General features: G+C 50.4%; 53 protein-coding genes (2 of these 53 only partly in view). 13 read left to right on the top strand and 40 right to left on the bottom strand.

Translation table 11 applies throughout. The features are described 5' to 3' along the window. Positions 1-875, bottom strand: partial view of a carbohydrate-binding protein gene (locus CBR65_RS21800; RefSeq protein ID WP_087468817.1) — the 5' portion only. Its footprint begins 526 nt before the window's first position; 875 of the gene's 1,401 nt are visible here — the first part of the coding sequence; the start codon lies at positions 873-875; the stop codon falls past the left edge of the window. Positions 876-1,529: 654 nt separating this feature from the next. Here CBR65_RS21800 and CBR65_RS21795 point away from each other — a divergent pair. Together CBR65_RS21795 and CBR65_RS21790 are read left to right on the top strand one after the other, a co-directional pair. After that, a complete protein-coding gene (locus CBR65_RS21795; protein WP_087468816.1) occupies positions 1,530-2,711 on the top strand; it encodes a helix-turn-helix domain-containing protein in 1,182 nt (393 codons plus the stop codon). A gap of 102 nt (positions 2,712-2,813) precedes the next feature. Next, a complete protein-coding gene (locus CBR65_RS21790) occupies positions 2,814-5,030 on the top strand; it encodes an FdhF/YdeP family oxidoreductase (protein WP_087468815.1) in 2,217 nt (738 codons plus the stop codon). 20 nt (positions 5,031-5,050) lie between these two features. Here the strand turns inward: CBR65_RS21790 and CBR65_RS21785 are convergent, their stop codons facing one another. The 9 genes from CBR65_RS21785 to CBR65_RS21745 all read right to left on the bottom strand — a co-directional run bounded on the left by CBR65_RS21785 (position 5,051) and on the right by CBR65_RS21745 (position 17,242). Next, positions 5,051-7,354 (bottom strand): bifunctional diguanylate cyclase/phosphodiesterase, encoded by a 2,304-nt coding sequence (locus CBR65_RS21785; protein ID WP_087468814.1) that lies wholly within the window; start codon positions 7,352-7,354, stop codon positions 5,051-5,053. Between the two features lie 375 nt (positions 7,355-7,729). Continuing rightward, a complete protein-coding gene (gene gorA, locus CBR65_RS21780; RefSeq protein WP_087468813.1) occupies positions 7,730-9,091 on the bottom strand; it encodes a glutathione-disulfide reductase in 1,362 nt (453 codons plus the stop codon). A gap of 162 nt (positions 9,092-9,253) precedes the next feature. Continuing rightward, entirely contained in the window at positions 9,254-9,541 is a 288-nt protein-coding gene (locus CBR65_RS21775) for a hypothetical protein (RefSeq protein ID WP_087468812.1), read from the bottom strand. A 155-nt stretch (positions 9,542-9,696) separates the two neighbouring features. Next, positions 9,697-11,082 (bottom strand): siroheme synthase CysG, encoded by a 1,386-nt coding sequence (gene cysG, locus CBR65_RS21770; protein WP_087468811.1) that lies wholly within the window; start codon positions 11,080-11,082, stop codon positions 9,697-9,699. A gap of 104 nt (positions 11,083-11,186) precedes the next feature. Beyond that, positions 11,187-12,467, bottom strand: coding sequence for a serine--tRNA ligase (gene serS / locus CBR65_RS21765; protein ID WP_087468810.1), 1,281 nt, complete (start codon positions 12,465-12,467; stop codon positions 11,187-11,189). A gap of 39 nt (positions 12,468-12,506) precedes the next feature. Further along, positions 12,507-12,881 (bottom strand): fluoride efflux transporter CrcB, encoded by a 375-nt coding sequence (gene crcB, locus CBR65_RS21760; protein ID WP_087468809.1) that lies wholly within the window; start codon positions 12,879-12,881, stop codon positions 12,507-12,509. Positions 12,882-12,902: 21 nt separating this feature from the next. Further along, the gene (locus CBR65_RS21755; RefSeq protein ID WP_087468808.1) at positions 12,903-14,246 is read right to left on the bottom strand and encodes a replication-associated recombination protein A; all 1,344 of its coding nucleotides are present in this window, start codon (positions 14,244-14,246) and stop codon (positions 12,903-12,905) included. Further along, the gene (gene lolA, locus CBR65_RS21750) at positions 14,246-14,866 is read right to left on the bottom strand and encodes an outer membrane lipoprotein chaperone LolA (protein ID WP_087468807.1); all 621 of its coding nucleotides are present in this window, start codon (positions 14,864-14,866) and stop codon (positions 14,246-14,248) included. The genes CBR65_RS21755 and lolA overlap by 1 nt, the downstream gene beginning before the upstream one ends. An 18-nt stretch (positions 14,867-14,884) precedes the next feature. Beyond that, positions 14,885-17,242 (bottom strand): DNA translocase FtsK, encoded by a 2,358-nt coding sequence (locus CBR65_RS21745; RefSeq protein WP_087468806.1) that lies wholly within the window; start codon positions 17,240-17,242, stop codon positions 14,885-14,887. Between the two features lie 257 nt (positions 17,243-17,499). Here CBR65_RS21745 and trxB point away from each other — a divergent pair, with 257 nt between their 5' ends. Further along, a complete protein-coding gene (gene trxB, locus CBR65_RS21740) occupies positions 17,500-18,447 on the top strand; it encodes a thioredoxin-disulfide reductase (protein ID WP_087468805.1) in 948 nt (315 codons plus the stop codon). Between the two features lie 579 nt (positions 18,448-19,026). Here the strand turns inward: trxB and CBR65_RS21735 are convergent. From CBR65_RS21735 to CBR65_RS21660, 16 genes are all read right to left on the bottom strand, one after another. Beyond that, positions 19,027-19,779 carry a YbgF trimerization domain-containing protein gene (locus CBR65_RS21735; RefSeq protein ID WP_087468804.1) on the bottom strand — a complete coding sequence of 251 codons (753 nt, stop codon included), beginning with the start codon at positions 19,777-19,779 and terminating at the stop codon, positions 19,027-19,029. A 19-nt stretch (positions 19,780-19,798) separates the two neighbouring features. Continuing rightward, positions 19,799-20,275 carry a peptidoglycan-associated lipoprotein Pal gene (gene pal / locus CBR65_RS21730; protein ID WP_087468803.1) on the bottom strand — a complete coding sequence of 159 codons (477 nt, stop codon included), beginning with the start codon at positions 20,273-20,275 and terminating at the stop codon, positions 19,799-19,801. Between the two features lie 48 nt (positions 20,276-20,323). Beyond that, positions 20,324-21,562: a Tol-Pal system beta propeller repeat protein TolB gene (tolB, locus tag CBR65_RS21725; RefSeq protein ID WP_232461460.1), complete on the bottom strand. Its 1,239-nt coding sequence runs from the start codon at positions 21,560-21,562 to the stop codon at positions 20,324-20,326. Between the two features lie 38 nt (positions 21,563-21,600). Then, entirely contained in the window at positions 21,601-22,425 is an 825-nt protein-coding gene (locus CBR65_RS21720; protein WP_087468801.1) for a cell envelope integrity protein TolA, read from the bottom strand. A 6-nt stretch (positions 22,426-22,431) separates the two neighbouring features. Then, entirely contained in the window at positions 22,432-22,824 is a 393-nt protein-coding gene (gene tolR, locus CBR65_RS21715) for a protein TolR (RefSeq protein ID WP_232461283.1), read from the bottom strand. Between the two features lie 64 nt (positions 22,825-22,888). Then, positions 22,889-23,584, bottom strand: a complete 696-nt coding sequence (gene tolQ, locus CBR65_RS21710) for a protein TolQ (protein ID WP_087468799.1) — start codon at positions 23,582-23,584, stop codon at positions 22,889-22,891. A gap of 15 nt (positions 23,585-23,599) precedes the next feature. Then, positions 23,600-24,010, bottom strand: a complete 411-nt coding sequence (ybgC, locus tag CBR65_RS21705) for a tol-pal system-associated acyl-CoA thioesterase (protein WP_087468798.1) — start codon at positions 24,008-24,010, stop codon at positions 23,600-23,602. Between the two features lie 34 nt (positions 24,011-24,044). Further along, on the bottom strand, positions 24,045-25,070 hold the full coding sequence (gene ruvB, locus CBR65_RS21700; RefSeq protein WP_087468797.1) for a Holliday junction branch migration DNA helicase RuvB: 1,026 nt from the start codon (positions 25,068-25,070) through the stop codon (positions 24,045-24,047). 17 nt (positions 25,071-25,087) lie between these two features. Continuing rightward, positions 25,088-25,705, bottom strand: a complete 618-nt coding sequence (gene ruvA / locus CBR65_RS21695; RefSeq protein ID WP_087468796.1) for a Holliday junction branch migration protein RuvA — start codon at positions 25,703-25,705, stop codon at positions 25,088-25,090. A gap of 47 nt (positions 25,706-25,752) precedes the next feature. Beyond that, positions 25,753-26,271 carry a crossover junction endodeoxyribonuclease RuvC gene (gene ruvC / locus CBR65_RS21690; RefSeq protein ID WP_087468795.1) on the bottom strand — a complete coding sequence of 173 codons (519 nt, stop codon included), beginning with the start codon at positions 26,269-26,271 and terminating at the stop codon, positions 25,753-25,755. Positions 26,272-26,386: 115 nt separating this feature from the next. Next, positions 26,387-27,133, bottom strand: coding sequence for a YebC/PmpR family DNA-binding transcriptional regulator (locus CBR65_RS21685; RefSeq protein WP_087468794.1), 747 nt, complete (start codon positions 27,131-27,133; stop codon positions 26,387-26,389). Positions 27,134-27,323: 190 nt separating this feature from the next. Continuing rightward, positions 27,324-29,111, bottom strand: a complete 1,788-nt coding sequence (aspS, locus tag CBR65_RS21680; RefSeq protein WP_087468793.1) for an aspartate--tRNA ligase — start codon at positions 29,109-29,111, stop codon at positions 27,324-27,326. 55 nt (positions 29,112-29,166) lie between these two features. After that, complete coding sequence (locus CBR65_RS21675; RefSeq protein ID WP_087468792.1) at positions 29,167-29,451, bottom strand: FmdB family zinc ribbon protein; 285 nt, start codon at positions 29,449-29,451, stop codon at positions 29,167-29,169. 163 nt (positions 29,452-29,614) lie between these two features. Beyond that, positions 29,615-30,331: a monofunctional biosynthetic peptidoglycan transglycosylase gene (gene mtgA / locus CBR65_RS21670; protein WP_232461282.1), complete on the bottom strand. Its 717-nt coding sequence runs from the start codon at positions 30,329-30,331 to the stop codon at positions 29,615-29,617. Between the two features lie 9 nt (positions 30,332-30,340). Further along, complete coding sequence (locus CBR65_RS21665; protein ID WP_087468791.1) at positions 30,341-33,172, bottom strand: DUF349 domain-containing protein; 2,832 nt, start codon at positions 33,170-33,172, stop codon at positions 30,341-30,343. Between the two features lie 117 nt (positions 33,173-33,289). Then, complete coding sequence (locus CBR65_RS21660) at positions 33,290-33,601, bottom strand: Rieske (2Fe-2S) protein (protein ID WP_087469215.1); 312 nt, start codon at positions 33,599-33,601, stop codon at positions 33,290-33,292. Between the two features lie 248 nt (positions 33,602-33,849). Here CBR65_RS21660 and CBR65_RS21655 point away from each other — a divergent pair, with 248 nt between their 5' ends. Together CBR65_RS21655 and CBR65_RS21650 are read left to right on the top strand one after the other, a co-directional pair. Continuing rightward, on the top strand, positions 33,850-35,193 hold the full coding sequence (locus CBR65_RS21655; RefSeq protein WP_087468790.1) for a flavohemoglobin expression-modulating QEGLA motif protein: 1,344 nt from the start codon (positions 33,850-33,852) through the stop codon (positions 35,191-35,193). After that, positions 35,156-35,596, top strand: a complete 441-nt coding sequence (locus CBR65_RS21650) for a hypothetical protein (RefSeq protein WP_232461281.1) — start codon at positions 35,156-35,158, stop codon at positions 35,594-35,596. The genes CBR65_RS21655 and CBR65_RS21650 overlap by 38 nt, the downstream gene beginning before the upstream one ends. A gap of 38 nt (positions 35,597-35,634) precedes the next feature. Here CBR65_RS21650 and CBR65_RS21645 read toward each other — a convergent pair whose 3' ends face one another. The 3 genes from CBR65_RS21645 to CBR65_RS21635 form a co-directional block, all read right to left on the bottom strand. Beyond that, positions 35,635-36,909, bottom strand: coding sequence for a valine--pyruvate transaminase (locus tag CBR65_RS21645; protein ID WP_087468789.1), 1,275 nt, complete (start codon positions 36,907-36,909; stop codon positions 35,635-35,637). A 47-nt stretch (positions 36,910-36,956) separates the two neighbouring features. After that, positions 36,957-37,322, bottom strand: coding sequence for a response regulator (locus CBR65_RS21640; protein WP_087468788.1), 366 nt, complete (start codon positions 37,320-37,322; stop codon positions 36,957-36,959). Positions 37,323-37,457: 135 nt separating this feature from the next. Then, on the bottom strand, positions 37,458-38,711 hold the full coding sequence (locus CBR65_RS21635) for a YihY family inner membrane protein (protein WP_232461280.1): 1,254 nt from the start codon (positions 38,709-38,711) through the stop codon (positions 37,458-37,460). 68 nt (positions 38,712-38,779) lie between these two features. Here CBR65_RS21635 and arsC point away from each other — a divergent pair, with 68 nt between their 5' ends. From arsC to sppA, 4 genes are read left to right on the top strand one after another with little or no spacing between them, the layout of a single operon-like run. Further along, complete coding sequence (gene arsC, locus CBR65_RS21630) at positions 38,780-39,124, top strand: arsenate reductase (glutaredoxin) (RefSeq protein ID WP_087468786.1); 345 nt, start codon at positions 38,780-38,782, stop codon at positions 39,122-39,124. A 48-nt stretch (positions 39,125-39,172) separates the two neighbouring features. Then, a complete protein-coding gene (gene wrbA, locus CBR65_RS21625) occupies positions 39,173-39,772 on the top strand; it encodes an NAD(P)H:quinone oxidoreductase (RefSeq protein ID WP_087469213.1) in 600 nt (199 codons plus the stop codon). Positions 39,773-39,795: 23 nt separating this feature from the next. Beyond that, a complete protein-coding gene (locus tag CBR65_RS21620) occupies positions 39,796-40,212 on the top strand; it encodes a DUF2069 domain-containing protein (protein ID WP_087468785.1) in 417 nt (138 codons plus the stop codon). A 54-nt stretch (positions 40,213-40,266) separates the two neighbouring features. Beyond that, positions 40,267-42,141, top strand: coding sequence for a signal peptide peptidase SppA (sppA, locus tag CBR65_RS21615; RefSeq protein ID WP_087468784.1), 1,875 nt, complete (start codon positions 40,267-40,269; stop codon positions 42,139-42,141). Positions 42,142-42,173: 32 nt separating this feature from the next. Here sppA and CBR65_RS21610 read toward each other — a convergent pair whose 3' ends face one another. The 4 genes from CBR65_RS21610 to CBR65_RS21595 all read right to left on the bottom strand — a co-directional run bounded on the left by CBR65_RS21610 (position 42,174) and on the right by CBR65_RS21595 (position 47,335). Beyond that, entirely contained in the window at positions 42,174-43,247 is a 1,074-nt protein-coding gene (locus tag CBR65_RS21610) for a diguanylate cyclase (protein WP_087468783.1), read from the bottom strand. 132 nt (positions 43,248-43,379) lie between these two features. Then, complete coding sequence (locus CBR65_RS21605; RefSeq protein WP_232461278.1) at positions 43,380-45,161, bottom strand: glycoside hydrolase family 9 protein; 1,782 nt, start codon at positions 45,159-45,161, stop codon at positions 43,380-43,382. A gap of 253 nt (positions 45,162-45,414) precedes the next feature. Then, positions 45,415-46,146: a DnaA regulatory inactivator Hda gene (hda, locus tag CBR65_RS21600; RefSeq protein ID WP_232461277.1), complete on the bottom strand. Its 732-nt coding sequence runs from the start codon at positions 46,144-46,146 to the stop codon at positions 45,415-45,417. Positions 46,147-46,168: 22 nt separating this feature from the next. Then, positions 46,169-47,335 (bottom strand): DUF2066 domain-containing protein, encoded by a 1,167-nt coding sequence (locus CBR65_RS21595; protein WP_157672184.1) that lies wholly within the window; start codon positions 47,333-47,335, stop codon positions 46,169-46,171. A 217-nt stretch (positions 47,336-47,552) separates the two neighbouring features. On the opposite strand from CBR65_RS21595, the gene purM reads away from it, so the two are divergent. From purM to CBR65_RS21575, 4 genes are all read left to right on the top strand, one after another. Continuing rightward, positions 47,553-48,614 carry a phosphoribosylformylglycinamidine cyclo-ligase gene (gene purM / locus CBR65_RS21590; protein ID WP_087468781.1) on the top strand — a complete coding sequence of 354 codons (1,062 nt, stop codon included), beginning with the start codon at positions 47,553-47,555 and terminating at the stop codon, positions 48,612-48,614. After that, positions 48,614-49,267: a phosphoribosylglycinamide formyltransferase gene (purN, locus tag CBR65_RS21585; protein WP_087468780.1), complete on the top strand. Its 654-nt coding sequence runs from the start codon at positions 48,614-48,616 to the stop codon at positions 49,265-49,267. The genes purM and purN overlap by 1 nt, the downstream gene beginning before the upstream one ends. 160 nt (positions 49,268-49,427) lie before the next feature. Continuing rightward, positions 49,428-50,144, top strand: coding sequence for a DUF3108 domain-containing protein (locus CBR65_RS21580; RefSeq protein WP_087468779.1), 717 nt, complete (start codon positions 49,428-49,430; stop codon positions 50,142-50,144). A gap of 35 nt (positions 50,145-50,179) precedes the next feature. Next, positions 50,180-50,662, top strand: coding sequence for a peptidylprolyl isomerase (locus CBR65_RS21575; protein ID WP_087468778.1), 483 nt, complete (start codon positions 50,180-50,182; stop codon positions 50,660-50,662). 42 nt (positions 50,663-50,704) lie between these two features. Here CBR65_RS21575 and CBR65_RS21570 read toward each other — a convergent pair whose 3' ends face one another. From CBR65_RS21570 to apbC, 7 genes are all read right to left on the bottom strand, one after another. Further along, complete coding sequence (locus tag CBR65_RS21570) at positions 50,705-50,890, bottom strand: hypothetical protein (protein ID WP_087468777.1); 186 nt, start codon at positions 50,888-50,890, stop codon at positions 50,705-50,707. A gap of 42 nt (positions 50,891-50,932) precedes the next feature. Next, positions 50,933-51,475, bottom strand: coding sequence for a hypothetical protein (locus CBR65_RS21565; RefSeq protein ID WP_087468776.1), 543 nt, complete (start codon positions 51,473-51,475; stop codon positions 50,933-50,935). A gap of 100 nt (positions 51,476-51,575) precedes the next feature. Beyond that, on the bottom strand, positions 51,576-53,999 hold the full coding sequence (locus tag CBR65_RS21560; RefSeq protein WP_087468775.1) for an ATP-binding protein: 2,424 nt from the start codon (positions 53,997-53,999) through the stop codon (positions 51,576-51,578). A 20-nt stretch (positions 54,000-54,019) separates the two neighbouring features. Next, positions 54,020-54,598, bottom strand: coding sequence for a biliverdin-producing heme oxygenase (locus tag CBR65_RS21555; RefSeq protein ID WP_087468774.1), 579 nt, complete (start codon positions 54,596-54,598; stop codon positions 54,020-54,022). A 436-nt stretch (positions 54,599-55,034) separates the two neighbouring features. Beyond that, complete coding sequence (locus CBR65_RS21550) at positions 55,035-56,264, bottom strand: NAD(P)/FAD-dependent oxidoreductase (RefSeq protein WP_087468773.1); 1,230 nt, start codon at positions 56,262-56,264, stop codon at positions 55,035-55,037. Positions 56,265-56,310: 46 nt separating this feature from the next. Further along, positions 56,311-56,880 (bottom strand): dCTP deaminase, encoded by a 570-nt coding sequence (dcd, locus tag CBR65_RS21545; RefSeq protein ID WP_087468772.1) that lies wholly within the window; start codon positions 56,878-56,880, stop codon positions 56,311-56,313. A 91-nt stretch (positions 56,881-56,971) separates the two neighbouring features. Next, on the bottom strand, positions 56,972-57,671 hold the 3' portion of the coding sequence (gene apbC, locus CBR65_RS21540; protein ID WP_087468771.1) for an iron-sulfur cluster carrier protein ApbC. 401 nt of this gene lie beyond the right edge of the window; 700 of the gene's 1,101 nt are visible here — the last part of the coding sequence; its start codon lies beyond the right edge, outside the window; its stop codon occupies positions 56,972-56,974.

Genomic DNA, 57,671 nt, shown 5'->3' with positions numbered 1-57,671 from the left:
ACACGTAGCGAAGAAATATCGTCGTTGCGAACACCACGCGCCAGCAGCTGACCCAAGGTGTAGTTGCCGACAGGAAGCCCCACGTTGTAACCGCCATAGTTGCAATGCTCTGCGAGCGTTACAGGGCCGCTGGTGCCGGCTGTAGGACGGAATGCAGCAATGTCGTTACGCACATTGTGAATCGCCAGTGCGCCGTAGGCCTCTTCCGGGTGCCCTACGGGAAGACCGCAAGGTAAGCCGCGACAGGTCAGATTGGGGTTGGAGAAACGGTTAACACGGGAGGCGTTGAACACACCTTCGTAAGCCATGATATCCACGAATACGTTTTGAACGCCGTAACCAACGCCATAACGATAGCGTGCGCCGGACGTATCACCCTGACGGCGGGAGTGGTTCAGCCCCATGTTATGACCCAACTCATGCGCCATCACGATCGGGCCGCACTGTGGGGCCGAGACATTAAATGCCCAGTTTCTGTCTACCGCCACATAACCCACACCGCAGGCACCGGTCTGGTGTAATTGGGCTACAAAGTCAGCACCCAACTGGTCACGCATCGCACCGACGGCGGCATTCTGGCGTACCGCGTGCAGAACGTCAGTCATATTAGAACCGGCCTGCTGGTTGCGGCGTACACCGACCAAACGCAATTGCACATCAATCTGGCTATCCGCGTAGGCGGCGTTCATCTGGTTAACCCAGCTGTTCATTGCGGTTTGGGGATCGCCACCGAAGTAGTTGGCTGTGTAATCATCGTATAAGACAAGAAGATCAACGGTGACAGCCTGAGCCAGACTGGCAAAGGCACAACTCATTGCTACGCCCGCCACCATTACCGATTTTTTTACCGCTGTTGTTATCGTTTTCGCTTTCATTGCTCACCCTCTATTGGTTCTATTTCTTACGAGTTGAATGAATTATGTTTAGGGGAAGCAGCCCCCAAGGCTGTGATTGGCATAAGATCGCACTTCCTGCACAAGGCGGGTCTAACCCACTACCCCAACTTCGAGCCTGACCCGACCAAATTAAGTACCAAAACTGACACCTCTCACATGAAAAAAAGTACCACCATCCCTAAAATCATGTACAGAACTTCAATCACAACCTGCAAATATTCCCAGTTACGGGTTTAAGTGGGAATTACCGGGGTGAAAAAGCGGTGAAAGTCCGAAAGTCCCACTATTAATCTGGGACATCAGTCATTTGTTTATATAAATCCACTGAATAATAAGATTTTCTTTTTATTGCGAATGCTGCGATCGACACGGAAACCCGTGGTGCGCATAGCCGCGAAAACCGGGCGTCTCACTTTTTATTTTGTCGATGTGGGACGATTCCGGCAGAAGATGACCGGCCACCTCAACCATTGAGTGCTTTTAAAAGGCAGCGTTTTAGGCGATAGTAATGCACACTCACCCGCTCAGATTGAGCCACCGCCATCTCACCGGTACATTGACGTACCCCATCGCACGACGGATATGCCGAGAGACCGGGAAAAATAACAAGTAGCCTTTGTGGAGTCGGTCGTCTTGAACAAAGTACTTTTCAATTTCCATGATCTGGTCCTGATCGTTGTCATTATTGAAGGGCTGATCCTCTCGTTAATGACTATCTTTACCAAACGTAACCTCAGCAACCTGTTGCTGGGACTATTTTTGTTCCTCAGTGCGGCGATTGCCTTCGATGTCCTTATTTATTGGTGCGTGCCACTCAGGGATATCCTGGCGGAGATGTCCCCCGCCCTGTTTTTTGTGATGGGTTTTGCTTATTTCCTGCAGGGACCGATGCTCTACTGGTATACCAAGTCGCTGCTTTATCGTGACTTCCACTGGAAACGGTCGGACCTGCTGCATCTGATACCCTTCTTTGTTTATCCCTTCTTTATTTACTTCAGCGTCTACCGCCACGACGAGGAGTATCAACTGGTATTGATTTACGACTATCTGACGATGAGTCGACTGGATCATTTCGCCGTTTACATTTGGGCTCAAAAACTGTCGCCGCTGATCTACGGCATTTTCGCCATCAAGCAGATGGTCAGCTACCGGCGGCGTATTGAAAACACTTATTCAGATACCACACACATCGATTTTTCCTGGCTCAATCTCCTATTGTGGTTATTCCTACTGGCTTGGCTATGGGCGCTTGCTACCCATGTTCTCGCCCAATTCACTCCGGTCAGCGTCAGCAGCGCCATGGGCGTCACCAATAATTACCTGACACTGATGTTGGTCAATGCATTGGTGGTCTATAGCCTGAGTCATTCAGGTGTTTTTTCGGGCATTCACATGGAAACCCCGGCACCCGCGAGCGAACCGGAAGTGGTGGAGAGCCTGCCACCAACCTATGGGGAATTGCTGAAAAATGCCATGCAGGAAAATCGTTTTTATATGGTGGTAGATATCACTCTGGAACAACTGGCGGATAAGTTAGCCATTTCACCCAAAGCCTTATCAGCGACCATCAATAGCGACTTCGGGCAGAATTTCTTTGAGTTCATTAACTATTACCGTGTTGAACATGCCAAACAGCTTTTAATGAACAACCTCGACAAGAATCTGGATATGCAAAGTGTCATGCAGGAATCAGGCTTTAATTCCAAGTCGGCGTTCCATCGCTTCTTTAAGAAGTTTACGCAAATGACACCTGGCCAATTTCGTAAGAAATACCTGACGGAGGCCGAGCCGGACGGAAAACATGCCAATGCCTGAGCCTTCGGGGCATTTAACGTATTGCATCGTCAGGTAATTCGCCTTAGCCTCCCGACACCGGGCCGATAGTGCTCTCGTTTATTGTCTTGAAGCGGTAGGTGTATGTCAGAAAAAACCTCAACCCAACCCACGCAACCGGCACACCCCGTTCGGATTGTCGGTGGCGGCCCTAAAAAAATCCTGTACACCCTGAAGACGGTCGGGCGTATTGGATTATTAAATTCCGCCAAGGCATTGAATAGCCGCAATGCTTGCAAGGCCTGCGGCCTGGGGATGGGTGGCCAACGGGGCGGCATGACCAACGAACTGGATGAGTTTCCTTCGGTCTGCAATAAAAGCATCCAGGCGCAATCCACCGATATTCAATCACCGATTCCACGTGAAATTTTTGATCATCCGCTGGCGGATTTTCAGCAACTTTCCGCTTATGAATTGGAGCACCTCGGGCGGCTGAACGAGCCGATTTACAAACCGGCCGGAAGTGATCGTTATCAACCAATATCCTGGGACGAGGCGCTGACATTGATGGCTCAGCATTTTGCCGACACACCACCGGAGCGCAGCTTTTTTTATAGCTCGGGGCGCTCATCCAACGAAGCCGGTTTTGTCTTGCAACTGCTCGCTCGACTTTACGGCACCAACAACGTTAACAATTGTTCCTACTACTGTCATCAAGCTACCGGCGTTGGCTTACACAATGTCATAGGCACGGGCACGGCTACTATTTCACTGGAAGATTTGGGGCAAACCGATTTGATCTTTGTCATTGGTGCGAATCCGGCATCCAATCACCCGCGCTTTGTGCATCAACTGAAAAATTGTCGCGATCGGGGCGGTCAGGTCATTGTGATCAACCCTGCGAAAGAACCGGGGCTGGTGCGTTTTGCTGTACCCAAAAGTGCCAAATCCCTGCTCAGTGGCGGCACCTGGATTGCCTCTGACTATGTGCAACCGCGTATTGGCTCCGACCTCGCACTGCTTACCGGTATCGCCAAAGCGTTGCTGGAAAATGCACAGATTCAGCAGGATTTTATTGCCGCGCATACACAAAACTTTTCGGCTTACGAAGAAAGTTTACGCAACACCGACTGGGCAAGCTTGACCGCGAGCTGCGGTATTAATAAGGAACGTATTGAACATCTGTCCCACTGCTACGCGCGCGCCGAACGCGCTGTCTTTGCCTGGGGCATGGGCATTACCCATCATTTACAGGGCGTAGACAATGTAGAGGCCATTGCCAATCTTGCGTTGTTGCGCGGCATGATCGGCAAACCGGCAGCAGGCTTACTGCCACTGCGCGGCCACAGCAATGTTCAGGGCATTGGTACTATCGGTGTTAAACCGGTGTTACCGGAAGATGTTTTTCATCAACTCGAACAGACTTTGGGCGTTCAATTACCGACCGCGGCTGGCATGGATACCCTCGCCTGTCTGCAAGCAGCTCATGATGGCGCCATTGATACAGCGCTATTGATGGGCGGAAATTTATTTTCTGCTACACCCCATGCAAGCTGGGCGCGTACCGCGCTGGATCGCATCGGCTTCAAAGTGTTTATGACCACCACACTCAACCGTGGTCATGTCACCGGTATTGAAACAAGTGAAGCGTTGGTTTTACCGGTCACTGCTCGCGATGAAGAGTGGCAAGCAACTACACAAGAGTCTATGTTCAATTATGTGCGCTTGAGCGATGGCGGTATCAATCGTTTAAGTAATATCCGGCCGGAGGTCAGCATCCTGTGTGAATTCGGCAAACGATTATTACCGGATTGCCCGCTGGATTTTGACGAGTTCAAACAGCATCAAAAAATTCGCGCCGCCATTGCGGCCACCGTACCCGGCATGGAAGCCCTTGCCGACATCGGTACTACGCGGCAGGAATTTACTATCGATAAACGTGTGTTACACACACCGGAGTTCCCAACCTCATCGGGTAAGGCGGAATTCAAGATTAATTCGCTTAGGTCGCCGGAGGCCAATCACGACTTTCCTTTTATGCTTGCGAGCATTCGCAGTGAAGGACAATTTAATTCGATTATTTACGAAGAGAACGACAGCTATCGCGGTACCGATACGCGCTGGTCGGTGCTTATGAATGCAGACGATATTGCCGAGCTCGGCCTTGCCGCTGGCGATTATGTCAACCTGCGCTCACCCTTTGGCGAAATGCAGGCGGTAAAGGTGTTTGTGTTTGATGTGCCGCGCAAAAACCTGCTGGCGTATTATCCGGAAGCCAATATATTAATCGGCACAGCGCAAGACCCGCGCAGCAAAACACCGGCATTTAAATCAGTGGCTATTGCAGTTGAGTGTGCGTAAACAAAAAACTTACGCGGGTATTAATCCACTAGCAGCGCAGATTCAGGTTCACGCATCATATTGATTGCCTGGCCTTCGGCGGCAATAATACGATCCAGCCATTCACCGGCAGGCCGCGGCCGGGAGAAATAATAACCCTGCATCATCTGGCAACCCATATCCACCAGGTATTGATACTGTAGTTCATTTTCGACCCCCTCAGCCACCAGTTCAACATTCAACGACTGCGCCAAACTGAGCGTGGTGTAAACAATTTTGATATGTTGTGCGTCTGAAGTCAGTTTATCGATAAAACGCTTATCGAGTTTTATCGCGTCGGCAGGAATATCAATAAGTTGTGCGAGAGATGCGTGGCCGGTACCAAAGTCATCAATGGCGAGGCGATAACCAAGTTGCTTTAATTCATGCAAGCGTTTATTCACGTAGGGGTTCAGCATGGTCAAATGGGTTTCAGTAATTTCCAGCTCCAGCTTTTCCACCAGCCAGGGGCTTTCTTTACTCAACATGACCAACTCATGAAAAAACTCTTCGTCTTGCAATTCTGCGCCAGCCAGGTTTATGGCAAGTGAGTAACTCGCGTTGACGCGCCGCCAATCTTTGAGTAATTCCACAGCGCGCTCCAGTACCTGACGTGAAATCGCCGGAATCAACCCCAAGCGTTCCGCCAGCGGGATAAATGCATCCGGCATAATAATTTCATCCAACTGCGGCCACCGAATAAGTGCTTCAAAGCCGCTGATCTCACCAAGATGATTCACCTTGGGTTGCAACCATAGTTCAAACTGCCGCTGCTGAATGGACTCTCGCAAGGATTGCGCCATATGGAAATCGTTATTCATCTGCGACGCCTGGGCCTTATCAAACAGCATGCAAGCTTCCTGTGCAGTACATTGATCCAGTGCAATCTCACATTCTTCAATGCCGGTTTCAATATGGCTTCTCGGCGTTAAACTGAATGTAATACCGATGCGGTAATCCATCACCACCATTTCATCATCCACATTACAAGTGTCGGGCAAAAGCTGCCGCAATGATTGTGATAAACGCTGCGGGTCCGCGGTATTTAAATCGCCGGGAATGGCGATGGCAAATTTTACGCCGCGCAACCGGCAGAACAATGCATTATCCGGCAACTGTTGTTTGACGTTTTTGGTAAAGGCTTTCAACAGCCGATTACCGAACTCATAGCCGTATTCGTGATTGATCATTTTAAGTTGGCAAATCTTCACGATGGCCAACAACATAAAATTATTTTTATTAAACGCTTTAACCTGATCAGTGACCATATCCATAAACAGGATACTGCTGGGCAATTGCGTCAAGTAATCATAATTGGTGAACAACTGTTCCTGCCGAGCTTCACTCAGCTGCGAGGCGAGACGTTTAACATCACTGATATCTTCCAAATGAATCACGCCATTTTGATGACGGGTCAACTCCTGTTCCTTCACCAGAATGGTGCATTGCGGATTGCGTTTCAGTTGATACTCGATACCTACCGGTGGAATACTATCAAGGGATGCATCAGCCGCAGGAAGACGAATCAGCCATTCATCCAATCGCGTATTCAATAATTCTGCATCCGGCACATTCAAGAGTGAGTGCGCCAGTGTATTGGCTTTTAAGATCTTGCCCTGACGGTCACACAGTAACGTGGGGAAAGCAATATGATCGAACATTTCCTCATACAATTGATGGCTGTAATCCAGTTCGTTATTGAGACTTTTTAAACGGCGGGAATTGATCGTCAAGGTTTGCAGGATACGAATTGTCGCCAAGGGAATACAGAAATTAAAAAACAGAAACATTAACCCGTGGATATAAACATGCGCACCAGGCAAGGTAATCGAAAAGTCAAAATAACCTACCGGTAACTGTTTATTAACCAACAACAAAAATGGCACAAGGTTAAAGGCAATAGCCAGGTAGGCTGCTTTAGGGCCAAAGAACAATAATGCTACCAGAGGCAAACTGTAGAGAAAGAGTGCACCGTACTGCGCAAGATCAATATCATCAATAAAGAGCAAGATGCACAGGGCTGCCATCAGCACAATCAGCGTCAACCCGACGGCGCTGGCAAACAATTTTCTGCGTGAAATGTACAGGACCAGCAATAAGGAAAAATAGAACCCACTGGTCAGCGCAATAATGTAATAGAACCCTAACTGATACGCCTGCCATGAGCTGTGAACCGCAATCACAAACACCAGGCATATTCCTGAAAATACAATTATGCGCAACGCACTGAGCTGCCAGTTATAAGGATGTGGGGATGAGAGATCGGATGGGTTAAGTAACAGAAATTTACGCAACAATGACAACATCAAAGGCTTCCGTACACATAAAAATTGGAGTCCAGGCAGAATTGCGACTGACAATACTGAACGCGGCGCGAATACACCATGCCAAGGATGACTTACTGATCGGATCTCAAAAGAGCGGGGATAACAGCGAATTTTTTGGCTGCGTAAGATTGCCTGATTCGGCAAAAAATGTGAAGTGTTTCAACAAAATCACACAATAATATTCATCCGGGACGAATATTCCGAAAGAAAAACAACAATAAAAAGTAATTTGCTTCTAAGAAAGCGCACAGTCTGTTTGGAAGAAGCAAGTACCTGCGCAGTTACCACACATGGTCAGTTGTAAATCTCGACAAAATAACTCTTCCAAGGTGTCACAATTTTCAACATTTTTGATTACATAGCATTATGCGGTTTACGCAGGGTGACAAATTCTTCCGCCAGCGTTGGGTGAATACCAATTGTTCTGTCGAAATCATTTTTGGTTGCACCAGCGGTCAAGGCAACCGCCAGTCCTTGCATTATCTCCGCAGCATCAGGCCCTAACATGTGGCAACCGATCACTTTATCGGTATGGCGATCTACCAACAACTTAATAAACGTCCGTTCATCAGTGTCCGATAATGAAAACGCCATGGGTTTAAAGCGAGTTTGATAAACATCAACCGCTGCATATTTTTCGCGGGCATCAGCCTCGGCCAACCCGACACTGGCAACCGGTGGCTGGGAAAAGACGGCTGTTGGAATGTCCTGATAACTCAATGCATGTTGCGGTTTATCAAACAAGTGACGCGCAAGAATCATTCCCTCTGCCAGAGCAATTGGTGTCAGCGCCAAATGCCCAACCACATCGCCCACGGCATAGATAGAAGGCTCAATCGTTTGATAATGCTGGTCAACTTTAATGGTGCCATTTTTATTCGGTTGAATAGCCGTATTTTCCAGTCCAAGGTTAGTAAGATTTGGGCTGCGACCCGTAGCAAACATCACTTTATTGACGTGCCACTCATGCCCATCATTGGCATACGCGGTAAAGTGGTTATCGTCGACCTTTTCAATGCGTGCAATGTCGGTATTAAAATGGAGCTGCACGCCTTTTTTAGTTAATTCTTCGGCAATCATCTGACGAATGTCCTGATCAAAACCTTTTAGCAACGCATCACCACGATGGCATAAATGGGTTTCCACACCCAAGCCGTTAAAAATACCCGAAAACTCCACACCGATATAACCACCACCGACGATAAGAATTTTTTCCGGCAGCTCATCCAGATAAAAAGCTTCGTTCGAGGTGATAGCATGTTCACTGCCGGAAAATTCCGGCACGACAGGATGCCCACCTGTCGCAATCAAGATGCGCTCTGTTGTATAAATTTTTTCGCCGACTTTTACACAATGAGGATTAACAATATGAGCATGCCCTTCCAATAAGGTTACGCCCGCGTTAATCAATAAGTTGTGATAAACCTGATTGAGACGTGTGATTTCCTGGTCTTTATTTTTACGCAAAGTCTTCCAGTCAAAACGAGCGTGCTTAATATCCCAACCGAAACCCGCAGCCAATTGCAAAAGATCCCGGTAGTGTGCGCTGTACATCAATAATTTTTTCGGCACACACCCCACATTGACACAGGTACCACCGAGATATCGTTCTTCAGCGACGGCCACCCTGGCGCCCAGTTGTGCAGCAGTGCGGCTGGCCCGCACGCCGCCGGAACCTGCACCTATAACAAATAAATCAAAAGCATATTCAGACATTTTCTCCTCCAATCCCTTTTCGCCTCTCGGCAAATAAAAGCAGCGCTGGCACAGTCAGGCTGGCAGACATCGACATTAAACAATGGAAGTTTAGACAGGTATAGCAGGCAAAGTGCCTGCCGGAATAGAAAACAGAAAGGAAAGATAGAATGCGGAAGGTCGTTAAACGTTTACATCAATCCTGGGCCGCTTGCGGCGATCACCACTGACACGGGTTTCCACCATGGTATCGCGCTGCTCGCGACGTCGATCGTGCGCTTTGCGACGATCCACCATAGGTGCTATATGCACCGTACTATCCACTGGCTTATTGACCGGCATGTCCTGTTCTGCGGAATAGCCTTTCACTGCCTTGGTCTTGGCAGTCAAACTCAGAGTGTTGATAGGTCCCAGATAAACCATGATTTCACCTTCAATATTGCTGTTACACCGTTTGTCTATAACCAACATATCGGCATCAACACAGTCAACTTAATGGCGCTATTTAGATCTTGTGATGCTTATCTCATTCTGAATGACGGTATTTCGTAAATCCTGGTTATAACAGTGGCATCGCATCAGTATCTGAGAATGTTGCGGCACCAGGATAGTTCAATCACAACGAGTTAGTGCGGGGAAAACCATCGCAATGAAGCATGCAGTTTGACCACCTCACCGATGATCAACAAGGTCGGACCATGGACATCATTTTGAGCCACAGTCTCGGCGATACTGGATAAATCAGCGATCAACACTCGCTGATCGCGTGTGGTTCCTTTCTCTATCAGTGCCACCGGCGTCTCGGGCGCGCGCCCGTGAGCTATTAATGCCGCACAGATGTCGGCCAAGCCCACCAGGCCCATATAAAACACCAACGTCTGGCCCGGCACAGCCAGCTCCGGCCAGTGCAGATTGGTGCTGTCGTCTTTCAAATGACCGGTAACAAACCGCACCGATTGCGCGTAATCGCGATGGGTTAACGGAATACCGGCATAGGCCGCACAACCGGAGGCTGCTGTAATGCCCGGCACAACCTGAAAAGGAATATGATGTTGTGCAAGCAATTCAATTTCTTCGCCACCGCGGCCAAAAATAAAAGGATCGCCGCCTTTCAGCCGCAATACACGTTTGCCTTGCTGAGCCAGATCAACCAGAAGTTGATTGATATTTTCCTGCTCCATAATGTGTTCACTGCGTCGCTTGCCCACGTAAATCCTTTCTGCGTCGCGTCGCACCAGCTCCATCACACCATCGGAGACCAAACGATCATAAAGCACCACATCGGCTTGTTGCATCAAACGCAGTGCGCGCAGTGTTAATAATTCAGGATCGCCCGGGCCGCCGCCCACCAGATACACTTCACCTTGCGTCAGGCTTGCATCGTCCTGCTGGATTGCGTCGGACAATAGTTTGTCAGCTTGCGCATCCTGTCCGTTAAATACCAGTTCTGCCGCTGGACCCTGCAAAATTTTTTCCCAGAAACGCCGACGTTGATCAGTATCGGCGAATCGGTTTTTTATTCGCTCGCGCCATCGGCTCGCAAATTGCGCAAGCACACCGTAACTGTTAGGTATCAGGATTTCCAATTTGGCACGGATCAGACGTGCCAACACCGGTGACTCGCCGCCGCTGGAAATTGCAATCACCAAGGGTGAGCGGTCGATAATAGCGGGCGTAATATAGGTGCATAGCGCCGGACTATCGACCACATTTACCGGTATGTTGTTGGCTTTGGCATCCTCGGAAATGACTTGGTTAAGTGAATCGATATCCGTCGCGGCAATCGCGAGAACGCAATCATCAACATCCGAAGCCTGATATTCGCGCAGATGAATTTCGCCCTGGCATTGTTGAACCAAGTCGCGCAATTCAGGTGATATTTGTGGTGCAACAACCCGCAAAATTGCCCCGGCTTTTGCCAGCAAACGTCCTTTGCGTGTAGCCACATCGCCGCCACCAACCAGCAGGCAGCGACGTTGTTTGAGATCAAGGAAGACGGGAAAGTAATCCATAGTGCTACGCAAGAAAGATAGTATCGATACAGTGAATCGAACCGCTGCGACCCGATTGACAAATTGACGAGCAGGTTATGAATCCACAACCTGCTCTTTGGAATTTAACAATGCAACGAGGTTATGCCGCCCATATAAGGCTGCAATACATCCGGCACAATGACACTGCCGTCTGCTTGCTGATAATTTTCCAACACAGCCAGCAGTGTGCGACCAATAGCAAGGCCGGAACCATTCAGCGTGTGCAGGAATTCCGGCTTGCCCGTCTCAGGATGACGATAGCGAGCTTTCATGCGGCGGGCCTGGAAATCCCGGAAGTTACTGCACGACGAAATTTCGCGGTATTTATTCTGCGATGGCACCCACACTTCAATATCGTAGGTCTTGGCAGCAGAAAAGCCGATGTCACCACCACAAAGAATGACAGTGCGATGCGGCAAGCCCAACTTCTGCAAAATCGTTTCTGCATGACCAACCAAAGATTCCAGAGCGGCGTCGGATTGTTCGGGACGAACAAACTGCACCAACTCAACTTTTTCAAACTGATGCTGACGGATCATGCCCCGGGTATCGCGCCCATAGCTACCGGCTTCGCTGCGGAAACAGGGTGAGTGACAAACCAGCTTCAGTGGCAGTTGCTCTGCACTTTCCAAAAGTTCATCGCGAAGAATATTAGTCACCGGCACTTCTGCCGTCGGGATCAAATAGAAACCGCGCTCATCTGTCAGCTTGAACAGATCTTCTTCAAACTTCGGCAACTGACCGGTACCAAAGAGTGAATCAGCATTAACAATAAAAGGGACATTAACTTCTTCATAACCGTGTTCGTTGATGTGCGTGTCCAGCATGAACTGCGCTAATGCGCGATGCAAACGCGCAATGCCACCACGCAAGACAGCAAAGCGTGAACCGGTGATTTTGCTGGCGGTATCAAAGTCCAGACCGCCGAGCTTTTCCCCGAGATCAACGTGATCGAGAACCGTAAAATCAAAATCACGCGGCGTACCCCAGCGACGAATCTCAACATTGTCCTCATCACTTTTACCTTCCGGCACTTCGTCAGCCGGCATATTGGGTACACCGCGCAAGAATTCTTCGAGGGAATCCTGGACTCTAACCAGTTCTGCCTCCGCGGTTGTTAAATCCTGTTTCAACTGCTCCACAGCCTGCATCAAGGGAGCAATATCTTCACCGGCCGCTTTGGCTTTGCCAATATTTTTGGAGCGGGTATTGCGCTCCTGTTGCAGCATTTCTGTTTTGGTCTGGATGGCTTTGCGTTCTTCTTCCAGCGCCTTGATGCGTTCTACGTCAAGCACATAACCACGTTTGGCAAGGGCAATGGCAACAGCTTCAGGATTGGTGCGAATTAATTTTGAATCTAACATGGTCGCTAATTACGTAAAGGTTAATAGGAATATACAAGGTTAAAACAATCGCTGCGTCAACAAAACCGAGGCAGTTACCGCTATCAGGCAACCGATGACAGTGGCCAGTACATAGGCGATTGCTGTCATCGCCAGGTCGTTTTCCCATAATGCCAAGGCATCAAGAGAGAAGGTTGAAAATGTGGTGAAGGCGCCGAGAAAACCCGTCATGCTCAACAAGCGCCATTCAGGTGACGCCGCGAGTTTTTCATCGAGCAATACATAACATATTCCGATTAAAAAAGAACCCGAGATATTGACACAGAGTGTCCCCAAGGGAAAACGATTGCCGGTAATCGGCGCCAAATAACTCACGACACCATAACGGGCCATGGCTCCCAAAGCGCCACCAATTGCGACGGCTAACCATTGCATGAGGATGTTTCCGTAAAAAGATTATTTTCTATAGCGCTGGGTAGAACTGCTGGCATCCAGTGCGCGAAAATGCGCTAATTTTTCCTGAATTTTCAATTCCAGACCGCGATCCACCGGCTGGTAGTAACGACGATCAGCAATGTCTTCCGGTAAATAATTTTCACCCGCCGCATACGCCCCCGGTTCGTCGTGAGCGTAGCGATATTCAGCGCCGTAATCCATGGACTTCATCAACTTAGTCGGTGCGTTACGCAAATGTACCGGCACATCATAAGCAGGCAACTGTTGAACATCGGCCATCACTTGTTTGAACGCATTATACACAGCATTACTTTTAGGCGCTGCCGCCAGATAAACCACCGCCTGGGCTATCGCCAATTCACCTTCCGGACTACCCAGGCGCTCCTGGGTATCCCAGGCGCTCAATGCCAAGGGCAAGGCACGAGGATCGGCATTACCGATATCCTCGGTCGCCATCCGCACAACCCGCCGGGCAATGTACAACGGATCACATCCACCGTCTAACATACGCGCCAGCCAGTAGAGCGCACCGTCTGGTGAGGAGCCGCGCACGGCTTTATGTAACGCCGAGATCTGTTCATAAAACAGATCGCCACCTTTATCAAAACGACGGACATCGCTGGCGAGCACCTCGGCCAACACAGCATGATTGATCGTTTTTTCACCTTGCTGATCATCAGCAAGATCCGCCGCTATCTCAAGCAGGTTGAGCGCTTTACGCGCATCACCATCAGCAGCCAACGCGAGCGTATTCAAGGTTTCATCGTCAATATGAATTTGCTGATTGCCCAATCCGCGCTCGTCATCATGCAGCGCTTGCTGCAATACATGACACAATTGTTCCTGTCCCAAGCCGCGCAATACATAAACACGACAGCGTGACAGGAGTGCGTTGTTTAATTCAAAAGAAGGATTTTCCGTCGTTGCGCCGATGAAGATTAAGGTTCCGTCTTCCACATAAGGCAAAAAAGCGTCTTGCTGGGATTTATTAAAACGATGAACTTCGTCGACAAACAGGATCGTTTTGCGACCACTGCCGGCGCGTTCCTGTTCTGCTACAGCAACGGCGGCCCGGATTTCCTTGACGCCCGCCAGTACCGCTGACAAGGTTTCGAAACGTGCGTGAGCCTGTTCGGCAAATAATTTAGCCAGTGACGTTTTGCCCACACCGGGCGGGCCCCACAGGATCATGGAGTGCAACTGGCCGCGCACAACGGCCTCACGCAAAGGCTTGCCTGGCCCCAATAAATGTTCCTGGCCAATATAATCATCAAGGTTGCGCGGCCGCATGCGTGCAGCAAGCGGCTGGTATACAGGAGGTGTGCCAAATAGATCGCGGCTCATTAATTTCTCAATATTTCCACACCCGGTGGAGGCGTAAATTCAAATAATGATGCATCTAGTGGTTGGTTTCGTTTGACATTGCTCAGCATAAATTGCGATGACTGGCCAAGGCTATCCTGAATATGAAATTCCTTCAGATCATCGCCTGCAAATACCAGAATCAGTTGCTGAAATAATCCATCCGTCACCTTGGGAACCAAAGTAAAGCGGATATTTTTATCGACCGTCTTATGGGTGACCGTAAAATTCTGTCGCAGCTTATCAATATCTTCACTCAACAATAAGGCAGGTGTTTGTTGCAGATCGTTGGTGAAGGGGCGCTCATTAACGGTTTCAAGATCCGGATCGTACAACCAGATAGTTTTATTGTTAGACACCAGCAGCTGCGGAAAAGGTGCTTCCGTTTTCCAATAGAATTTACCCGGACGCTGCAAAGCAAAACTGCCTTGGCTTTCTTCCAGTTTCTCACCTTTTTCATCATACAGACTTTGACTGAATTTACCTTGCAAGGTCGTCATAGCATCCAGCTGCTTGCGCAGCTGTGCAGCACTTTGATCCTGCTCAGCGAAGGCCGCCGTCGTAAAAAGTGCACTGCATACCAACAATATTCTGATTAACATAGTTGTTCCAATAGATAATTAACGACTGCCACCAGGCACCAGGACTTCGCGGTTACCATTGTGGCCTGCGGAAGATACGACACCGGCAGCTTCCATTGTTTCAATTAAACGCGCGGCCCGGTTATAACCAATGCGCAGTTTGCGCTGCACCGAGGAAATTGAAGCCTTGCGTGATTCAATAACAAAGGCAACGGCTTCATCGTAAAGCGCATCGCCTTCACCGTTATCACCCTCGCCTTCCTCGCCGCCACTGATGCCAGGCACCGGGATACTGTTGTTACTGTCATCGGTAATACCGTCAATATAATTTGGCTGACCGCGTTTTTTCCAATCTCCCACCACTTTATGCACTTCATGATCATCCACAAAAGCGCCGTGAACCCGCACGGGAATACTGGTGCCGGGTGGCAAGTACAACATATCGCCATGCCCCAATAATTGTTCGGCACCACCCTGATCAAGGATTGTGCGTGAATCTATCTTGGAAGATACCTGGAATGCCATGCGTGTAGGTACGTTGGCTTTAATGAGACCGGTGATGATGTCTACCGAGGGGCGCTGGGTAGCCAGTATTAAATGGATGCCGGCGGCCCGCGCTTTTTGCGCAATGCGCGCAATCAATTGCTCTACTTTTTTCTTATCAACAATCATCATCATATCGGCAAATTCATCGATCACGACGACAATCATCGGCAAGGTTTCGAGGTTAGGCGCGGTTGCTTCCGCCTCACCTGCTTCGAAATTTTCCTCCGGCTTGAACAGTGGATCAGCAATAGGCGTACCGGCTTTGTTCGCATCATCAATTTTGCGATTAAAACCTGCCAGATTACGCACACCCAAAGCAGCCATTAACTTATAACGTCGCTCCATCTCGCCCACACACCAACGCAAACCATTGGCGGCGTCTTTCATATCGGTAATGACCGGCGTCAGCAAATGGGGAATGCCTTCGTAAACAGACAACTCCAGCATCTTCGGGTCTACCAGAATCAGACGCACTTCTTTAGGTGTCGACTTGTAGAGAAGACTCAACAGCATGACGTTGACGCCCACAGACTTACCAGAGCCGGTGGTACCCGCTACCAATAAGTGCGGCATCCTGGCCAAATCTGCAATGACAGGCTCGCCAGAAATGTCATGTCCCAAAGCCATGGTTAAGGGCGAACGGGAGTTCTCGTAGGTCTCTGACGCGATGACCTCACTTAAACGCACAATCTCGCGATGCTCGTTGGGGATTTCGATACCCATAACAGATTTGCCGGGAATCACTTCAACGACTCGCACACTGATCACAGCCAGTGAACGTGCCAGATCCTTCGCCAAACCGGAAATACGACTGGCTTTGATACCGGGTGCGGGCTGGATTTCAAAACGGGTAACAACCGGACCAGGTTGCACTGAAACCACTTCGATTTCGATACCGAAATCTTTAAGTTTTAATTCCAGCAACTTGGACATAGCTTCCAGCGATTCTTTTGAAAAGCCTTTGTCACTACGTTTATCCGCTGGATCAAGCAAATTCAGCGCTGGCAGTTCGCCCACTACGCTGGTATCCAGAGTCTCGAATAACGATGCCTGTTTTTCTTTTTGCACACGGGGACTGGGTGTCGGCTTTTTGGGTGGTTCTGTGATAACTGGTGGAATGCGTTTGGCTTCCACTTTGGCGTGTTGCGCAACCACTTCCCGTCGATGTTGTTGAGCTTCACTCGCTAATTTTTTCTCATGGCGCCGCCGCTGGAAGTGCAACCACTTTTCCTGCATTTTGCTGATTAGCAACAAGGTGATGCGACCGATCTCATCCATCAGCGCCAACCAGGACAAATCGGTAAAGATGGTCATACCAAACAGAAATACGGCGATCAACAGCAAAGTACCGCCGGTATAGCTAAAGGCACCGCTCACCGCATCGGATACAGATGCACCTAAAAGCCCGCCATGAGAGTAAGGGAGATCAGATATTTCACTGCCGTAATTCATAGCCGCCAGGCCAGTACCCGCAACCATCACCAGGATAAAGCCGACCAAACGCAAGCCGATTAATATCCAGTCCGGTGTGGTTTGATGGGCACGATCGCGAAAAACAATCCAGGCCCGATAAGCCAACATAACGGGGAAGAGGTATGCCAGATAGCCAAACAACGAGAAAAACACATCGGCGATCCATGCACCAAAGGGACCACCCGCATTTTGTATGCGAATATTGGCACCAGTGCGCGACCAGCCCGGATCGCCGGGGTCGTAACTGAACATCGCCAACAATAAAAATAGACAAATGGCCACAAAACCGATCAGCGCACCTTCTTTCACGATCCGCAGGAAAATGCCGGATTCAGGTGCCGCAGGAGCAGTTTTACGACTGGAAGTATTTGATTTCAAAAGCACATTCCCAAGTAATGGACGGTATTTCGCGCCCTATTGTAATAATTAACGTGGTTTTTACCACCATATAAAGAGAAGCATCCAACATTCATGCAATAAAAGATAACTGTTGAGCGGCCGATACCCTATAGCCACAGCCAATATCTTGTATTGAACCAGACAATTTTGCTCACCCCACTGTATTCACTTATCATGGCCACCAATTTACCCATCTCTATTCACAGCTTGTTTATTACGCTTTAAGGATAACTATCATGAGTGACGTACAGCACCACCAACTGATTATTCTCGGTTCAGGCCCTGCCGGGTATACGGCAGCTATTTATGCCGCTCGTGCCAACCTAAAGCCAGTCGTTATTACAGGCATGCAGCAAGGTGGTCAGCTAACAACCACAACCGAAGTGGAAAACTGGCCGGGCGGTCCTCATGACCTCCAGGGACCGGATTTAATGGTCCAGATGCAAGAACATGCCGAGCGCTTTGATACGCAGATCCTCTTTGACCACATCCATGAGACTGTATTGACCGAACGTCCGTTCAAATTGCTCGGTACCAACACCTACACCTGTGATGCCTTGATCATTGCTACCGGTGCTTCCGCCCAATATCTGGGCCTTCCATCAGAAGAAGCCTTTATGGGTAAAGGCGTAAGCGCTTGTGCGACCTGTGACGGATTCTTTTATCGTGGCCAAAAGGTTGCAGTAGTCGGTGGCGGCAATACAGCGGTAGAAGAAGCTTTATATCTGTCCAACATCGCCAGCGAAGTGACCTTGATTCACCGTCGGGATAAATTAAAGTCCGAGAAAATCCTGCAAGACAAACTGTTGGCTAAAGCGGCGAACGGTAATGTGCGGATTATATGGAACCATACACTGGAAGAAGTTCTTGGTGAAGACAGCGGTGTTACCGGCCTGCGCCTGAAAAGCACCCAGGACGGCAGCACTCAGGACATTGATGTTGCAGGTGTGTTTATCGCTATCGGCCACAAGCCTAACACCGATATTTTTGCCGGCCAGCTTGATATGAAAGATGGCTACATCAAGGTAAACAGCGGTTTGCATGGGAATGCCACCGGGACCAATATTCCAGGGGTATTTGCTGCAGGTGACGTAGCTGATCATGTTTACCGTCAAGCTATTACATCTGCCGGAGCCGGCTGTATGGCTGCGCTTGATGCCGAGAAATACCTGGATAATCTTTAAACGCTCCTCAGGATTGTCTCTCTACAGAGGCAATCCTGCCCTCACCGCTCTTTAAGCCCCCTCCAACTAACATAACGTGCGCTGCCGCACTCAATCAGCAATCCTCTTTTCCCTATCGGGCATACCTTAATTGCTTGATTTCAAAAGCTTTAAATTCCAAAGTGATGACAATCACGTCGGATAAGATCCCGATATCCGCGCCATCCTGTAGTCAATTTCCTACAAAAAATAGCGATTTTCTCGACTATCTGCGACACCTCATTTTCTGGAGAATAGCTTTTAACAAGGAAGTACACATTGATGTACCCAGGCCAAGAAAGGTCAAAGGAAGCGCCCCACTCTATCTAAGGAAATACAAAGGAATGTGTGCCGTATAAGGACGTTGTAAACACGGAAGGACAGGCACAAGAGTGGAACAGCAAGGTTGGTCAGCAGGACGCTGAGTTTTAATTACTAAATTCTTTAGCAATTAAAGTAAAACCTGGAGAGGAGCTGGAAAGCTATGGGGCTAACCGCAAGGTTGGCCCCACTCTTTTTTTACATCAAGAATATCGGCCTATAAAAATAAACCCGACACCTTTAGAAATTTTCCTGCAAATATTGTTTAGCCAATCGAGCTGAATCACCACTGCCAGCAGCGACATCTTCAAGCAACTTTCTGCCTTGATCATCTTCCCCTAGCAAGTGGTATACCTTACCCAGCTTGAACTTCGCATCAGGTACTTTGCGATCATTAGGAAACTTCTCAAGCAATTGAGTAAACCAATTTCGCGAATCAGATAATTCATTCTTCAGCAGGTAGATTTCTCCCAGCCAATAATAGCTATTGCCCGCATAGGCGCCGTTGGGAAAACGGGAGAGATGGTCTTTAAAGGCCGCAATGGCGGGATCAATCTGACGCTGTTTCAACAGGTTATATGCTGCAGCATAGACCTCGGCTTCACCGAGAGCACTATTGGAATTCGGAATAGAGACACCGCCACCTGCGCTTTCAACGGGTGACGGTGGCAAAAGAGATGTATCAACAGGAGCAGGATTGCCACCACCAGACAAGGCGTTCAAGCGTTTATCCAGATCAAGGTAGTTATCCATTTGCTGCTGTTTTAAACGAGAAATCTCGTGAGCCTGTTCCTCTACCAAACCTCGTAGCAGAGAAACTTCTTCCTTGAGTGATTGGAGTTCAAAATACGCATTTGTTTGAGCGTTAACCGACTCAATCGGTTGAGCCACCCCAGAGAGTGGTCTCTGGGGCGAGGATTCAACAACCCGCACTTGCGCCTGGGATGCAGGGACTGCAATAAACAGAACAGCAGCTAACAGGTATTTCGACATACGGGTTGTTGACTCTTGATTAGTACTTCAGTTCTACACGACGGTTTTGAGAGTAGGAAGACTCATCGCTGCCAGTGGCAAGCGGACGCTCTTCACCGTAGCTCACAACTTCCAAAGAAGAAGCGCTTACACCTTGCAGTACCAGGAAGTCGCGCACAGCGTTCGCACGACGCTCACCCAGAGCAATGTTGTATTCGCGAGAGCCGCGCTCGTCAGCATGACCTTCCAGACGGGTAGCAGCACCAGAAGATTTCAGACGATCTGCATGAGCCAACAACAGCGCACGGGTTTCAGGCTTCAGAGTAGCTTGGTCGAAGTCGAAGTACACGATAGTTTCGAGCGGTGCTTGCTCTTCAACTTCGTTAACAGTTTCTTCAGGCACTACAGGAGCAGTAGTGGTAGTTTCCTCTTCCTGAGTGCTGCTGCTGGAGCAACCAACCAGGAAAGACATAATAACAGCGAAGGTTAAACCTTGTTTTAATGATTTAGTGATCATGTGTGTGTAACTCCAATCAAGTGGTGAACTAGCAGTACTGAGGTTTATTTAAAAAAATGGTGACCATGCGGGTTCCCGCACATCACCTTGTTTTGATGGTAGACGAACTCTGGTTCTGGCATCCAAGGAAACCGCTGCCAGTATACCCTTACCACCAAAGCGAGTCGCATACATCAGCATAGCGCCATTGGGAGCTATAGTAGGCGACTCGTCTAAATCTGTCTCTGTCAAAATGCGTAAATTTCCTGTCTTAAGGTCTTGTGCAGCGAGGTGATATGTACCACCTCGTTGATGAACCATAACCAAGCTTTTACCATCAGGAGAGACGCGACCACGAGTGTTTTGCTCGCCGTCAAAGGTTACACGCTCCACCTGCAAAGTTGCAACATTTACTTGGTATATTTGTGGCTTTCCTCCACGATTGGAGGTGAAAATAATGCCAGTACCATCGGCCGTCCATGCAGGTTCAGTATCAATTCCAAAATGATTTGTCATGCGCGACAGTTGTCGAGTAATAATATTCAGCGTGTAAATTTCCGGATTGCCATCCTTCGACAAAACCAATGCCAGACGCTGTCCATCAGGCGCCCATGCAGGCGCACCATTCAAACCTTTAAAATTTGTCAGCTGCTCTCTTCTGCCTGTTGCAATCTCCTGAACATAAACTGCAGGACGATCCGATTCAAAAGAAACATATGCAACCCGACGACCATCCGGAGACCACATCGGTGACATAATCGGCTCACCGGATTCAAGCAATAATCGCGAACGAGCTCCGTCCACGTCCGACAACATCAATCGATATTTATCATTTCTGCCTTTCTGTTGAAAAGCTTCTACATAAATCAGCTTGGTGGAAAATATGCCACGAATACCAGTAATAGTTTCATAAACCTTGTCACTGATGTGGTGAGCCAGGTCACGCAATTGAGCTTCCGTCCCATCAACTGACAATTTTGGTAATACTTTGCGCTGACCCAGGACATCAAACAGTTGATAGCTGGCGTAATAACGCCCTGCACGCTGCTCTACAGAGCCTATTAATAAATATTCTGCCTTGAGCACATTCCAATCGCGATAATGCACTTCAGCTTCGTTACGTGGGAAAGACAACATATCAGTTCGCGGAATTGCGGCAAACTGACCGGTGAACTCCAGATCATTACTGACGATTTCACTGATATCTTCCGATAATGCCAAGCCTTGAGTGGCCATAGGTACTACCGCGATGCGAGTCGGATTATCCGCCCCACGGGAAATCTGTATTGTTAACTGGGCTTGTGCCATACCTGAAATCAAAAGCACAAAAAACAGCAAATAACGTTTCACTGACGTAAATCCTCTGGCTGGAATAATAATCGGAATACTCGAAAGTTACGTTCAAATAAATCTGACGGCATACCCATAATCTCGGTAAAGCGATCAACCCGCTTTACCGCCTGTTCGGCCGAACGATCAAATGCGACATCACCACTGCTTTTAATCACCCGCACGTTCACTACCTGACCCGTCGGCACCATGTTGATTTCCAGAATCGCCTGCATGCCGTTTCTGGCGGAGGGCGGACGGCTCCAGTTTTGAATAATCCGCTCCTGTATTAGCGCCTCGTAGCTCTGGACATTAGCATCGTCACTACGTTCACTGAGAAACTGCTCTTCCTTTTGTAAGGCCGCCTCAAGCCGCTCCATTGCTTCACGCTGTTGCTGCTCACGCTTTTTACGTTCAGCCTCGGCCTTACGCTTCTTTTCTTCCTCTTCCTTTTTACGCTGCTGTTCAGCTTTTGCTGCTGCCTGTTTAGCCTGCTCAGTTTTTATTTTTTGCAGACGCGCTTCTTCTGCCTTGGCTTTTGCTTCCTGATCTTTTTTCTGCTGGATTTTTTTTGCTTCGGCTTGTTGGCGCTCTTGCTCTTCCTGACGCTTACGCTCCTGCTCCTGTTTTCGTTGCGCCTCCAGCACCTGAGGTTTTGGTTGCTGGGGAGCAGCGATGGCTTTGGGGGTCATATCGACCAGCGTTGCCTTTACATAATGCGGCTTGTATATCGTTTCTTCCGGTTTGCTTTGCATCCAATTACCAGCAATAAAAATCAACAATGCCGTGTGCAAGGTTACACTGAGCAATACCGGTACTGTAAAAAATCTGTCCAGCTTCATAGATACCTAACGGGGAGGCTCAGTAACCAAGCCGACGGAAGGTGCCCCGGCACTCTGCAATTCGCTCATTAGTGACACAACCACGCCGTAATCAACGCTATGGTCACCTTGCACCAGAACAAGCGTCTTGGGACTCTGCCGCAACACCTTACTCACCATATCCTTGATTTCAGCAAGAGGGCGAGCCTGCTCCGCATCGCCGCCCAGCGTAATGTAGTAGCTTCCGTCCTTTTTGACAGAAACCGTAACCGGCTCTTCATCCTTGTTATCGATTGGCTCCGAGGCTGCTTGCGGCAACTCCACTTTCACACCCTGTGTCAGCATCGGTGCAGCAACCATAAACACGATCAATAGCACCAACATCACATCGATGTATGGCACCACGTTGATTTCAGCCATCGGTTTCTTTTTTACTTTCCGATCAAATCCGGACATATCATTTAACCATGAAATTTGGATTAACTCAGGCGGAAACCTGCTTGCTGTGTACCTGGCGATGCAGAATAGCTGAAAACTCTTCTGCGAAAGTCTGGTAATTTCCCATCAAGGTTTCGGCGCGCGTCGAGTAGCGGTTGTAAGCCAGAACCGCAGGAATTGCTGCAAAAAGCCCGATGGCGGTAGCTATCAGCGCCTCGGAGATACCTGGAGCAACCGTCGCCAGAGTTGTCTGATGCACATTTGCCAGGCCACGAAATGAATTCATGATTCCCCATACCGTACCGAACAAACCGATGTATGGGCTGACAGACGCAACACTGGCCAGAAACGGCAAACCGGCTTCCAGTTTTTCTTCCTCACGCGCCAGCGCTACACGCATGGCCCGCTGTGATCCTTCCATCACTGCATCCGGGTCAGCACCGGTCTGTTGGCGTAAACGCGTAAATTCCTTGAACCCGGCACGGAAAATATTCTCCACGCCGTCGGTATCATTGCGGCCATTGCCTTGGCGGAATAACTGGTTGAGGTCGATGCCGGACCAGAATTGTTTTTCAAAGGCGAGGAAGGAATTATGGGCTTTGCGCTGGTACATTCCGCGCTGAAAAATCATCACCCAGGAAACCATGGAAGCGAGGAAGAGAATCAACATAACCAGTTGCACAACGAAACTGGCTTCGGCAATCAAACTCCAGATCGATAAGGTATTTTCAGCTTCTGACATAACACTCTGTAGCTCTTAGTTGGTATTGGTATGCGACTTGATGCGTTCAAACATGGCGATGGGAATAGGGTTAGGTTTCATTGTCTCGCCGCTGACGCAAGCGATGCGAATTAGACCCTCGCACATTAAATCGTTCCCGCGCAAAACATTCTGTTGAAACTCCACGTAAGTACGCGCGATTTTGACAACCTCAGTCGTCACCTCCAGCTGGTCATCCAGGCGCGCCGGACGCCGATAAATGACTTGTGCAGAGTGAACGACAAGTAAAAGACCCTCGTCCAAAATAGCGGGCTTATCATACCCCAGACTGCGCAAAAATTCTGTACGGGATCGCTCCATGAACTTTAAATAGTTGACGTAGTAAACAATACCGCCCGCATCAGTATCTTCTATGTAAATACGAACCGGTAATGCGAAAGCCGTCATGCGTGAAATTCCATAACCAAAAACATTGGAAAAGTTATTCGGTATCGTCTTGCAAGCGTTTGGGCATGGTTATGCCGAAGTGCAAGTATGCGTTTGCTGTGAGAACACGACCGCGCGGTGTGCGTGCCAGAAACCCTTGCTGAATCAGATAGGGCTCGATGACATCTTCTATTGTTCCGCGATCTTCACTAATGGCCGCCGCCAGACTCTCAACACCTACCGGCCCACCATCAAAATTATTCATCATCGCGAGCAGCAAGCGACGGTCCATATGATCAAAACCCCGATCATCGACATTCAACATATTAAGCGCACCGTCCGCCATCTCAGCACTGACTATGCCATCACCTTTCATCTCGGCAAAATCGCGCACGCGACGCAGCAAGCGATTGGCGATACGCGGTGTGCCACGAGAACGCTTGGCTATTTCAGCTGCACCTTGAGGCTCCATACTCACCCCCAACAATGCTGCGGAGCGCGCAACAATGTGAGTGAGATCAGCAACATTGTAGAACTCCAGGCGTTGCACGATCCCGAACCGATCACGCAAGGGAGAAGTAAGTAAACCTGCGCGGGTGGTTGCCCCCACCAACGTAAACTGCGGCAAGTCCAGTTTGATCGAACGCGCTGCCGGCCCTTCGCCGATCATGATATCCAGCTGAAAATCTTCCATTGCAGGATAAAGAATTTCTTCCACCACTGGGCTCAAACGATGAATCTCGTCGATAAACAACACATCGCCCGGTTCAAGATTGGTCATCAGCGCAGCCAAATCCCCGGCTTTTTCCAATACCGGACCGGAGGTACTCTTCAGCGAAACTCCCATTTCATTGGCAATAATGTTCGCCAATGTGGTTTTACCCAAACCCGGAGGCCCGAATACAAGCGTGTGGTCCAGCGCTTCATTGCGTTTTTTTGCTGCGCCGATAAAAATTTCCATCTGCTCGCGCACCACGGGTTGACCAACATAGTCGGCCAAACTGCGCGGGCGCACCGCCCGATCAAGTTGATCTTCACGATCTCTGGCGGTGGGGGCAATCAAACGATCTGTTTCAATCATACGTTTTCACCATCAGGTTAGACCGGCGCTATGCTGCGCAATGCCAAACGAATAAGTTCCTGGCTGCTCGCCTCCGGATGATGTTTTGCTGCGGAGGCAATCATCTTCGCCGCATCAACCGGTTTATAACCCAGGGCAATCAATGCACTTTCCGCTTCTGCCAACACCTCATTGGTGTTCAATACGCCTTGCTGGTGATTATCCGGCAGATGTTCTGCGTGGGGTAAATCCCAGGTTTTGAGTCGATCCTGTAATTCAATGACCAATCGCTCGGCCGTTTTTTTTCCAATTCCCGGAAGCTTGGTCAGCGCCGTAATATTGTGTTCACGCACACAGCGCGCAATATCGTCTGCTTCCATACCGGATAAAATCGCAATTGCCAGTTTGGGGCCGACACCATTCACTTTAATCAGCGTCCGAAACAGTGCGCGATCACGTTGATCAATGAACGCAAACAATTGATGCAGGTTTTCGGTAATAGAAAGATGCGTGTGCAGCACCACCTCAACACCCAGTGCAGGCAAACGATAAAAAGTCGTCATAGGAGCCTGCAATTCATAGCCCACACCATTTACATCCAGCAACAAATATGGCGGTTGCTTCTCAATAACGGTTCCGCGTAAACGTCCTATCATGAAAACTCACTCTGGTTAATCCGGCTTCTGGCTCTGATATTGTTCGATTAAATCACCCTGCCCCGGCGGAAGCTGCTGGAACCGGCAAGTTTAATCAAATGTTGTTGCGTATTGGCGTGACACAGCGCTACTGCCAACGCATCCGCCGCATCCTCCTGAGGCTCAGCTGGCAGTTTCAACAGGGTTTTCACCATATGCTGAACCTGAGTTTTATCCGCCGCCCCATGCCCTACCACCGATTGCTTGACCTTGCGCGCCTCATATTCCGACACCGGCAAGGCCAAGGCGACTGCCGCCACGATGGCTGCTCCCCGCGCCTGCCCCAACTTGAGTGCCGAACTGGCATTCTTGGCCATGAACACCTGTTCAATCGCCATCTCCTGGGGGCAATACTGCTGAATAATCTGGGTAACGGAGTCAAAGATAATCTTGAGGCGTTCGGGCAGGTCGAGGTCGGGAACGCGAATCACGCCGCTGGTAACATACTCCGCCTTCCGCCCCACAGCATTGATAATGCCGAAGCCGGTTTTGCGGGAGCCAGGGTCGATACCCAAGATCAGTGCCATAAGGATAAGTGCGCGTCTTAAAAGGTGGGGGAAGTGTCACATGGAGTGGCGCCTGTCGCAAGCGCAAGAGCGGCGGCAAGCTGGCTAGCACCAGTTGCCGCAGGAGAAGGTGGTTTTATGAGTTAAGTTGCTCCATTACATCATCCGGAATGTCGGCATTGGTGTAGACATTCTGTACATCGTCCAGATCTTCGAGCATATCGACCAACCCCAGGATTTTTTCCGCGCCCTCTTTATCCAGCGAAACCGTTACTGAAGGGATCATCGCGATATCCGCACTGGCTGGTTTGAACCCGGCTTCAAGGAGCGCATCTTTTACATTGAGATAATCTTCAAAGGACGTCATCACGTCATAGGAACCATCATCGTTGGTAATCACATCGTCAGCCCCAGCTTCCAATGCAGCTTCCATTAATTTGTCTTCATCAATACCTGGCTCGAAACTGATCTGCCCTTTACGACTGAATAAATAGGCGACCGAACCGTCGGTACCCAGGTTTCCGCCGCGTTTGGTAAAAGCGTGACGCACCTCACCCACGGTGCGATTGCGGTTGTCCGTCATGCATTCCACGATAAAAGCAACACCGCCGACACCATAACCTTCGTAGGTAATTTCCTCGTAGTTATCCCCATCAGCAGTACCGGCGCCGCGCGCAATGGCTTTGTCGATGGTGTCGCGCTTCATGTTTTCGCTGAGCGCTTTATCGACCGCAGCGCGCAGGCGCGGGTTATCAGCCGGGTTGGGGCCGCCTTTGGCTGCAACGGTCAGTTCACGAATAACTTTGGTGAAGACTTTGCCTTTTTTGGCGTCTTGACGGGCTTTACGGTGTTTGATATTTGCCCATTTGCTGTGGCCAGCCATGGTTTTCCTCCAAACTTTCTTATTGTGTCGGATTACGCCTGCGGCTAATCCGACCTACTTCTTCTACACATCATCGAGGAGTTGGGTTGCGGGGTGCGAGACCATCAACGGCATGGATGCCGTTGTTGAGCCCCCATGGATGGGTTTACGGCGTGTCTCGCACCCCGCAACCCAACTCCCCACTCCGATACTACTCAGAAACCGGAGCTGCTTGCTCTTTCTTTCTCAAACGAATGTGCAACTCACGCAGTTGTAACTCATCCACCGCACCCGGTGCATCGGTCATAACGCAGGCGGCGCTCTGGGTCTTGGGGAAGGCGATGACGTCGCGGATTGAGCTGGAGCCGGTCATCAGCATGATCAAGCGGTCGAGACCGAAGGCCAAACCGCCGTGTGGTGGAGCGCCGTACTTCAGGGCGTCCAACAGGAAGCCGAACTTCTCGCGTTGTTCTTCTTCATTAATACCCAACAGGTTGAACACGGCTTGCTGCATGGGTTGGGTGTGGATACGGACTGAACCACCACCCAATTCTGTGCCGTTCAATACCAGGTCATATGCTTGTGACAGGGCGGAGCCGGGGTTAGCAGCAAGCTCTTCGGGTGAACAAGAAGGCGCGGTAAACGGATGGTGCAGCGCACTCCAGTTGCCTTTGTCGTCCTCTTCGAACATGGGGAAGTCCACCACCCACAATGGCGCCCACTCGCAGGTGTAGAGGTTCAGGTCTGCACCCAGCTTGCAGCGCAAAGCACCCAGTGCCTCAGTGACAACCTTGTGTTTGTCAGCGCCGAAGAAGATGAGGTCACCGTTTTCCGCACCCACGCGCTCCAGAATCGCCGCGCGCACCGGCACCGGCAGGTTCTTCACGATGGGTGATTGCAAGCCTTCTTCCAGGTCAGATTTATCGTTGACCTTGATATAGGCCAGACCTTTTGCACCATAAATGCCGACAAACTTGGTGTAGTCGTCGATTTGTTTGCGGGTCAATTTATCGTTGCCACCGGGTACTTTCAGCGCAGTGACGCGGGCTTTCGGATCGTTGGCGGGACCGGCAAAGACCTTGAACTCCACATCGGTAACCAGATCCTTGATATCCACCATCTCCAGCGGGATACGCATATCCGGCTTGTCCGAGCCATATTTGGCAATCGCTTCTGAGAAAGGCATGCGCTGTAACTCTGGGAACTCCACACCCATCAAATCGCGGAACAGTTCGCGCACCATGCCTTCGGTTACCGACATGATCTGCTCTTGCGACATAAAGGAGGTTTCAATATCGATCTGGGTGAATTCTGGCTGGCGGTCCGCACGCAGGTCTTCATCGCGGAAGCACTTGGCGATTTGATAGTAACGATCGAAGCCGGCCACCATCAGCAATTGTTTGAAAAGCTGCGGTGATTGGGGCAAAGCGAAGAATTTGCCATCGTGAGTACGCGATGGCACCAGATAGTCGCGCGCGCCTTCCGGGGTGGCCCGGGTCAGTATCGGGGTTTCCACATCGATGAAACCATTGGTGTCCAGGTAGCGGCGAATGGCGCTGGTTACTTGCGAACGGAAACGCAGGTTCTTCTGCATCTCGGTGCGACGCAGGTCCAGGAAGCGGTACTTCAGGCGCACGTCTTCACCGACGTTGGCATAGCTGTCGAGGGGAAATGGAATGGTTTCCGCTTCGTTGAGGATCTTCAAACCCGTGCCATACACCTCAATCTCACCGGTTGGCATGTTCGGGTTCACCGTCGCAGCGGTGCGGGCACGGACCTTACCAGTGACCTGCAAAACATATTCGCTGCGCACTTTGTCCGCGAGCGCAAAATTCTCTTTGCCATCAGGATCAAACACCACCTGCACAATACCGTCACGGTCACGCAGGTCGATAAAAATAACGCCGCCGTGGTCGCGACGACGATCAACCCATCCGCAGAGGGTCACTTCCTGATCAATAAAAGAGGCATTTAGAGCGCCACAGTATTCACTGCGCATAGCATTTTCCTGTTGTCTTGAAAGTCACTGATAAACGTTGCGGCATGAACGCCGATTACGCACTGGCCGGCGTAGAGCTGGCGGCGGGTGCGGCGGCCGGTTTGGTATCACCGGAGCCAGCCGGCTTGCTGCCCTCGCCCGCCAGATTTTTCTTGTTGCCGGATTTAAAGTCGGTTTCATACCAACCACCGCCCTTCAGACGGAAGCCAGCTGCTGAAATTTTCTTTTTCAAGGTCGGTTGCGCACAAGCCGGGCACTCCACCAAGGGAGCTTCACTCAGCTTTTGAATCGCTTCCAATTCATGGTTACAGGATTGACACAGGTATTCGTAAATAGGCATGACAATCACCTCATGAAGTCATCAGGTTAACGATTTTCAACCGGCATCTACTGCCGAAATATAAAAACGCGCGATTGTAACGTAAAAGCCCGCAGGCGAGAACCGTAACATCCGTGGTTTCGTGCATAGCCGGAGATATAAAGAAGATAAACGACCGGCGCCCTTAATCGGGCACCCGGGTGTAGTGCATACGTGCCTGAATACGGCGGGAGTGAGTTACCAGATAGTCGGGATAGCGTCGCTCGAAGCGCCGCGGATTTGGCAGCATAACGGCGATCCTCACAGCCTGGGCTTTATTGAGATTCGCGGCGGAGGTCTCAAAATAGTGACGTGCGGCCGCCTCTGCGCCGTAAACCCCATCGCCCCACTCCACCACATTCAGATAAACCTCCAGGATGCGGCGCTTATCCCAAAGCGCCTCTATCATGCCAGCGATGACGGCTTCCTGTAATTTGCGCACGTAGCTCCGTTTAGGGGATAAAAACAGATTTTTGGCAAGTTGCTGGGTGATGGTAGAACCGCCTGCTGAAAGGCGGCCGCGCCGCTGGTTTTTTTCCAACGCCACCTTGATGCCTTCCCAGTCGAAGCCATGATGGTCAATGAATTTATCATCTTCCGTCGCCACCACTGCGCGTTTCAAGTGAATGGAAATTCGCTCATAGGGAACCCATTGATGGCGCAGCTCGATGTCAGGATTTTTCTCGCGCAATTCATCAAGGCGCAACGCCATAAAACTGGTTTCCACCGGGTTGAACCACTTCCACCACAGCAAATTGGCAAACACCCACAACTGGTATGCCAGCAGTAACACCAGACATACCAGCAGCGCGCGCTTGAGATAGCGACCGGTCACTCGCACAACAGATAAGGGATTGGCCACAGCGATTCCCTAGCGGACGACGTTCAACCAGCAGTTATGGAACCGGGTAAAAAGCGGCGCATAGTCTGCGGCAGATACCGGACCGACAGCCAGCCATTCGAACACCAAACCATCGAATGCGGTGCGCGCATCCGCCGGTTTTTGACCAAAGTTCTGCTCAAGTTGTTTAACCTGATACTCCATCCGTAACGCCTGATCTTGTGCCGGTGTGGTCGCACCGGTAAGAATTTCGGCACGAATACACAACAATCGCAGATCTGCCAGATGTTGCTCGACCCGGGTTTCCGCCAGAGTAGATTCCAGTTTTTGCTGTAGTGCTTTCAAACCACCCGAGGGCAATTGATCAGCAGGTATATTTGCCATTGCATCAGCTTTCAATGCATCCGCCTGTTCAACATCAGTCACCTTGAGCAACGACCATTGGCACTCACGCAGTTGATCGTTGGCTGCAAACAAATTCAACCAGACCTGCTGGCGGGCGAGCTGGCGTTCACGTTTTATTTTTGTTTCGAAGGCATCGACAGCTTGCACGAATGCACTCTTGATTCCGTTTGCCTTCGCCTTGGGCAAAAATCCCAGCGCCGTATATTGCTGCTGCAATTCGTCTACATCTTTACGTGCATCCATAAGTGCCTGACCGTTCAGTTCGGTCAACTCCCGCATCCGGGCAATTAGCTGCTCAGCCGCCGTCAGGTTAGCCTCCAGCTCCCCTTTAAACTCTGCGGTCTGTTGTTGTTTCTTGGCAAAGATTGCATCGCATGCAGCGCGGAATTCGCGCCAGAGTTTTTGATCAAGCGAACGCGCCATCACCCCAACCTGTTGCCACTGCGCTTGCAATTGTTTGACCTCGTCTATCGCTGCGCGGGTATCTTCCTGTTCCAATAATTGCTTTGCGCGCGCAATCAGGTTTTGTTTTTGCGCGGCATTCTTGTTTCGCTCATCATTCAGCTTTTGATCGATGCGCTCAAGCACGGCATCAAACTCTGCCAATACCGGTTGAGTTGCTGCGCGCTCGGTGGGTGAGTAACTGCGCCATTCCTGACGCGCCAGACGCACAACTTTTTCGACTGCCTTCCAGTCAGCAGCATCCCAGGCATAATTCTGTTCGTAGGTTTTTAATTGCTCGACCAAGGCCTTGCAGCTTTCCAGATTGCGCTGACGAACAGCCGCCTGCTCAGCAAAATATTCGCGACAGGGTTGATAAGCTGTTTGTGCCGACTGGTGAAAATCCTCCCACAGTTCCTGATCCTGCTCCTGATTTTCTTTGTGCAGTCCGCCGCCTTTACTGAGCGATTTCCATTCATCCTGTAAGCGCTTGATCTTGATCGAGAGCGCCTCCGGATGCTCCTCGCTGCCGATGAAAGATTTCATCTGCGCAATAAGTTCATGTTTTTTGGGCAGCACAGCGTAATCTTTCCAATCCTGCAATTTATCCAGCATTTCATCCAGTTGCTGCAGTTGGCCCTGCAAATGCGCAGGAACTGTTTTTGCTTGCGCCAACTTTTCCTCAATGGCGCGCCGCAAACCAGCGGCTTGCTGCAATTTACCGGTACTACTGGCGTCCTTCGCTTTGCGAATCAAACCGCCAATTTGCCGTTGCAGATGGTGTTGCTCGGCTTTTTTCGCCTGACGCTGCTTGTCCCATTCCTCCAAAGCGATCTGTGCATCGAGAATATTTTGCGGAACCGTATCGCCTGCAAATATTTTTTTCCCTTCCAGGCGTTGCTTGAGATGGCGATAGACTGGCGGATGATCGTCAGCATCGCTGTCTGCGCTAGCCAATAATGCGACATGGTTTTCAATACTGCCGTAACGCGTCAACTGTTGCTGCAAGGCGGGAATCATTTCTGTCAATGTTACATAAGATTTCTGTTCGCTTGCTGTAGCAGGCTTGTGTGTTGCCGCTTCTTGCCATTGCGCACTGAGTTGCTGGATCTGCGTATCCTCCACCGGCTCACCCACGGCCAATTGTTTTACCAGGGCGGCAAGTGCTTGCAAAATATCCTGGCGATGCTGATCCGCACTGGCCAGTTCAATCGCTTTAGCTTCGGCTTCCGCCTCTGCTGCTTCCACCTCGTTTACCTTTACCTGACATGCGGCGATGGCTTCGTTTGCTTGCTGCTGTTGTGTTTCATTTGCCTGTTCAACCAATGCTTGCCACTGCTGCTGTAACAAATGAAATTTTGCGGTGTAATGAACATCGAACACACGCTGACTGTGTTGCGCGAGCGATTGCAAGAGCGTATCGATAGCCGTTTGGGTGGCCGCAATCGACTTCTCCTCTTCACGGAAACGGTCACATTTATCCTTGACGATTTTATAGACGGCCTTGTCTTTACCTTTGGTGTCTTTTAACAAGTGCTGTAATTGTTCACGGTCTTCAATTTTTTCGGCAGCAATTTGTCGCAGCTTTACCGTAGCGCCTTCGCGAGCCATTTTATACAGCAGTTCATTGTCATTGATGGAGGACAAGAGCTGTTCAAGCCGATCAGCCTGTTGGGAAAAACTCATCACCGCAAAAAGTTTTACCGGATCACCTAATTGCGTAGACAACTGATCGAAGTCAATCTTGCCTGTATCAACCAACGCGGCAAGCCGCTGCCGCGCAATACGCTGCACCTGGTTGCTGGTGGAGCTGAAAGCGATATCGCGCAAAGTATTTGCGTCATCCAGTCGTTCAATTGCTGCTACACGCAACTGATCGTCCTGCTCGCCTTTTTCACCCAAGGCGATACTCATCAGCGCATCAGGCGACAGGCTTTCCAGTGCGGTAATTTTATTGATACGGGTTTCAGGTTGGCTTTTTTTAGTTTTACCAAACAAGCGGGACAAGACGGACATAATGATTTCCTGTTATTAAAAGTGAACCAAGGCAGCAATGCATACCTGGATAAATTGTGGCTAGAGACCACACGGAAATAGAGCAAACAGCAAAAGGACGCACTGGCGCCCGAAAGATCAAAGCACAACACCCACGGTGTTCCCTTCATAAACCAACGGAATATATTCAAGCGAACCGACGCACGCTGCCGCACCACCTTGGGCGCGCCCATCGCGCAGATCAAATTCGATCCCGTGGGTTGGGCACCTTAGCAGATGTTGCCGCACACTGCCCTTGTGCAAGGGTGCATCCATATGCGGGCAGCGATTGGCAATCAGATAAAGCCGCCCCTCTTCCTGCAACAAGAGTAACTCGCGCCCGGCCACACGCAGGGGTTGCCGGTAACCATCGTATAGCTGATGCAGTTTTTCCAGTGCCAGGTATGCCATGGACCTGTCCCCCGATGTCGGATAACGGTTGCGAGCAAGGGCGCGAATAAGGGCTGCCATTATAAAAGCCAGCCGCTGGTTAAAAACAACTCACTGACAGCATTTTTTTACCGCTTATCCTTGTCAGTCCCATGACATGCTCGGAAGAATTTAAGTGACCTTGCTCACAATCAGTTCGCCAAGGTATAAACTGTTCCCAGTTTATACCTTTCGTTACGCGTCACCCGGTCTGTTGTTGGAACCTGCCTATGAAAAACCAAGCCTATCTGGAGCGATTGCAGGCCTTGTCCACGCGCCTGGTAGCACTTCAACGTCCCATCCGTATCCTTGATGCCATTAAATGGCCAGCAGAATTAGAAACTACATTCCGCGCCAAGGACGGTCGCGTGTTGCCGGCCATCGACGCTGACTTTTATCAACGGCAGAAATTAGCCTTTGATCCCGATATCGTCCACCAGGATCTGAAAGACCTGAAGAACGATGTCCGCAGGCACTTGGGGCGCGGCGATGCGCTGGGCCATATTCTTAAGGCGACTATCGAGCAATACCAAATCGTTGTTGAATTATTGCGCCACCGTGGCCAGCCCCAGTTCGGTTATTTCAGCCGCCTGCTCTATGGTTCGGCGCAAGACAAAATTCGCGGCGACCGCAAAACATTGCGGCAGTTGGGTGAGCGCTTATGCCATGTGTTCTCCCTGCCAGCGGTGGACCATCTGAACCGTCCCTACAGCAATCACATCAACGCCGAGCAGGCCGTCGATATTCTCCTGCAGCGGATGAATAATTATTTTTCACCTGGCGAAGTCAGGGTGCAAATCAGCGACGATATTGTGTCGGACGCCTCTGCGGGAGGAGATTGCATCAAGATCAACCGCCGCGCGCATTTTTCCGAACTGGATTTACAGGTTCTGGAAGTCCACGAAGGCTGGGTGCATATCGGCACGACGTTGAACGGGCGCCAGCAACCCTGGGCCACCTGGCTTAGTGTCGGATCACCGCGTATTACCGCGATCCAGGAAGGTATGGCCGTGCTGCTGGAAACCCTCACTTTCAGTTCATTTCCGCAACGTGCCCGCCGTATCAGTGATCGTGTTGTCGCGGTTGACCTGGCAGAACAAGGCGCCGATTTTTGCGAAGTATATCGCTACTTCCTGGAACGCGGCATCAGTGAACACGACAGTTATCGCGTTACCCAGCGCGTGTTTCGCGGCGGCACCTTAACCGGCGGGTCGGTGTTCACGAAAGATATTTCTTACGTCAAAGGTTTCGTCGAAAACGTCAATTTTATTCGTAGCGCCATTCAATCCGGCGTGCCGGAAATTATTCCGATGTTATTTGTCGGCAAAGTGACATTGGATGATCTACCGTTACTTTACGAACGTTATCTGGAAGGTGTTATTACCGGCCCGAAATATTTGCCATCAATGTTTAAAGACCTGAATGGCCTGTATGTCTGGTTCGGCTTTTCGAGCGGCATGTCAGTGATGAATATCGCGCGCGTTCAACAACATTTCAGCAAATTATTTCACAAGTTACCGGAAACGGCGCCATTGTATGGCAACAGCGTCAAGGGCGATGCGGAATTCGATTAATATCGATCATCTCCAAAAAGTAACCTATGAAACATCTGTTTTGAGTGAAAACATGTACTACAAAGTTGTTATTTCCGGAGCCGACATTTTCTTTGAAAATTATGGCAACCCAGTACCGGTGATTGGATTTATTACGTGCCGTCTGATTCAAGCATCATCCGAAGACTTGGCCATTGCCACGATCAAACGCGACATTCTTGTGCACTGGAACCAAAGTTTTAATGCCGATCGCAAGATGGGCATGCCCAGGCTGGTTATAGAGCACATTGTTCCTTTCAAAGGGTTGATCAAGCCGAAGAGTAAACAGGATTATTATTGGTTTACCAGCGACGAACACAAACAGCAGCAACTGGATAAATTTATCAAACCAGGGTCGCGGTGGTTGTGGTGGAAAAAAGCGTGAGGCTTTCTGCTTACGTTGTTGTCGGATTACGCCTTCGGCTAATCCGACCTACGTGGGAGCTGCGCGTTGTAGATTGTACGGATTTCGTCGGCGATGATGCTTGCGCCCTGCTCTACGGTTTCGGGGCTCTGGCAATAGGTAACGCGAATACATTCCTGACTGTGCTGCCAATGCCCATCTAATCCCGGAAAAAAATGATGTCCGGAAACCACCAACACGCCCCGCTGTTTTAACCGCTGGTATAACGCTTCACTGCTGATTGGCAAACCTTCAAACCACAGCCATAAAAATATGGCTCCTTCGGGTTTGTGAATACGATAAGGCAAACCCGCCAAGGCTTCCTTAAAAACCTGGACCGCATGTTCCATCCGCGCTTGATAAAAAGGCGCGACCACCGTGCGGCTCAAATGCAGAATTTGTTCATCCTGCAACAACTGGCGCGCCAGCGCCGGCCCGAAGTTACCGCACGCCAGGCTCAGGATCGTGTTGGCTTTGGTAAACGCATCAATCACTGTCGGATTGGCAATCACAATGCCTGTTCGGGCACCGGGTAAACCGAGCTTGGATAAACTCAATACGAGTATCGTATTTTCATTCCAGTGTGGCTGGCCATCGACAAACAGGATATTGGGAAAAGGCGTGCCGTAGGCTCCGTCCACAATCAAGGGAACTTTATGCTGTTGCGCCAGTTGATCCAGCTGCGCCAATTCATCATCACTGATGACATTGCCCGTCGGATTGGTGGGACGGGAAATACACAAAGCGCCAGTTGCCTCAGTGATGTGCAACTGCTGAAAATCCACATGATATTTAAAAAAATGATCGGGCAGGATTTCGATTTCCGGTTTTGCCGAATGAAAAAAATCTGCACTGATCCCCAGGTCACTGTAACCCAGGTATTCCGGCGTTAATGGCAATTGAATGTGTTTGTGTTGGCCGTCGGCGAACTCACCGGCGAATAAATTAAACAACACAAAAAAAGCGGATTGACTGCCGTTGGCCAGTGCTACGTTCGCGCGTGTAAGCGGCCAACCATATTCGCGGGATAACAGTTTTGCTACCGCATCCAATACTTCAGGGTCACCCTGGGGCGGCTGATAAATGCCTAATAATTGATGGCGCAGTTGCGCATCGTCCAGCGTTTTTGCCAGCGCTTCTTCAAAGGCCAATTCCATAGCCGGAATTCTTGCCGGGTTACCGCCGCCCATAAAGATCATGTCGGGATTGACACGCAGCGCCTCGCCCAAGTCATCCATCAAACTGATAATGCCGGCATCGCTGCTGAGCTTGGTACCAAATCGGGAAAATTGCATGAACGCTAATCGCTGTCAAAAAAATAGCTATATTGAGGAGGCCGTTCCTACAGCAATCCGTAGGTGTGCAGGACGTCCGCGAGTTTTTCGGGGTTGATGGGCTTTTGAATAAAATCGAGCGCCCCCAAATGAATCACCCGCGCGCGCGCCGAAGGCTGGATATCGCCGGAGATCACAATGACGATGCATTTGTGGCCTTCATCGCGAACGGCTTCGAGCACCTGATAGCCATCCATATCCGGCATGGTGAGATCCAGAAACACCATCTCACCCTTGCCTTCACGAATGGCTTGTAAACCTTCCATGCCATTGGTGGCATAGGTGATTTCCACATCCCAGCCCGCCGGCAAGGAGCGCGCTACCTGCTTGCGCGCCATCATTGAATCGTCACAAATCAACAGAGGAATAGCCATAGTCAGTCGTTATCATGGATGAATGTCTGGATCGCATCGCAAGCGATGAATGGGAAATACTTTGAATTATAGTCAGTCCGTTGAAAATGACGTTAACAAATCTTTGTTTATAACCGGTTAACGCGCCGGCGCGGATCAAGCGTCAGCAGCGGCGACTTTGGCACTATCGCCACTCTCATCAAATAAGCCTGCCACACTAATGGACCAACGCTCACCGGCAAATTCATCGATCGCCCCAAGGTGTGCCTGGGCCGCAGCCAACCAAGGCAAGTCATCCAGCCCGGTCACATCCGGCGGCAACTGGCGAGACAGCTTTAACATGCCCGCTAATTCAGCCAGGCTGAGCTGATACAGGTCGTAACACAGCACGAAATCCCCTTGGCTGGTGGCTGTAATCAATCGCCCGCTTTGCAAAGTGTCGCGAATACGCCGCCATTGTTCCGATGACAGGCCGATTTGCAACAGCTCACGATTGCTCAGGCTGAGTCCCTGGGCTGATGCCTGACGAAACTTCCACAACACCAGCAACGTGGCCAGCAGGTCGGGATAGCCGCGATCCTTAAGCACAATCTGGTAACTGCCGATGGTGTGCACCAACACAGCGCCGCCCAGGACAACCATCCAGATCATGTTGATCCACAAAAGAAACAGCGGCACTAACGCAAAGGCGCCATAGATCAATGTGAAAGATGAATTGGTAACAATCAAACCAAAAAGCACTTTGAGGATTTCAAAGACGATAGCCGTGACCAAGCCACCGATAGCAGCATCCGAAACCGGTACCTTGCAATTCGGCACCGCAGCAAACAGGAGCGTGAAAGCAGCGGCACTGAGCAGGATGGGTAAAAACTGGAACACCCAGGTCACCAGCCCGAGGCTGTCGTATTCATCCATCAGCAAGCGCAATGACGCCACATATGTACTGATGGCCAGGGCAAATCCCAACAACAGCGGTCCGAGGCTAAGGATAGCCCAATATAAAAGGAAGCTGACAATCCCCCGTCGCCCGTACTTGACGCCCCAGATCGCGTTGAAATTTAGCTCGATATTTTTCAGCATCAGGTAGGCCGACACCACCAGAAACGCCACACCGATTGCCGTCAATTTACGCGCTTGATGGGAAAAGTCCTGTAAATAACCGATCAATGCCTGCTCGTTGTAAGGTAAGGCATGGGTAAAGATCAGCGACTGGAGTTGTTCTCCGACGCCTTCAAAAGCCGGGATGATGGAGAACATGGAGTAAGTCACGGTCATCAGCGGCACGATGGCAAAGAGCGTGACGTAGGTGAGCGACGCCGCACTTTTCTGGCATTCTTTTTGTTGGTACTGCTTGACGATCAGCTCGATAAACTGCCGGGTTCGTCGCCAGTAATGGTGCATTTTATTCATACTGACAGGTGGGGCCATGATGAGTTAAATGGTTATAATCGCCGCTCGATACATAACTGAGGTTAACGATGATCACACTCTACCACAACCCGCGCTGCTCCAAATCCCGTCAGGCACTCGCCCTGCTACAGGCACATGGCATTGAGCCGGACGTTCGACTGTATCTGGAAAATCCGCCCACCACCGCCGAATTAAAAAAGCTGTTGGTAAAACTGGGGATCGGCGCACGCGACCTGTTACGTACCGGTGAGGATGCTTATAAAGAATTGAATCTCAAAGATGAGCGTCTCAGCGACACAGCCTTGATTAAAGCCATGGCTGCCCATCCAAAACTGATCGAACGCCCGATTGCCATCAAAGATGACCAGGCGGTGATTGGCCGTCCACCGGAAAACCTGTTGGCTTTACTGTAGGATCCGGCGTTCCCCGCTTATCAATGACACATTAAAGAAGACACAATGATGGCTACTCCTTACGTTCTGGTGCTGTATTACAGTCGTTATGGTGCAACCCTCGCTATGGCGCAACAGATTGCCCGTGGAGTGGAACAGGTTGCCGGCATAGAAGCCCGATTACGGACGGTACCGGCAGTGTCAACCACGATTGAAGCAACGCAACCAGCAGTCCCGGACACGGGCGCAATCTATTGCACGGAAGAGGATCTGAAACACTGCGCCGGTTTAATACTCGGCAGCCCTACCCGCTTCGGCAATATGGCAGCACCCATGAAATATTTTCTCGACGGCACCAGCAGCCTGTGGCTCAACGGCGACCTGGTCGATAAACCCGCCGCTGTATTTACCTCCACCGCCAGCTTGCACGGCGGTCAGGAAGCGACGTTGTTGTCGATGATGTTGCCGCTCCTGCATCAGGGCATGGTGATTACCGGCATTCCCTATACAGAAGCGGCATTGAACCTCACCCGCACGGGCGGCACACCTTACGGCGCATCTCATCTGGCTGCAGGCGATACGCCATCCAGATTGAGTGACGATGAAATAACGCTGTGCCAGTCCCTTGGCAAACGCGTCGCGCGCCTCGCCGCGCAATTGCACGCCTAATTAATTTCCAGAGCAGCAAAATAATGTCTGAAAAAGAACCCCTGATTATCACCGAGGACCAGGCCCGCGTTATTCAGCGTAAATTACGCGGCATGCAGCGAATATTTTTTATCAGTTATGGCGCGCTGCTGGTGTTGTTTGTAATGAACAACCTGATGGATGCCGATGGCAGCCTGAAACTGTGGCTGGTGCAAAGTGTTCCCTTGCTGATTTTTATCCCCGGCCTGATGCAAGAGCGCTATCGGACTTACAGCTGGATTTGCTTTGTGATCCTCGTGTATTTCACCTGGTCCGTAGTGAATAGCATGTCACCACTGGTGCGCTGGCAGGACATTGCGGTGGTCGTACTATCGGTCACTATTTTTATCAGCGCGATGATGATCAGCCGCTGGATGCAATATTGGCAATACTACCAACGGCAACAAGCCGCCGTTGAATAATCCCTGCCTTTGGGCGCTGCATTAACTTCCATTGATTTCCTGTTAACCGTAAGGATGTATAACGTGGACCACTCCCGCCAACAACGCACCCCCGGCCCCTTCAGTCGATTTATATCTGGTCTCTGGTCACTACTGACCTGGATACGGATCGCCGTATTCAATCTGATTTTTCTGTTTATTGTGTTGGTGATTGTCATCGCACTGGGCACGCAGAAAACACCCGTACTGCCCGCCGAATTCGCGTTGCGTGTTGCACCCAGCGGCATGCTGGTCGATCAGCGCAGCCATGTTGATCCGGTCAGCTTGTTACTCAGCGATGTGAGCCCGGAAGAAAGCGAAACCGTTGTGCGCGAGCTGGTAGAAGCCATTAATGTTGCCGCTGAAGATGAGCGCGTCACGACGCTGGTTCTGGAGCTGGATTACCTGTTGGTTGGCGGTATCAGTAAATTGCAGGAAATCGGTCAGGCGCTGGAAAATTTTAAAGCCAGCGGTAAAAAAATCATCGCCTACGGTGACAACTTTACGCAAGACCAATATTACCTGGCCAGCTATGCCGACACGATTTATCTGAATGATATGGGCGCAGTCCTGTTGACCGGCTACGGTACTTACCGCAATTACATCAAAGGTACCCTGGATAAACTCGACATTCATTTTCACGTATTCCGCTCAGGAAAATTCAAGGACGCGGTGGAACCGCTGCTGCGTGAGGATATGTCTGCAGAATCCAAAGAACACAATTCCCGCTGGCTAGGTGAACTCTGGGCGCAGTACACACAACAGATTGAACAGGCGCGCGATTTACCCAGTGGTTCGCTCAATAACTTTATCAACACCATGGATACCAAATTGCGCGATGTTGGCGGCAGTAGCGCACAACTTGCACTGGAAAATGGTTTAGTGGATGAACTCAAAAATTATCAAAACGTTCAGCAACAACTGATAGAACAATTGGGCAAAAGTGATGCGGGCAATTATTACAAGGGGGTCGACGCCAGCGTGTATCTTGCCGATGTGAAGCGCACGCAGTTACCCAAAGCCGACAAGATCGGCTTGTTGGTAGCCTCCGGTAATATCCTTGATGGGCACCAACCGGACGGCAGTATCGGCAGCCAGACATTGGCCGAGATGCTGCAAAACGTGCGTGAGGAAAAAGCCGTAAAAGCGCTGGTCATTCGTATCGACAGTGGCGGCGGCAGCTCCTTTGCATCGGAAGTGATTCGCGATGAAATTCAGGCAACCCGCGAGGCCGGTATTCCAGTGTTTATCTCCATGGGCAGCCTGGCTGCATCGGGCGGTTACTGGATCGCGGCGGCGGGCGATGAAATCTGGGCAACACCAACAACCTTGACCGGATCGATTGGCGTCTTCGGGGCGTTTCCCACGGTGGAAAAAAGTCTCGCCAATATCGGTATCACGACGGATGGTGTCGGCACCACGACTCTGGCCGGCGCCGCTCGTCCTGACCGCGAGCTGTCGCCTCAAGCCAGCGACATTATTCAATTAACCGTCGATCATATTTACCAACGTTTCATTAATCTGGTGGCGGAAGCGCGCGATGCAGAACCGGCGGAGATTGAAGCCATTGCCGAAGGACGGGTATGGAGCGGTGCCGCGGCGCAACAACTGGGTTTGGTGGATCAATTGGGTACGTTGGAAGACGTGATTGCCGCTACTGCTCAGCACGTCGCGCTGGACGAATACAGTGTAGAGATTATCAGTCGGCCGCTTTCATCCCGCGAAGCCCTTTTACGCCAACTCGTCGGTAGCCACGTCGGCATGCTTGCACCCAAAACCCTGCTGAATAATGTCACTGCACTGGAGGTGCAACAACAGCTGTTGCCGTTACTCAAACCACTGGCGACACTCAGCAAGATGAATGATCCCCATGCGGTTTATGCGAGCTGTCTGGATTGTGTAGCGCCCTGAATATATGAACCAATACGCAAAGGAATGCTGGTTTATTCACGGTACACGCAGGTTCGATTGCGACCGGCGGCTTTAGCGTCGTAAAGCGCTTTATCCGCCGCGTTGAGCCATTCATCAAAATCTTTGGTTGAGCGGGATATCTCCGCAATCCCCAGACTGATCGTGCACTTCAATGATTGCTTTTCCCCCAGCGGTTCTTTCGCCACGGCAAGGCGCACGCGTTCAGCGATTTCCTGTGCGCATTGCGCATCGGTTTCCGGCAAAACAACCGCGAATTCTTCGCCGCCATAGCGACCGAGAATATCAATGCTGCGCAAATTAATTTGCAACAGATAACTCAGGGCCTCCAGAACCTCGTCGCCAATACTGTGGCCGTATTGATCATTTATTTTTTTAAAGTGATCGATATCCAGCATGATCAGAGACGCCGGATTTCCCTGTCGACGGCTGCGTTCAAACTCTTCGGCTGCACGCAATTGCCAATAACGCCGGTTATACAATCCCGTCAGGCCATCGGTACGGCTCAACAATTTCAAACTGTTTTTTTGTTCGTGCAGACGCGTGGCAAAACTGTAGGCCATCATGCCCACGGCCAGGGGGTGCACAATCAGAAACGGCATTGAGGCAATCACAACCGTGAGACTGCTATCCCATTGCGGATACCAACCAAAGATCGCCACCCCCAGTAGCAAACCGGTTAACTGCGCCAGCAAACCAAAACCAAAAAAACGTCCGCCCGAAGTGGCCATGTTGTTCATACTCAACATGGTTAGCACCAGAACGCTGGGCAGAAGATTAAATGCCATGGCCGCAACCCACAGGCCGCCACAAAACGAATCAAATAATAATTGACGCTTGCCGGTGGCAAAGGAGTCGGAGACGCGCGTTGCATAGAGATAGGCAATATGTGGCCAGGCAAAGGCGTACATAATTAATAAAAACCAAACCCAAAAGCCGTAAGAGAGAGGAACAAGCGCGGCGCCTACTGAGAAAAAACCCAAGCCAAGCCCGAGTATGCGAGCTGGATAAACGCGCCGGGCAAAACGACGACCGACAGGCGCTGGCTGAGAGGAAGAAGAGGTATCTGCCATCATCGGTTTATTCACCGGTGCTCCAGATAAAGGTATGTTCGTTTAAACATAGCCAGCTTTAGTTATTAAGGCAATTTGCCGGATGGCAGAGGCGGCTCCCTGGTGCAGGATCAACAGCCAGTGCTGACTGTTGATCCGCAATCAAATTTATTGTTCCGTCAGGGCTTGCAGGGCGCCGGATACATACACCAAAGGCGCGTTCCAGTTGATGGCAATTTCATTGCTGGCATAACTGCACCAGTGATCCAGATAAGATTTTGCCGGGAGATCCGAAGGGTAATTGACGGGACAGTCCCCTGCATCCTGCTGTCCTGCGTGGGGGCCACCGGCCAGAAAACCGGGTATAGGCGCTGCAATACCGTCAGCCTCGGAGGGACGATGGTGAATATACTGCGGCGTTTTAACACCGTATCCCGTCACGAATGAAAAATCCGTCGGGTTGCGTCCCAGCACATAATCCAACAGGGACTGCGCAGCCCCCAGATAGTCACTGTTGCCATTTAGCCGATAGCCCTGCAACAACATCATGGCCTGGTTCAGTGCCACCGAATTACTGCCCCACACAAAATTCTGTTGCTGCATAGGCACGGCATAGGCCGACGCTTCCCAGTCCGCTAATAACGTGTCGGCCAGCGCCGTGATGCGTTGGGTAATCAGAGTCTTGTCAGCCACCTCTGACAAGGCATTGCGATGATGCGCCAGGGAAACCCAGGCCAATCCGCACACATCCCCCCAGGAAGGCACGGTGGCCTGCACTTGCGTCGGGTTCATCCCGGTGTAATAAGCCTCTTCACCGGTGGTGATATAGAGCTCAGCCGCTGCCCAGGCACGCTCGTCAGTCAATGTGGCATCACCGTAGGCGCCCGTCTTGATGTCAGTCGGTTGTACGTAGGTAATGGCCGGATTTGCCTGCGCCCATTCCCAGGCAGACTCCGCAGCAGCCAGCATCTCTGCTGAAAGTTGTGCGTCAAAGGGTGCATAGACACGACTGGCCACGGCCATTACGGCTGCGAAATTGAGGGTTGCTGAGGTGCCCTTCTGCACCACATAGCGCTGGGTGCCGGTTTCGTGGGGCATAACAGCGCCGTCGAACTCCTTGTCGGTGAGTTTGTGGTAAACGCCACCGTCATTGGGGTCCTGCATATCCAGCATCCATTCCAGGTTCCATAAAATTTCGTCGAGCAGGTCCGGCAGCGTGTTGTCGCTCTCGGGAATGTTAAGGTTCTGGCCCTGGTAGTACGCCGGAAAATGTTCATAGGCAGCAAGCAGGCTGTAGGTGGAAATACCGGAATTGACGATGTACTTGTTGTAATCTCCCGCGTCATACCAGCCTTTGGGCGCCTGAATAACCGTGCCTTCCGGTCGCTGAGGCGAAGCCGCTGAGACGTGCACCTGCACATTGGTATCCGGATGGCCGGCAGGCCGTGCATATATACCGGCATGCGCTTCCAGTAATGCCGTGCTGGCGCGATTGAAATAGAAGGCTTTAATAGCCGCGTTATTCAGGGCTTGATAGATATCTTCCGCAATACGAAAACGGTTGGAGTCAGCGATACCAGCCACGCGCATCCGGTATTCACCGGGTGTCGTAAAGCTGGAGAAATCGGCCAATCGAACGTTATCGCCCGCCGGTGCCCAGGTTGCGGCGTCACCCAAAGTGCCGGTAAATACCTCCGTATCCGAGTCAACGGCAATCAGCGAAAAACTGTCCCCCGCGCCTGACGGCACCACAGCCAACTTTTGCGCCAAGGGTAAAAAGCCCAGCTGATTAACCTTGATCGTTGCACTGGCTGTGGCCACAGAACTGCTACTGGCAGATGAACTGATCTGAGGCGGCTGATCGCCATCACCACCTTTGCTACCACAGGCCACCAACAGCCAAGGCAGACAGGCCATTAATATCGATAGGTATAGTTTGCGCAGATTCATGGGCATACTCCAAAAGATCGATCAGGCGCGAGCCCGATCTGGTTGAGTTTATGTTGTTATCTCAAGGTTTCAGGGCGCCTAGTGTGCGCGATTCATCAGGTATTTCTTAGCGCAATAACACTTCTTGACCCCAGGGGCTAAAAACCTAAAAGAAAAGCGAACAGAAAGCGCCCGAACTTTTGTCAATGCGTAAAAGCGGTCGAAGGGATGTTTCCGATGCAGGTATGACTATTCTGAAACCCGATGGCGGGGGCTATATATTCAGCACTTTTTTCACGAAGGGGATGGTCAGTTTGCGTTGCTCTGCCAGGGAGGCATGATCCAGACGCTGGAGCTGGCGGAAGAGTTCATTCATATCACGCGGCAGACGTTGCAGGATGTAATGGGCCACCTCGTCATTTAATTCCATGCCCCTGGCACGGGCCCGACGCTGTAAAGCTTCCTGCTTTTCGTCGTCGCTCAGCAGTTGGACCTGATAAGTCATCCCCCACTGTAATCGTGATCGCAGGTCTTCCAGATGAATCGGTAATTCGCGGGGACTCTGCTCAGCGGCCACCACCAGACATTTGCCACTTTCGCGCAGACTGTTATAGAGGTTGAACAACGCCAACTCCCAGTCCGGGCGGCCCGCGACCGCCGTCAAATGATCGATACACAAGTAATCCAGCGTCCCCAGATCAGCGAAAAGTTCGGCGGGCGCATAACCCGCAAGATCTGCCAGTGGCAGATACTGCATGCTCATTCCCCGCGACTGGGCATAGTGACAACCGGCCTGCAAAAGATGCGTCAGTCCACTGCCGGAGGCGCCCCAGAGATACACAAAGGTTTCTCTGGTGACTTCTGTCGGACCACCTGAGATCTGGTCACGCATAAAGGCAACCACTTCCGCATTGTGAGAACCGGCAGGAGCATAGAAATTATCAAAGGTGGCGTCATCATTCAGACTGACCCCCAGAGATAATTGTTGTGGTATATGCGTCATCATCAGATCATCCACCGACTCACGGTCAATCCTGCCAACGATATACCAGTGGATTAGCCAGGGAACCGCGTGCCTGGGGAAAACCGCTCAGTTCACTGCCACCCAAACCATCGGCGCCAGTATCCATGCCATTGGTTGCTGCCGGAGGTCGATAGGCCTCTACGGGTTGCACGGTAATGGATTCAGATTCCACCGGGAAAAGCTTTTTCCCCAATTCCAGGGTACTGAGCAACAACGACAGGTCACCTTCGGTATGCAGGCGGATCAACAGGCGATCCTGTTGTGCGGTCATCATCTCCACCCAGGTGACCATCGCCAGACCTTCGAGGTAACGTTGCACTTTCTTGTAGGTCGCAAAGTCGCGCACATCCCCAACCCGAATGACAATCGCACCTGAACCGCCTTCGCTGGGGGTGATGGCATAAAGCCGGGCAAAATAGTCGGCGGTGGTATTGATGGCCTGCACAAACAGACTGGGGATTTCGGCACTTTGCGTATCAAAACTCTGGTTCGCAGAAGCGTGCAACAGCTGCCAGTTGGCACGCCATAACCCACCGGACTCACGATAGCGCCCCACCAGAATGGCGTCTGGTTTATAACGCTCTGACGCAGCACGAATGCTCGCGTCATCCATATTCCATAGGCTGTCCGAACCGAGGGCGATGTTGTCTTCAAAATCGTGCATAGGCAACAACAAGGGTATGCCGCGCAAGGCTGCCTGATCATAAAGCGCCTTACGCGCTTCATCTTCCAATACCCGATGAGTGGTGCCGGAAGCATCGGTCATGATTTGCCACACAAGCAACTTGGGGCGATTTGCTGGCCACAACGGCAAGCGTGCTTCGCGCAGGAGCTTTTCAATGGCTTGAGGGGAAAACTTGAGGATGAGCTTGATCGCCCGAACTTGCTGACCTTCGACTTCAAGTTGCTCGTCGGTAGAGGCATAGCTGTATTCATACAGATAACCCTGGGCCTGACTCAATGCCTCGCGCACCTTGGGGTGTTCCAGAGCGGCGCTGTCACCGGACACTCGCCAGATAACTTCACCCAGGCTGACGCGCATGGCGGTGTTGCGCTCTGCCTGAGACTGGGAGGTCACCAGGGCTTCCGCACGATATACCTGGACTACCTGCTCGGCCATGCTGGTGGCTGTGCAGACACTAAGCAGCAAAAACGTCAAAAGTCGTAACAAAATCTGCCCCTGAAACAATCCTGGTGAAAAGAATATACGCATGGCTGATCAGACAGCGCGGCGAAAGTTCGGCATTGTAGCAGGCAATAGCGCGGAACGAAGCGACCTGATTCGATATTTGCGGCCAGCGCGCGCCATCAATACCACCCTAAGCAGCGATTAGCTGGTAGAATGGCGGCCTTTTTTTGAAACCCTCTGCGCGAGCGAATCCCACTCTATGAGCGAACAACAACCTCCTGTCACTTCCCTGAGTTACAAAGATGCCGGCGTTGATATTGATGCCGGTGATGCCCTGGTCGAGCGAATCAAAGGGGTAGCCAAACGTACCCGCCGCCCTGAGGTGATGGCAGGTCTTGGCGGTTTTGCGGCCCTGTGTGAAATCCCCAAGGGATATCGCGAGCCGGTTCTGGTTTCGGGTACCGACGGCGTGGGCACCAAACTTCGTTTGGCTATGAATCTGGGCAAGCATGACACCATCGGCATCGACCTGGTGGCTATGTGTGTCAACGATTTGGTGGTAACCGGTGCCGAACCGCTGTTCTTCCTCGACTATTACGCCACCGGCAAGCTCAATGTCGATGTTGCCGCTGCGGTTGTTTCCGGCATTGGCGACGGGTGTGAAATGGCAGGTTGCGCATTGGTCGGCGGCGAAACTGCCGAAATGCCCGGCATGTATGAGGGCGAGGATTACGATCTGGCCGGTTTTTGCGTTGGCGTGGTGGAAAAGTCCGCAATTCTCGACGGCAGCCAGGTTAAAGCCGGTGACGCATTGATCGCCATAACCTCCAGCGGCCCGCACTCAAACGGCTATTCTCTGGTGCGCAAAATCATTGATGTGAGCAAAGCGGATCTGAACCAGGATTGTGGTGGCAAACCGCTGAGCGATGCATTGATGGCGCCGACACGTATCTATGTCAAATCCGTGTTGCGCTTGATTAAAGAATCCCGTGTGAATGCACTTGCACATATCACCGGCGGTGGGCTGACTGAGAACATACCGCGTGTTTTACCGGATGATTGCAAAGCCGTTATCGATACCCAAAGCTGGGAGTTACCCGCTGTTTTCCAATGGTTGCAACGCAGTGGTAACGTAGCAATGCGGGAGATGTACCGCACCTTTAACTGCGGTGTGGGCATGGTTATCGCTGTGCCTGACGATGAAAAAGACAACGCATTGAAGATTCTTGCAGACGCCGGTGAAACACCTTTTGTTGTGGGTTATATCGCCAAGGCGCAAGCGGATGAAGCGCAGGTAGAGTTACAGGGGCTGGCCGTTTAATGAGTTCACCACGCACACGTGTTGTTGTATTGATCTCCGGCAGCGGCAGTAATTTACAGGCAATTATTGACGGCATGCAGAACACTGAGCTGCCTATCGATATTGCCGCTGTCATCAGCAACCGCCCTGCCGTGTTCGGCCTGGAACGCGCCGAAAAAGCCGGTATTCCCGCTCTGGTTCTGGATCACAAACAATTCGATGATCGTGAATCATTTGATCAAAAGTTGGCGCAACTGATTGACAGCTATCAACCGGATTTAGTCGTGCTCGCCGGCTTCATGCGCATCCTTACCACCACTTTTACCCGACACTATGCGGGACGCATGTTGAACATTCACCCCTCATTGCTGCCCAAATACCAGGGTTTACACACCCACCAACGGGTGCTGGATGCGGGTGAAGCTGAACACGGTGTGACTGTGCATTTTGTCACAGAGGAGCTTGATGGTGGACCGGCGGTTATACAGGCTAAAATTTCTATTGAATCGGTAGATGATGCGGTCAGTCTCGCCAAACGGGTTCAACAGCAGGAACACATTATTTATCCACTTGCGGTGAAATGGTTTGCTGAAGGTCGCTTGCGTATGGATGACGGTGCGGTATTTCTGGATAACGAACTTTTACCGCCGTCCGGTTATCTAATCAATGCATGACAATGTGGTGGGTGTGCCCAGCGGAAATAACCACGATCACTTTTTTATCCGTAGCATTCATCACAAACGCTGATTGTTGCGTTTTTTACAGCAAAGCTATTCGTTGCGGAATTTTTCATCGAAGACCCATTCGTCGCAGAATCATAAGGATTGCCTGACTATGCAAAAAAAACATGTCTTACTGTTCTTATTTACCCTCTGCTTTGCTTTCGCCTCCCGTGCAGCCGAATTGCCCAAGAGTTTCTCCAATGAATACACGTCCACCGCGCTGGGCTTCAAAGTCACCGTCACCCATTCGCTAACACCGCAAGACGATGGCACCTATCTGATGCGTTTTTTTGCGCGGTCCTGGTTTGCCAGCATTGACGAAACCAGTCGCTTGCGTATCGACGAAGAAAAGCAGCAGATCATTCCCTTGCATTACAAATACGCACGCCGAGTCCTCGGTCGTGATCGCGATGCAGAGTTAACTTTTGACTGGGCCACAAAAACCGTCACCAACAATGTGCAAAATACCACCTGGAAGATGGATATCGCACAGCGCGTGCAAGATAAGCTCAGCTATCAGCTGCAACTGCAACAGGATCTGGTCAACAATAAGGAAGAACTGGTTTACCAGATTGCCGACGGCGGCCGCTTGAAAGAATACGGTTTTGAGATCGTCGGTGAAGAAATGCTTGAAACCCCTTTGGGCAAGGTGAATACGGTTAAAGTCAAACGCAGCCGCGAAAATGACGACCGTGTCACTTATGCCTGGTTAGCCAAGGATTGGGATTATCTGTTAGTGCGCCTGCAACAGGAAGAAGACGGCGATGCTTACACCATTTATCTCGGCAAAGCCGAAGTCAACGGCAAGAAAATTAAACGTTTTGATTGACGTCATCTTTAAACCACAACCCCAAAAGGCTTTTTATGAATATCTCCAACAACTGCGTTGCCAGTTTTCACTACACCCTGACAGACAGCACTGGCAAAGTGTTGGATTCCTCTGAAGGTCAGGAGCCGCTTTCTTATCTCCACGGTGCGGGAAACATTATCCCCGGTCTGGAAAAAGCTCTGGTAGGAAAAGCGGTGGGTGACAAATTAAACGTGTCCGTAGCTGCCGCCGAAGCTTATGGCGAGCGCGACGATGCCATGGTCCAACAACTGGATTCCAGTATGTTTTCCGGTATTGATCAAATTGAAGTGGGTATGGAATTTCATGCCGAAACCGAACACGGTTTACAAGTCGTCACCGTCACCGGTGTGGAAGGCGATCAGGTTACCATTGACGGCAACCATCCCCTAGCTGGTGTTGACCTGAACTTTGATGTGGAAGTCACTGATGTGCGTGAAGCGACTGAGGATGAAATCGCTCATGGCCACGCTCATGGCGCCGGCGGCCATCACCATTAATAAGTAAATGATACGGGCCGTTTAGCGGTCCGTATCGCTTATTTATTTAGCCTCTACCTTTTGTTCGCCGCATCGCTCACATTTATACACAGTCACCAGTTTTCCCTGCTTCACGTCAAACTGCTTTTCCTTCACCACCGCCCACTTATGAAAACCACTGCGACATAAGGTTTTTCCCTTGTGTTTTTCAAAAGGACTCTTTCTTTTAAAGGGCAGGATGTCGGCCATACAGGTACCGAAGGGGTGAATGTGGTGGAAATTTTTTGGCGTTTACCAACTGAAGACGTCGTCTTCATCCGGTGCATAATAACGATCAGCCGTAATGGCATCCACCGGTAATGTATCAGCCAATAATCGATTGACATCGTTTTGCACGATATCGATGAGTTTCAACTCTTCATCGCGATTCATGGATTCCACCAGGGCATTACCCCAAATGGCCACATGGCGGGTAAAGATCTTACGGGTATTGGTTTTTTTTGCCCATTCACCGGCAATGGCGCGGCCAACAGCGTACATCTTGGTATCCACTTCCTGCGCGACTTGCGGATTCTCTATCTGCACAACCAGATCCTGCGTCACGTCCAGCCACCCGCGACGGTACAGCTCCCATCCCTCGTAATAGCGTTTCACCCAGACCAGATATTCATCCAGGGTTTGCTCCTGCTGATTCCGCAAATCCTCTGCGTAAATCTGCTCAAAATAAGCAAGGGATGGTGCGCCTTCGGGCCAGCTGCGGTGAACAGTTTGTTGTGTGGCGCACGCCGTCAGCAGGACGAGTAGCGCCAGAGATTTAATGAGCTTGATAATCATGAAACCAAAAGATAGTCAGTGAGATGCCAAATGAGGCGGTACTTTACCACAGCTGTGTGACCGGATGATTAACGAGGCTTCAGCCATGCCGGAAGACATTCTAATCCTCAAGAAAAGAATCAGCCAGGACCTGTTCTTCCGGTGCTGCAGCATCCATGGCACCCCGCAACGGCAATTGAATAAAAAAGGCGGTACCCTCACCTAATTCGCTACGCGCCCAGATCTTACCGCGGTGGCTGTCCACTATCTTGCGGCATACAGCCAGACCCAATCCGGTGCCATGATAATCTTCGTTGGATTTATGCAGGCGGCTGAAAAGCCCGAAAATTTTCTCCTCATATTCCTTTTCAAAACCAATGCCATTATCACGAATCTCGAAGGTGGCAGTATCAGCAGTTTCCTCAACCCGGGTGATACTGATTTGGGGAACCGCACCGTTCTGCACGAACTTGATAGCATTTTGCATCAGATTCTGGAACAGCCGATTAATTTGCGCCGCGTCGGCACAGATGCCACCCAAGTCACCGACATGAATCTGGGCACCTGACTCTTCTATCGCAACATGGAGATTGGACAACACATCTCTCATGATGTCATTCAGGTTAACGTAGCGAATACTTTCCCCGGTGACACCAATACGTGAGAAGGATAACAAGTCTACAACCAACATCTGCATGCGGTTGGCCGCCTTGATCATGCGCCGCAGGTAATCCTGACTGCGCGTATCCAGCTGATCGGAAAAATTATGCAGCCGATCACCCAGAACCTGAATCTTACGCAAGGGTTCCTGCAAGTCATGGGAAGCAATATACGCAAACTGCTCCAGCTCCTTATTTGACGCTTGCAGGGCACGCAACGACAACTCCAACTCCTGCTGGACTTTTTCGCGCTCGCGGATTTCCTGCTCAAGTGACAAGGTACGCTGAGCAATCTTACGTTCCAGGTCTGCATTGCGCTCGCGCAAGAGTTCTGTGTTCACCATCAGATAATTCTGCATGGTGTTACGAAATTTCAACACATTGCGAATTTCAATTTCATTGAAGGGTGCTGAGGTAAAGCGCACCTTTTCCTTCCACAACTCGAAAGAGCGTCGCGGCATCAATCGATGACTACCATCATCCAGGAACTCGATCGTCTTTTCCGGTTTACCACCCCAGTGTCTGGTATTCATTACCTCCGGCCGGACCCATAAAAAAAACTGCCGATCCGTGAATGACAAGACAATAAACAGAATACCGCTGGCGACTCCGGCAAATTCACGGAACTCAGGATTGATATCGGATAACTTGTGCGTGTGAAATAAAAATGACTTACCGACTTTGGTAAACAACCAATCCACCAATTGTTCAGTTTGCTCATCCGAAGGGGTGCGACCATAACTTTCGGCATGTCCTTCAAGATTCCACACCACGCCTTCAGCATTGGCCAGCCCCAGCATCGCAGGAATGTCCTTCCGCAAACCATCCACGTAATTCACAACCTGCACCATGTTTTCCGCCAGACGCGCATTCAACGCCAGCAATTCGGAATCGTATAATCGCGCTTGCGAACGATCATTGGTCGTAATGAGGTGTGAGATCAGTACGCTGAGAAACAAGGCTGCTTCTCGCGTTTCAACGGAAACCTTATGTGGAGAATAGTGGTGGCAGGCGATCAGTCCCCACAGGTGATCATCCACAATAATGCTGATTGACATGGAGGCACAAACGCCCATGTTCTTCAGATACTGAATATGAATAGGCGATACACTTCGCAACATACTGAACCCGAGATCAGTGGGGCCGTCTGTATCCGGGTGCAGCAGCGGAACCAGAGCGCTGGGCTGAGCATTGACATCGGCAATAATGCGCACTTTGTTTTTGACATACAGCGAACGTGCCTGGGCAGGAATATCAGACTCCGGGAAGTGCTGCCCCAGAAAAGAATTTAATTTATCCACCTTGGATTCAGCGATGACTTCGCCGTTATACTCGTGATCAAACCGATACAACATCACCCGATCATATCCCGTAAGATCCCGAACCTCGGCTACGGAACGCTCAAAGATAGCCTGCAATTCTGCATGCTCACTGAGGGAGCGCGTAAACTCCTTAATCTTATGATAATAGCTGGCATATTGAATACTGATATCCTGCGGAGACTGTTCCACATCAATCAATACAAGGTCACCCTCACAGTGAAACACCGCATCAAAGAGCACATTCTCTACCAAGCTGGGCGACAGCTTTACTTTGATGGAGTTAGCAGTGCGGGCATATTTGGATTCAGAATTTAGCGCAACATTTAGAAACGTATAAAAACTCTCTCCCAATAGTTCAGTCACCTTCTTGCCCAGGAAAAAATCGGCAGGCTCGCCGGTAAAGCGAATAATATTTTCGCTAACCTGTTTAATAATAAAATCATGTCTGCCAATCACGACCAACATGCCGTGAGGCTGTATGGAACCCGGAATATGAATAGGCTCCTCATGGCAATTATCCAGGGTGACTGCAAAAGGCTTATGGGGGGATTTTTTCTCAATCATTGTTAATCATCCTCATCAGCTCATCGAATCCGAATCAAAAGAGAATAAATATATTCAAATGCTATTTTGGCCCCGCTTACTAACTGGTTGGCAGCTTGATTATTAGCCACAAAAAAACCATTCACAACCTGACCAAATTCGCTCCACATATCGCTGCGGTCACTACCATAGTTGGAAAAAAAATTTCCATACAACTCCACATTCATCCAATCGTATTTCATCAAATGATTGATGATAATCTTTCCACCCAATGTGGACCCTTCCATTACATACATCACACCCAAGGCAGCAGCCTCATTAGCGACACGGGGAAGAGGAGGAGCAGAGATATATGGCGCTTTTACAAAGTAGCCGCTTCGTAAATAGATCAAATCTTTTTTGAGAAGTTCGATCTTTGAGCGTTTTTTTAATAACTCTGATGTTAATGGGAAACCAGATATTGCCGACTCCAGCGAAGAGTAGGCTGCATAAAATGCATTAATCACATCGTAATACCGGCTCGGCGAAAGCTGGCAATCAAACAGCTTATTACGCAGAATATTTTCTGCATCTGCATGACAATCAGCCGTTTGTTTCTTCATTTCCAGCATGATGCTCATAGGCGAGCCCTCAAGGTAATGCGCGTTAACGTCATGCGCACTGATAAATAAAACTCATCATTAATTCGCTATACCCTCCAAACCACATTATTTGTATAAAAACAAACGCAGAAGCGAACTTTCTTGCCGCACGCGTTCATACATTTTGATATTGGGACTGGGCTGCTTTATCCAAAGTCATTTATATCGTTTGTGCAAAGCCTTTCACATTTCTGATCAATACCCGAAAAATAATCCACAGAATGCACCAACACGGTTCACGGCAGTGTTGTTTGTCGCCCATTTTGACAAAGAATATCGATTTTAATTCTGAAAGGATAAAAAGCAGTTATCTTATGTATGCAATAGAACGTAAGCATAAATAACCAAGCATTTAAAAAAATATTTATAAAAAAATACTGTTATTATTTATACAACAACTATCACAATAAAATTTTTAACAATACTCACCGGCAGCATGACCGGAAGCCCACGCCCACTGAAAGTTGAAACCACCCAGATGGCCAGTAACATCTACCACCTCTCCGATAAAGTGAAGCCCCGGCTGATTCTTTGCTTCAAGTGTTTTCGAGGAAAGATCTTTAGTATCAATGCCCCCCAAGGTTACTTCTGCTGTGCGGTAACCTTCCGTGCCGGCAGGTAACACTTGCCAATAGTGAAATTGGTTGGCAATTATTTGAAAATCTTTTACGCCATATTGATTTAGTGGGCGATTACCATTCCACTGTTCACCCCACAAATCACAAAATATTTGTGCGATATTTTTAGTGAGCAGCTCGCCTATTACAGTACTTAATAAAACCTTGGGCCGCTGTTGCTGTTGATGGCGTAAATGTTCTTCCAGATCAAGATGCGGAAGCAGGTTTACCTGAACAGCTTGTCCCGGCTTCCAATAGGAAGAGATCTGTAAGACAGCAGGGCCACTCAAACCACGATGAGTAAACAGCATATTTTCAGTGAAGGAAGCTTCGTTACCTTTATCATCTTTACAGCTTATGCGAACTTCTATTGCATTACCCACACACGAAGCAAACACGGCCAACTGTGCTGGCGATAATGTAAAAGGTACCAGCCCGGCGGAGCGGGGTTTTAACGTGAGGTTAAATTGTGTAGCGACTTCATAACCCAATCCCGTTGCGCCCATGGTGGGAATGGACAAACCACCCGTGGCGACAACCAGAGACTCGCAAAGGGTTTCACCAAGGCTGGTGTGAACGCGATAACGCAGCGGTGACTCACTCGCTGGCAATGCGGTAATTTTTTCTATTTGGCAGTGGGTGTAAATATCGGCCTTTGCTTCTGCACATTCAGCCAACAACATGGTGAGAATATCCTGCGCTTTGTTATCGCAGAATAATTGGCCAAGCTTTTTTTCATGATAGGGAATGCCGTGCTTCTGTACTAACGCCAGAAAATCCCACTGCGTAAAACGCGACAACGCCGATTTACAAAAATGGGGATTTGCAGAAAGAAAATTGTCCGGCAAGGTATGCAGATTCGTAAAGTTACAGCGACCACCGCCGGACATCAGAATTTTTTTACCGACTTTATTGGCATGGTCGACAACCACAACATGCCGGCCGCGTCGACCCGCGATAGCAGCGCACATCAGGCCGGCGGCACCGGCACCGATAATTAACACATCTGTTTGTTGAGGTAAGGGCATGTTCAGTCACTAGTGCGAGTCACTGGTCCCTGGTGACTGTACAACATCAGGTTTTCGGCAGGGTCACGCCACGTTGCCCTTGATATTTTCCGCCGCGGTCCCTGTAAGACGTCTCACAAATTTCATCGGATTCAAAGAACAACATTTGGGCAACGCCTTCATTGGCATAGATTTTTGCAGGCAGCGGCGTGGTGTTGGAAAACTCCAGGGTCACATGCCCTTCCCACTCGGGCTCCAGAGGGGTGACATTAACAATAATGCCGCAGCGCGCGTAGGTGGATTTTCCCAAACACACCGTCAATACCGAACGCGGAATGCGAAAGTATTCAACGGTGCGTGCCAGAGCAAAGGAATTGGGGGGAATAATGCAGACATCGCTCTTGATGTCGACAAAGCTTTTTTCATCAAAATTCTTGGGGTCAACCACTGTGGAGTGCACGTTGGTGAAGATCTTGAATTCATCAGCGCAGCGCACATCGTAACCGTAGCTAGAGGTTCCGTAAGACACGATCCGGTGCCCATCGGCATCATAGCGAACCTGACCGGGTTCAAAGGGTTCGATCATGCCGTGCTGCTCGACCATGCGGCGCATCCACTTATCGGATTTGATGCTCATGCTGACTCCCACATACAGATAATTTGACGGGCGGCATGATAGCGGTTTTCGCCCGAGCCGCCTACCGTGAATAGCCTGCAAGCAGGTCGGATTAGTCTTCGGTGATGATGATGTCTGGCATCGGGGCGGCGGAGAGGTTGAGCAGCCAGAGCTGGGCGGCCAGTTTGCGCGCGATAGCGCGGTAGGATTGAGTAATCGCTGAATCCGGTTCGACGGCGACCGAAGGCGTACCACCATCGGTTAATTCACGAATCGACAGATCCAGAGGCAAGGCGCCAAGTAGATTGGTGTGATATTCCTGGGCAATACGTTCACCGCCGCCAGCGCCGAAGATATGCTCGGCATGACCGCAATGTGAACACACATGGATCGCCATGTTCTCCACTACCCCCAGCACCGGCACCTGAACCTTGCGGAACATCTCGATTCCCTTCTTGGCATCGAGCAACGCAATGTCCTGTGGTGTTGTAACGATCACAGCCCCGGTAACCGGCACCTTCTGCGCCAGGGTAATCTGGATATCGCCAGTACCCGGGGGCATATCAATGATCAGGTAATCCAGATCGTCCCAGCGCGTCTGCATGAGCAACTGCTGCAGTGCCCCACTGACCATGGGCCCACGCCACACCATCGGCGTCTGCTCGGTCACCAGATAACCCATAGAGATCGATTGAATGCCGTGAGCTTCAATAGGCACCATCATCTGTCCCTTGCCCTCACCCACGATCTGCGGACGCTGCTCACCCACCCCCAGCATATGGTGCTGGCTCGGCCCATAGATGTCGGCATCC

The sequence above is a fragment of the Cellvibrio sp. PSBB006 genome, assembly GCF_002162135.1.
Lineage (GTDB): Bacteria > Pseudomonadota > Gammaproteobacteria > Pseudomonadales > Cellvibrionaceae > Cellvibrio.
The sequence above is the reverse complement of the archived record's forward strand: the minus strand, read 5'-3'. Positions and strand labels throughout refer to the sequence as shown.

What these genes read in the sequence shown, in the direction of transcription:
- CBR65_RS21790 (WP_087468815.1), top strand. Translation starts at nt 2,814, where the DNA reads ATGTCAGAAAAAACCTCAACCCAACCCACGCAACCGGCACACCCCGTT.
- CBR65_RS21785 (WP_087468814.1), bottom strand. Translation starts at nt 7,354, where the DNA reads ATGTTGTCATTGTTGCGTAAATTTCTGTTACTTAACCCATCCGATCTC.
- gorA (WP_087468813.1), bottom strand. Translation starts at nt 9,091, where the DNA reads ATGTCTGAATATGCTTTTGATTTATTTGTTATAGGTGCAGGTTCCGGC.
- CBR65_RS21775 (WP_087468812.1), bottom strand. Translation starts at nt 9,541, where the DNA reads ATGTTGGTTATAGACAAACGGTGTAACAGCAATATTGAAGGTGAAATC.
- cysG (WP_087468811.1), bottom strand. Translation starts at nt 11,082, where the DNA reads ATGGATTACTTTCCCGTCTTCCTTGATCTCAAACAACGTCGCTGCCTG.
- serS (WP_087468810.1), bottom strand. Translation starts at nt 12,467, where the DNA reads ATGTTAGATTCAAAATTAATTCGCACCAATCCTGAAGCTGTTGCCATT.
- crcB (WP_087468809.1), bottom strand. Translation starts at nt 12,881, where the DNA reads ATGCAATGGTTAGCCGTCGCAATTGGTGGCGCTTTGGGAGCCATGGCC.
- CBR65_RS21755 (WP_087468808.1), bottom strand. Translation starts at nt 14,246, where the DNA reads ATGAGCCGCGATCTATTTGGCACACCTCCTGTATACCAGCCGCTTGCT.
- lolA (WP_087468807.1), bottom strand. Translation starts at nt 14,866, where the DNA reads ATGTTAATCAGAATATTGTTGGTATGCAGTGCACTTTTTACGACGGCG.
- trxB (WP_087468805.1), top strand. Translation starts at nt 17,500, where the DNA reads ATGAGTGACGTACAGCACCACCAACTGATTATTCTCGGTTCAGGCCCT.
- CBR65_RS21735 (WP_087468804.1), bottom strand. Translation starts at nt 19,779, where the DNA reads ATGTCGAAATACCTGTTAGCTGCTGTTCTGTTTATTGCAGTCCCTGCA.
- pal (WP_087468803.1), bottom strand. Translation starts at nt 20,275, where the DNA reads ATGATCACTAAATCATTAAAACAAGGTTTAACCTTCGCTGTTATTATG.
- tolB (WP_232461460.1), bottom strand. Translation starts at nt 21,562, where the DNA reads ATGGCACAAGCCCAGTTAACAATACAGATTTCCCGTGGGGCGGATAAT.
- CBR65_RS21720 (WP_087468801.1), bottom strand. Translation starts at nt 22,425, where the DNA reads ATGAAGCTGGACAGATTTTTTACAGTACCGGTATTGCTCAGTGTAACC.
- tolR (WP_232461283.1), bottom strand. Translation starts at nt 22,824, where the DNA reads ATGGCTGAAATCAACGTGGTGCCATACATCGATGTGATGTTGGTGCTA.
- tolQ (WP_087468799.1), bottom strand. Translation starts at nt 23,584, where the DNA reads ATGTCAGAAGCTGAAAATACCTTATCGATCTGGAGTTTGATTGCCGAA.
- ybgC (WP_087468798.1), bottom strand. Translation starts at nt 24,010, where the DNA reads ATGACGGCTTTCGCATTACCGGTTCGTATTTACATAGAAGATACTGAT.
- ruvB (WP_087468797.1), bottom strand. Translation starts at nt 25,070, where the DNA reads ATGATTGAAACAGATCGTTTGATTGCCCCCACCGCCAGAGATCGTGAA.
- ruvA (WP_087468796.1), bottom strand. Translation starts at nt 25,705, where the DNA reads ATGATAGGACGTTTACGCGGAACCGTTATTGAGAAGCAACCGCCATAT.
- ruvC (WP_087468795.1), bottom strand. Translation starts at nt 26,271, where the DNA reads ATGGCACTGATCTTGGGTATCGACCCTGGCTCCCGCAAAACCGGCTTC.
- CBR65_RS21685 (WP_087468794.1), bottom strand. Translation starts at nt 27,133, where the DNA reads ATGGCTGGCCACAGCAAATGGGCAAATATCAAACACCGTAAAGCCCGT.
- aspS (WP_087468793.1), bottom strand. Translation starts at nt 29,111, where the DNA reads ATGCGCAGTGAATACTGTGGCGCTCTAAATGCCTCTTTTATTGATCAG.
- CBR65_RS21675 (WP_087468792.1), bottom strand. Translation starts at nt 29,451, where the DNA reads ATGCCTATTTACGAATACCTGTGTCAATCCTGTAACCATGAATTGGAA.
- CBR65_RS21665 (WP_087468791.1), bottom strand. Translation starts at nt 33,172, where the DNA reads ATGTCCGTCTTGTCCCGCTTGTTTGGTAAAACTAAAAAAAGCCAACCT.
- CBR65_RS21660 (WP_087469215.1), bottom strand. Translation starts at nt 33,601, where the DNA reads ATGGCATACCTGGCACTGGAAAAACTGCATCAGCTATACGATGGTTAC.
- CBR65_RS21655 (WP_087468790.1), top strand. Translation starts at nt 33,850, where the DNA reads ATGAAAAACCAAGCCTATCTGGAGCGATTGCAGGCCTTGTCCACGCGC.
- CBR65_RS21650 (WP_232461281.1), top strand. Translation starts at nt 35,156, where the DNA reads ATGGCAACAGCGTCAAGGGCGATGCGGAATTCGATTAATATCGATCAT.
- CBR65_RS21645 (WP_087468789.1), bottom strand. Translation starts at nt 36,909, where the DNA reads ATGCAATTTTCCCGATTTGGTACCAAGCTCAGCAGCGATGCCGGCATT.
- CBR65_RS21640 (WP_087468788.1), bottom strand. Translation starts at nt 37,322, where the DNA reads ATGGCTATTCCTCTGTTGATTTGTGACGATTCAATGATGGCGCGCAAG.
- CBR65_RS21635 (WP_232461280.1), bottom strand. Translation starts at nt 38,711, where the DNA reads ATGAATAAAATGCACCATTACTGGCGACGAACCCGGCAGTTTATCGAG.
- arsC (WP_087468786.1), top strand. Translation starts at nt 38,780, where the DNA reads ATGATCACACTCTACCACAACCCGCGCTGCTCCAAATCCCGTCAGGCA.
- wrbA (WP_087469213.1), top strand. Translation starts at nt 39,173, where the DNA reads ATGGCTACTCCTTACGTTCTGGTGCTGTATTACAGTCGTTATGGTGCA.
- CBR65_RS21620 (WP_087468785.1), top strand. Translation starts at nt 39,796, where the DNA reads ATGTCTGAAAAAGAACCCCTGATTATCACCGAGGACCAGGCCCGCGTT.
- sppA (WP_087468784.1), top strand. Translation starts at nt 40,267, where the DNA reads ATGTATAACGTGGACCACTCCCGCCAACAACGCACCCCCGGCCCCTTC.
- CBR65_RS21605 (WP_232461278.1), bottom strand. Translation starts at nt 45,161, where the DNA reads ATGAATCTGCGCAAACTATACCTATCGATATTAATGGCCTGTCTGCCT.
- hda (WP_232461277.1), bottom strand. Translation starts at nt 46,146, where the DNA reads ATGATGACGCATATACCACAACAATTATCTCTGGGGGTCAGTCTGAAT.
- purM (WP_087468781.1), top strand. Translation starts at nt 47,553, where the DNA reads ATGAGCGAACAACAACCTCCTGTCACTTCCCTGAGTTACAAAGATGCC.
- purN (WP_087468780.1), top strand. Translation starts at nt 48,614, where the DNA reads ATGAGTTCACCACGCACACGTGTTGTTGTATTGATCTCCGGCAGCGGC.
- CBR65_RS21580 (WP_087468779.1), top strand. Translation starts at nt 49,428, where the DNA reads ATGCAAAAAAAACATGTCTTACTGTTCTTATTTACCCTCTGCTTTGCT.
- CBR65_RS21575 (WP_087468778.1), top strand. Translation starts at nt 50,180, where the DNA reads ATGAATATCTCCAACAACTGCGTTGCCAGTTTTCACTACACCCTGACA.
- CBR65_RS21570 (WP_087468777.1), bottom strand. Translation starts at nt 50,890, where the DNA reads ATGGCCGACATCCTGCCCTTTAAAAGAAAGAGTCCTTTTGAAAAACAC.
- CBR65_RS21565 (WP_087468776.1), bottom strand. Translation starts at nt 51,475, where the DNA reads ATGATTATCAAGCTCATTAAATCTCTGGCGCTACTCGTCCTGCTGACG.
- CBR65_RS21560 (WP_087468775.1), bottom strand. Translation starts at nt 53,999, where the DNA reads ATGATTGAGAAAAAATCCCCCCATAAGCCTTTTGCAGTCACCCTGGAT.
- CBR65_RS21555 (WP_087468774.1), bottom strand. Translation starts at nt 54,598, where the DNA reads ATGAGCATCATGCTGGAAATGAAGAAACAAACGGCTGATTGTCATGCA.
- CBR65_RS21550 (WP_087468773.1), bottom strand. Translation starts at nt 56,264, where the DNA reads ATGCCCTTACCTCAACAAACAGATGTGTTAATTATCGGTGCCGGTGCC.
- dcd (WP_087468772.1), bottom strand. Translation starts at nt 56,880, where the DNA reads ATGAGCATCAAATCCGATAAGTGGATGCGCCGCATGGTCGAGCAGCAC.